The organism is Salmonirosea aquatica, from assembly GCF_009296315.1.
Classification (GTDB): Bacteria; Bacteroidota; Bacteroidia; order Cytophagales; family Spirosomataceae; genus Salmonirosea; species Salmonirosea aquatica.
Genome location: NZ_WHLY01000002.1, coordinates 5326616 through 5384286, shown reverse-complemented (window position 1 = coordinate 5384286; position 57671 = coordinate 5326616). Strand labels below are relative to the sequence as shown.

Below are 57671 nucleotides of genomic sequence, written 5' to 3'. Positions count from 1 at the left end.
TTGCGGCTGAACTGTCCGATACGCGCAAAGTTGTCATTGTAACCAGAAAAGTGTATCTTTAGAAACCTCATCTATATTTTCTTAACAGGTTTGTATGAAAAAAACAATCTACCTTCTCCTTCTGCTGAGCAGTTTGCTAACTAGCCCGATCTTCGCCCAAAGTGTTTTTCCCGGTAAAGAATCCCTCAACGGTAAAGATTACTTTGGCCTTAATCTCAACTCCAACATCCCGGAGCGATTCCTGGGTAATTATTGGGAAGATTACCTCAAAACCTTTGGCAAAACCTACAGCCGCCGGGGCGTGGTTACGGTGGATCGGGCCAATGTCCCGGCCATATCCAAGGAACCCGTTGAGATGCTGAGCCAGGTTTCGTCGTCCAAAAACATCAGTCACGTTTTTCTGGCGGTAAAGGTGGGCGATCGCTTCGTCGCCAACTTCACGGACAGTACCTACCGGGCCACCGAGGATTTCCTGAAAAACTTTTCGTCCTACGCCGTGGCCCGCGACGAGGTACGTCAGGCGGAAGAGTTCTACGCCGAAGCAGACAAAAACCATAAAACCCTGACACGCGACAATGAGCGCATCGTGAAAGAGATCGAGCGCCTGCAGAAGCGGCTGGAGGAGCTGATGGTCGAGCAGGAAACCAACAAGAAAGACCTGGCGGGCTCGGTCATCGACCTGCAGAATAAGCAGAAGGATCTTGAAGCCGCCAAGAGCCGCCTGCCTAAGATGTAGGGAGTATCCCACGGCTATTCGCTCATAGATTCGACAAAAAACGGCTAGTTTTAAGGAATTAGCCGTTTTTTGTGCCAAACAGAGAATCAATTTGCTGCCCGATCACATCCGAAATCTTATCTTCGGATACGAAGGTTTTGACCAGACCGGGCAGATCGGAATTCATGATGATTTTTCCATTTTCCACCTGAATATCACCGGCTATCTTCGTGCTGATCAGACCTTTCTTCAATTTAAAAGAAAAGTCCATGGTGTTTCCCGACCAACTTTTGGTAGGTTCTTTCACCACTACCCCTCCCGGAAAATCGCGCTTCATGAGCTCGTCCAAAAATGAATCGATTTTCTGGATAGCCTCCTGCTGGCTTGCTTTATAGTTTCGTTCAATTCGCATGGTTTCCTATGGTTGAATGCTGTGGAATCTGTACAGCCGTGAATTTTATCAGAACTCTGTTGTGTATATAAATTTGGTGCCACGGCCGTAAAAACGGGCAGATTCATTCCTGGGTTTTCAGGTTAAGGGTCCCGGATTGAACAGGGCCAGGTCATTGTATAAGCCCAGGCGGTCCGTAGCCACTTTTCTGGTTCCGCTGGCTACTTCCAGCATCAGATGGAAGAGTTCCCAGCCCATTTCTTCGATGGTTTTAGCGCCAAAGGCGATAGGCCCCGCGTCGAGATCGATCAGGTCAAACCATCGATTACTAAGCTTGGAGTTGGAGCTTACCTTAATAACCGGTACCATCGAAAGTCCGTAGGGGGTACCCCGGCCGGTAATGAATACGTGCAGGTTCATCCCCGCGGCCAACTGCAGGGTACCACACACGAAATCACTGGCGGGAGTGGCGGCAAAATTCAGGCCTTTGGTACGTACCTTTTCGCCCGGTGCCACCACACCCACGATCGGACTGGTACCCGATTTGGCGATGGAGCCGAGGGCTTTTTCCACTATATTGCTCAGTCCGCCCTTTTTGTTGCCGGGAGTGGTGTTGGCGCTGCGGTCCACCTGTCCGTGGGTCAGGTAGGCGTCGTACCAGGCCATTTCGGCTTTCAGCGCCTGGGCTACCTCGGCATTCGCGGCGCGGGGTACCAGCAGATGAATGGCATCCCGCACCTCCGTGACCTCCGAAAAAAGTACCGTACCTCCGGCCCGGACAATCAGATCCGCCGCAAACCCAGCCGCCGGATTGCCCGTCAGGCCTGAAAAAGCATCACTGCCGCCGCACTGCATGCCCACCACCAGTTCTGAGGCGGGGCAGGTTTCACGTCGACGTTCATTCAGTTTTTTCAGGTGTTTTTCCGCTACTTCCATAATCCCGTCCACCATTTCTTCAAAACCGTTAAAAGCTTCATCCTGCAAATACAGAATAGAATGGCGGTCATTGGTTTCCGAGGTAGGTAGCAGGCGTTCGGGTCTCAGTTTTTCGCATCCCAGGCCGATAATCATTACCTCGTCGCCAAAATTAGGATTCTGGGCAATGTGTTTGATGGTCCTGATGGGGATCATGGCCGCCGGCGCGTCGATGGCGATGCCACAGCCGTAGGTGTGGTTGAACGCCACCACGTCGTCCACCTGGGGGTACCTGGGCAACAGTTCTTTTTTTATTTTATCGGTGATGTAGTTCGTCATACCGGCGACGCACTGCACACTGATCGTGATGCCCAGAACATTCTTGGTACCTACGCTGCCATTTGCATTCCTGTATCCCTGAAAGGTATAGCCCGTCAATGGATCAGGCACGGGTGCGGGAGGCTCTTCGTAGAGAATAGCATCCAGATCGGGCGGCTGTGGCATGACGATATTCATTTCGTTCAGCCAGGTACCTTTGGGAATATCCGAGTTCGTGTAGCCAATCACCTGGCCGTAGCGCCGTACCTCGCTATCCTTCGGCAGATCGTGCAGGGCCACCTTATGGCCCATGGGTACATCCTGCAATAGCACGACATCCTCGCCCACAAGGGTACCCCGGGCTAATCCCGATGGATTGGTCACGATGCCTACGTTATCGGTGGGGGAGGTTTTGATAAGAGTACTTTCGGTACTGGTTTTCATGCCCAAAGACTATACGAATGGAAAAAGAAACGCTAACAGCATAGACGCGATAAGCCCCGCAAACCCCATGACGGTGAGTAAGTAGGAAAAGAAGCGAATCGTTTCTTGTTCGTTCATGCCCGCCATTTTAGAGATAATCCAGAAGGCGCTGTCATTCATCCAGGGAAATATTTTGGAGCCGCACCCAATCACGATCGCCAGGTACACGGGGTGGAAACCAAAACCCTGCGCGCTGCCGAAGCCACTCATCACCCCTACGGCCGTCACCATCGCTACCGTCGCCGATCCCTGCGCGGTCCGTACCACCATCGTAATCAGAAACGCCAGGGGTAAAATCGCCGTTTGGTACCCCTGGGCCAGTTGCCCGATCCTGATTCCGATGCCCGTTTGCTGCAGCATTTGGCCAAAGGTACCCCCGGCGCTCGTGATGAGGATGATCATCCCGGCACTCATCAGCGATTCGGACACATTTTTACGGAATAGCTCGGCATTTTTCAGCCGATGTCCCATTAGATACAGCGCTATCATTGCCGAAATAAACAAGGCCATATTGGCATCGCCCAGTACCTGAAAGAGGTCGAGCAAGGGGGTTTGTACAATGTTTTCTGTCGGACGGCTGCCCATGCTCAGAAAAGTATGGGCGGTAATGAGCAGGATGGGCAGTACAATGGGCAAAAGCGACACACCAAGGCCCGGCAGATCCTGATCCTCGATGCCGGCATTGTGTTGCAGTTCTTCCAGGGTCAGGTCGGGTGTATCCCGCAGGGGTAAAGCCCATTTTTTATTGGCCCAGGCCGCGTACAGGTACCCACACAAGACCGTCATTATTCCGACCGACAGGCCGCCGATCATCATGATGCCGATATCTACGCCCAGGGCCTTGGCTACGTACAGGGGTCCCGGCGTGGGCGGTACCAGCGAATGCGACATCACGCCGCCCGCAATGGCGCACATCAGGTAAAGACTGAACCTCCCCGGATGACGCACGCTCAGCGACTTGACCAGCGGAATCATCAGATAAAAAACGGTGTCGAAAAAAACGGGAATTCCCAGCACAAAACTACCCGACAGAAACGCGAAGGAGCCGTTTTTTGGACCCACCAGCTTCATCAAACTCCGGATGATGCGCTCGGCCCCGCCGCTTTTCATCAGGGCGGTGCCGATCAGGGAAGCAAACAGGATGAGCAGACCGATTTTGCCCACCGTAGTGCCAAAAGCATTCGACAGACGCGCTCCGATGGTTTGGGTAGACAGCGACCGCGCCGCCGCTTCGCCCATGTTGCTCTGCATGGCGTAGTCGAAGAGTTGAGCTTGTGAGGTCAGGATGCCCGTGATCAGCGCCGCCAGCAGAAGCGATAGCAGCGCGTGCAGTCGTAAAACAATGATACAAATCAGCACCACGGCGATGCCGATCAGCACTATGACGATGGAGTTCATGCAAAGATGGGTTGTGATCAGGGTACCCGGTCAGTTGGTTGCTGGATGCCGCTTAACGGTACCTGAGGTAGAGAGGAATATTCCCGCCCCAATCTACTTACCCGGGGTGTGGAAACAACCGGGCGACCATGTCGTGTCCGGGGCAGGTAGGGTCCTTAGAAATGTCTACCAATGTCAGACAGGTACCGCTGCACCGGGCGATTCCTCGTTTCGCGGGAAAAGAATAGGGACAACCGAGGCGCTTCTTTCTGTCGCTGATTTTCAGACATTTAATCCTATTTTGTAATTCACAATCAAGGAATCTGCCGAAAATCGCCTTGGTGGAAATGATTTTCTGCTCTATATTTCAGGATCAGATCCTAAACCGTCACAACTCATGAAGCGTTTCTTTTCCATTTCCTATAACCCCGATCTCGTTCACATCTGGCTGATTTTCCTGCGCATTGGCGTAGCCGTTTTGATGTGGACGCACGGCATTCCCAAATTCATGCGGCTTCTGGAAGGTAATACCGGTTTTGGCGATCCCATTGGCCTAGGCTCGACCCTATCGTTCTTTCTGGTTATTTTTTCGGAGGCCATTTGCTCCCTACTGATTCTCCTGGGCTTAGGTACCCGCCTGGCCGTCATTCCCTTGATTATCAGCTGTTCGGTGGCGGCTTTTGTGGCGCATGCCGATGATCCCTTTGGCAAAAAAGAATTGCTCCTGCTGTACATTCTTATCTACCTGACCCTGCTGGTGATGGGCGGTGGAAAATATTCGGTCGATGCGACGATTGGGCCGAAGCGGCGGCGGTAGGGTCGAATAGAGGCTAGTTCTTTGCACACATGAATGCTGTCCGGTTTCCAGGTTTATTCTGAAAATCCGATTTACTAAAAGCACACAAAGTGCCTTTTAGCAGGAAAATATATTCAGGCTAATTTCTGCAAAGCCTCGTCGGTGGAGCCCACAAAAGCTACCTGCCTACCTTTGTTGCTTTCATACATAAAATCCCGAATGCTATTTCCGGTATGAGCAGTAAAATCACCCACAATCGCCAGTCGAACGCGATAGTTGGAGAATTTTTGTAGGATTTCGCCCGCCATACCGTTTTTCAAATCAAAGAATTCAGGGACTATATTCTTTTCGTACAGAATAATGCCGTCGAAACCCTGGTAGTACAAGTTCCCCAATAAATCCAGCCCGTCCTCAGCCGTTTTGATGATACTTTCTTCCGAAAGTACCTCGGCAATTTTTATACTATTTAAAGTATGATCTTCAATTTTCATCTAGCTGTAGAGTTCATTTTCAGGGAAATAGTAGCTCAATTTGACAGATCACCTGCTCATCGTCACTTCACTGCCACGAATTCTGATTTCTTTTATCGATACTTTCATTAGGGACATATATACTATCTTTAAAGGATGGGGAAGCGGCCCGTATTTTGCTAAACCCGTTGTTAGCGGCCGTTTTTCTGTTCAAAATGCTTAACTATTTCATAAGCTTGATTCCAATGACGGTTTTCATGGTCAATTAAAAAATTTATACAGTCATCCAGCTTAAAAATTAAATCAGCAGAACCAGGATATTTAATATAAGTTCGGTCAATAGGAAAGTTTTTGAACGATACAATGTAATTCTTAAAATTAAATTGACAGCGTTCAAACTCCCCTAAAATATACGTTTTCAAGTATAGTGAAGTTGGTTGCCAAATATCCCAAGTATTTGCTCGTTTGAATCTATCAGTAGTTGTATAAGGTTGTAAGGAAAGTAAAGCACTTAATGCCAATTCTTCTAACCCTTCATTTACAAATAGTTTGTGTTTGCCGTCTAGGATTTCTTTAAAACCTTCAAAATAAGAATTGTTCAGTAAAATGATATGTGCAATATTTTGAGCAATACTCCATGTTTCATTTTTTGTTTTAAAATTGAATTCTTCTTCACTTAAACATCCAAAGTTTCTAAACTTTTCTGTGATAGTATCAATCTCCTGAGTCCAATTTCGTTCAAACATTTTGAGAAACTGCGTTTTAAATGGCTGCTAACTCGTAAATATACGAACCTTTCGTACATCATAAACTCAATAAACAACTAGCATTCAGCACTTTCATAAAACTCATCCTAGAAAAAGGAAAATCCAAACAATACAAAATGCGTACTTCGCATTTTGTATTGTTTGTGCGCAGGAGCCAGTCAATCAAGTAGCAGCAGAAGTATTAATTTCTGTCCTCCCTACCGCTTCGCGCGGTCGATGGCTTTCAGCAATGAAGTATCATCCGAGGTATCCAGGCCAATTTCCCAGATCATTACACCGCCCAGGCCGAGTTGTCTGGCCAGGCGGGTCTTTGCTTCGATGGTGTTGATGCCGTTGTAGAAGGCACCCTTCCAGTAATCGTCGTAGGCGCTGGCCCCGTCGGCGATGAGTTGCTTGTAGGTAGGGCCAAACTGCCCGAAGCCCTTTTTGGAGTAAAAGGGCAGGCCGATAATCGCTTTGGACGGCGCTAACCCGCGTCCCTTTACCCAATAGTCGATGCTCTGCACCGCGTAGGCGTAGGGAGAATGGGCTTTCACGATATCTCCGCCATAGTCGCCGTCGTAGGCCATCAGGTTCACCCAATCCATCGCATCTAGAGCTTCTTTTTTGGTACCATAGCCCTTCTTGCCACTCGCTACCACGGCGGCGGTGAGTTTTTTATTCAGGGCGTGGAGTGAATCGGCCAGTTCGCGCACCAGCAACACGTATTGGTCGGCGGAAGGACTGTCTTCGTCGGGGTACTCCCAATCCAGATCCACGCCATCCAGATCATATTTCCGGACCAACGCCATCGCGCTTCGCACGAATGTATGCCGTCCTTCGGCGCGCTCCGCCATGCGGTGAAAGCGACTGTCGTCGCCACCGCCATCGCCAATCCCCCAACCGCCAATCGAGATAAAGACTTCCCGGTTTCCGCTGTGGGCGTGCTTCACGAGCCGTTTCAGGATGCTATCGTCGCGCAGCGGCATGAGCGTATCGCCGCTGGGAGCCGGAATGGAAAACGAGTAGTTGATGTGCGTCAGGTAATTGAGCGGCAGGCTCTCCGGCTCAGCCGAACCCGGGGTGTAGTAGCCGACCACTTTGAATTCATTCTGAGCGGCAGAAGTAGTTTTTTGTACGCTCTTGCAGCCTATGGCCAATGTCAGAAGCAAAAGACCGATAAAAATTTTGGATGGAGTCATGATAAAAAATTTCATTGGGTGGGTAAGAAGATAATGTAGAAAGGGTACCTTGATCAATCGCTCAGGCTAATATTTGTCCGTATTCTTTTTCCGAAAAGCCCAGCGCCAGTACCTTGCCCGCTTCGTTTTCGAGCAATGGACGCTTGATAGCAGAGGTATTGCTTTGCATGAATTCAGCTGCCGAAGCTGCATCGGTGATGCCGTTTTTTTGCTCGTCCGACAGTTTCCGCCAGGTCGTACCCGCGCGATTCAGGAGCTTTTCCCAGGGTACCTGCGATAGCCAGTCATCCAGTTTTTCACGCGAAATACCCTGCTTTTTATAATCATAAAACAGGTAGGGTACCTGCTGAGCGTCCAGCCAGCGGCGCGTTTTTTTGACGGTCTCGCAGTTCGGAATTCCGTAGAGGGTAAACATTTTGGTTGGGGATTGAAGGTAGGGAGGCAATTTATTAATTTTTTTTAAAAAGCGGGGTACTTTGCTCACAAGGTACCCTCGAAATGCGTTCCACATCAAACTATCTCGCCGCGATCCGGTTTCCTCTGCATGAAACTATCCCTGTATACCCCCGTAGCTGCTCCCCTCCTCGCGGTGTGGGAGGGCTTCGACGAAGCCCTTTTCAAAAAACTCAGTCCGCCTTTCCCTCCGGTCCGGCTGGTTCGCTTTGATGGCAGCTACACGGGCGATCTGGTGGCGCTGGAACTGAATTTTTTCCTGTTCAAACAAACCTGGATCAGCCGGATCGCGGATCAGCAGGAAACCGGGGACGAAATCTACTTCATCGACGAAGGCATCAAGCTTCCCTTTTTCCTGGCCTTCTGGCGGCACAAACACCGGTTGCTCCGGCAAAAATCGGGGGGTACCCTCATTGCTGACGAAATCGAGTACCGTACACCTTTCCTGCTGACCGACTACCTGATGTACCCCCTGCTATATGCCCAGTTTGCCTACCGCCAACCCATCTACAAGCGAATTTTTTCCTGAAAAAAGCGACCGATAAATGAGATACAGGGATTTTTTGGAAAAAAACGGACAGATTTGGTCCTGATTTTCCTTTATGAACTACTACCAAACCAAAGGGATATGAACCTCAACTTACAGGATAAAGTAATCATTGTTACGGGCGGTGCGAAGGGCATCGGCGAGGGAATCTGCCAGGTACTGGCCGCCGAGCGGGCCATTCCGGTTATTGTGGGGCGCAACGAAGAAGATAATCTGGCCACCATTCATCGGCTGGAAGCCGGGGGCGGCAAGGCCTATGCCGTAACCGCCGAGCTATCCAAACCCGAAGCATGTGCCAATGCCGTAGCGGATGTGGCAGCTCAGTTTGGCCGGATCGACGGCCTGGTCAATAATGCCGGGGTCAATGACGGGGTGAATCTGGAGCACGGTAGCTATGAGGGTTTCGTGGCCTCGTTGCACAAAAATCTGGTACACTACTACCTGATGGCGCACTATGCCCTACCCTACCTGAAAAAAGACAAAGGAGCCATTGTCAATATTGGCTCCAAAACCGCCGAAACCGGGCAGGGGGGTACCTCGGCCTACGCCGCTGCCAACGGCGGCCGCAACGCCCTCACCCGCGAATGGGCCGTGGAATTGCTACCCTACAGTGTGCGCGTCAATGCGGTCATTGTAGCCGAATGCTTCACGCCCATGTACGCCGACTGGATAAAAACGCTGCCCAATCCTGAAAATAAGCTGGCTCAGATCAACGCCAAAATACCCCTGGAAAACCGCATGACCACCGCCGAAGAAATTGCCAATATGGTCGTATTTTTGCTATCGAGTCGCTCGAGCCATACTACCGGACAATTGATCCATGTGGACGGCGGGTATGTCCACCTGGACCGGGCTTTGGAGTAGCCATCATCTTCCCGAAACGGACTCTCCGACTGTTTTGAAGTTACACTTGGAACTTTCGCCCCATGACTTGCAATCCCTGCCGCTGGCAGGGATTTTTTTTGTTAAAAAAATAATCTGGAAAAAAGGCACTGCCACCGGAACAAGTGGACGGTAAGAATTGTAAATATTTACAGCCGGGCTACAATTCACCAATATTTAGCGTTTCATCGAATGGTATTATTCCTGGTTCCGAATCAAAGACATGTACCTCGGCCCATCTGATGATTTTTTGTAGTTAAGGACTTAATACGTACATGTTTGATTAGCCTATATGGGAACTATACTCGTGACTGGCGGAGCCGGATTCATCGGTTCGCACCTCACCAAACGATTGCTGCTGGAAGGGCACACTGTGGTATGTGTGGACAACTTCACCTACACCTATGATCCCTTTGTGAAGTGGGATCATATCAACGCCTTCCGTAACCATCCTCAGTATCATCTGCTTTCGATTGACATTCGGGAAAAAACCGCATTGCAAAAGGTAATGGAAGACTACCAGGTAGAGGCGGTCGTTCACCTGGCTGCCCTGGCGGGTGTGCGGCCGTCCATCCAAAATCCGTCGGCGTATGTGGATGTCAACATCGGCGGCACGCTCTCGGTGCTGGAAAGTATGCGGTACGCCGGAGTCCGCAAACTGGTTTTTGCCTCGTCTTCGTCGGTATATGGGGATGATTCCCGCGCGCCTTTTCAGGAAACCGCCGAAGTAAATCAGCCGGTTTCGCCCTATGCCCTTACCAAGCGCGCCGGTGAGATGTTATGCGAAAATTACTTCCGGCTGCATGGGATCGAAACCTACTGCCTGCGGCTTTTCACGGTCTATGGCCCCGGGCAGCGCCCCGAAATGGCCATTTCGTATTTTCTGAGAAATATCCTGGCCGGTACCCCCATGGATGTCTTCGGGGATGGTACCAGCGCGCGTGACTATACTTACGTAGAAGACATTGTGGCCGGTATACTGGCCTCGCTGGATGCGGTCAGGGGTTTTGAGATCCTAAATCTGGGCAGCGCCCGGATCATTTCCCTCAACGAACTGATCGGAACGCTGGAAGAAGTGACCGAACGGACCGCTCTGGTCAATCGGCTGTCTGATCAGCCGGGGGATGTCAGGCTCACTCATGCCGACATCACCAAAGCCCGGCGAATACTGGGGTACCAACCCGCCACCTCACTCCATCAGGGGCTCAACACTATGCTGGAGGCCCTGAACCATGCGCCGATCAATGCGTTACCGGTATGACCGAATCTGAAAGAACCTATATGCTCCTCCCCGACTCACTCCCCGAACTATCGGTCGTGGTACCGATGTTCAACGAAGTAGAAAATGTGTTGCTCATGCTCACTGCCTTACATAAGGCACTGCATGGGCTTACCCACGAAATCATCCTGGTCGACGATGGTTCTACGGATGGCACCATCGCCCGCGCCCGGCAAACGGAGGTACCCTACGTACGGATCGTCGAGATGATGCGTAACTACGGCCAGACCAGTGCGATGGCCGCCGGAATCGCCCAGGCACGGGGCGAGTACATTGTTACACTCGACGGCGATCTTCAGAACGACCCGGCCGATATTCCTTTGATGCTGGACAAAGCCCGCCGGGAAGACTGGGACGTCGTGGCCGGGCGGCGCGCCAACCGCCAGGACGGCTGGCTGCTGCGCAAAATCCCCAGTCAACTGGCCAATGCGATGATCCGCCGCCTGACCGGGGTGTATCTGTACGATTACGGCTGTACCCTGAAAGTATTCCGGCGAACCGTTGCGCAAAATTTGGGCCTCTACGGTGAACTCCACCGCTTTATTCCGGTGCTGGCCGATATCCAGGGTGCCCGGATGACCGAAATGGACGTGCGCCATCATCCGCGGCGCTTCGGCAAGTCGAAATATGGGCTGGGCCGCACGACGAAGGTACTGAGCGACCTGATGCTGATGGTATATTTTCAGCGCTGGATGAAAAAGCCCATGCACCTCTTCGGGCCACTCGGAGGTTTGCTCCTGCTAGGGGCGGAGGTACAGTGCTCTTCCAACTGCTGGCCTCGTTGGGAGTTGGTTCCGGCTCAGGCGTAGCCCTGCTGATCGGCATCATTTTGTCGGTAAGTGGCCTGCTGTTTTTAGCCTTAGGCCTTTTTGCCGAAATACAGATGCGGATCTACTACGAAAGTCAGCGTGCTACCCCGTACTCGATTCGGAAAATACACGAAGTAGCCACCCTACCCAAGCAGGCATCCCCCCTACCTCAGCCCCAGTACCATTAAGTATTTCTCATGAATACCGTCGAGCCCCCCTTTACCCGTCCTATAATCATCCGCTGGTTGTTCGGGCTACTGCTGGGAGCGGTTTACGTGCTGGGTGTCATCATTCCGCTGTTCGACCACGACAGCGCCCACCATGCCCTCATCGGCATGCACATGTTCCTGACCGGCGATTATGTCAGCCTGATCGATCGCGGAAAAGATTATCTCGACAAGCCCCACCTGCTTTTTTGGTTGTCCGCTCTGGGCGATTCATTGTTTGGGGTAGGTACCCTTGCTTATAAGGTACCCTCGCTGATTCTGGCCATTCCCGGTGTGTACGCGACCTACCGGCTGGGCAAACGCCTGTATTCGGCTCAGGTAGGTCGTAACGCCGCCCTGATTCTGGTTACGTCCTTCGCCTACATCCTGTCGCTGAACGACGTGCGAATGGATGCCCTGCTGCTTTCATTTATTATCACCGCCACCTGGCTGCTGTACGAATTCTCCCTCACCCAGGGTATTTGGTGGCTTATAACGGGTTCACTGGCTTTGGCACTGGCGTTTTCTACCAAGGGAATGTCGGGCGTTTTTGTGCCGGTGCTGGCCGTCGGTTCGCAGGTACTCTATTCCCGCAACTGGGCGTTCCTGCGGTCGTTCCGCTGGCTGTGGGTATTGGGGCTGTTTTTCCTGTTCAGCAGTCCGGTCATTTACAGTTACTATCTCCAGTTCGATTTGCATCCGGAAAAAGTCATCCGGGGCACCCGTGGCCACTCGGGCGTTGCGTTTATCCTTTTTTATCAGAATATCGAGCGCATGGAAGGTACCAACTGGGGAAGCGCCAGTGGCAACGATCCTCTTTTCTTTTTCCATACGCTGCTCTGGGCTTTGCTACCCTGGAGCCTGCTGGCTTATTGGGCAGTGTTCAAAAAGAGCTTTCTTCTGGGACAGCAGCGGTTCACGTATGCGCCGGGGCGCGAAATCCTGACTTTGACTACCATCGTGGTCATGTTTACCCTGCTTTCTATCTCCAATTTCAAGCTACCCCATTACCTCAATATTCTGTTTCCCTTTTTTGCACTCCTTATCGCCGCTCAGTTGCAAACAGTGAGCCTGCGCTATGAACAGCAAGGGTTACTCATAGCGCAAAAGTTCGTGGCGGTGGCGATGATAGTAGTGAGCCTAATGCTTACCCGGTACATTTTCCCCATCCAAAACGGGCTGGTGACCGCGATGGCCTTTGCCGCCTTGTTTCTGATGATCCGGGAGTGGGTAACGGCCGGTCCCTGGCTCGAAAAACTGATGGGGATTTCGGTGGCGGTAGGTATTTTTGCCAATCTGTTGATGAACGGAAATTTTTATCCGCAGGTACAGCATTATCTGGGTGGTCTGCAAGTGGCCGCCAAGGTGAAGGAACTGAATATTGCCCCCCAGGATATCCGTCTGTTCAATTGGGAGAGCAACACCCTCAATTACTACACCGAACATTTTTACAAGACTATCAAGGCCAACCAATTGAAAAACAGCGGCGAAATCTGGCTGGCCGGTCCGGAAGAGTCCATGAACCGGGCTTTGGACTCGCTTTCAGTGGAAACCGGAAAATCTTACCTATTCTATCATTTCCGCACGACGCGGCTCAATGCCCTGTTTCTTAGTCCCAAGACCCGCCAGGCTACCTGCGAGCGAATCAGGCTGGTGCAGATCAACCCTTCCGCTCCCGGTATAAGCCGCCAAACCGAATGAAGTACGGGAAAACCGCCATCAAAATTCTGGTCACGCTGGGGCTGCTTTACCTGGTTACGCGGCGGATTGACATCGACGCCATCTGGAATTCGATAAAAAGCGCCGGGTGGTGGTTTTTGCTGGCCGCCTTTCTGATGTACACTTTATCAAGAATTCTAGGCGCCGAGCGCCTCCGGCTGATGCTAAGGGCTCAATCCATTCGTATTTCGGTGCGCGCCAACCTGCGCTTCTACTGGATCAGCATGTTCTATGGCATGTTTTTACCGGGCGGAATCGGCGCGGATGCCTATAAAGTATACTATCTCAAAAAAAACTACACAGGGCACAGTACCCTTAGCCTCACCAAAATCATGCTCTGGGACCGTCTCATCGGTCTGGGTGCGCTGCTGCTGTTGGCGCTCCTGCCAGCGCTCATCCTGGTACTCGGTCCCTTGTGGTCGTGGCTGTGGGTACCCGCTCTGCTCCTCGAACTTTTCATATTGCGGTGGGCAATCGGGTATTGGATGCCCATTCTGGTGGCGGTACACCAGAAGCTATTCTGGATTTCGATCCTGATTCAACTCGCCCAAATCGCCTCCATCGTCTTTCTGATGGAAGCCATCGGTATTTCGGATCACTACCTCGAATACACGCTCGTATTCCTGGCTTCTTCCCTGGCTTCTATGCTGCCCGTTTCCATTGGCGGGGTCGGGATTCGGGAATTGACTTTCCTGTACGGATCCCAGTTTCTGGGTACTTCGGAAGCCCACTCCGTTGCCTCGGGGTTTCTTTTCAACGTGCTGGTTACGGCACTGGCTCTGACGGGCTGCCTTTTCTTATTTGGGAAAGAACCCGTCATCCCCGATTCTTCTCCCAAAGAATAAAAAACATTATAAATGCATTTCTCAATGACTGGGAGTGGTATGTTTGGAAAAACGTCGTCTTTATGGCAGTACAGAAATTCACAAACCTGCCTAGCTATTCCTGAAAAATGAAGCATTCCTTTACGTATATAGTTTTTCTATACCTCGTAGCTCTATCCGTCTTCGCCCAGCCGGCTGCTCCGTCCGCGAGCAAACCCAACATCATTTTTATCCTCGTCGATGACATGGGCTGGGGCGACGTGGGCGCTTTCTGGCAGCAACAGCGCATGAAAGCCAACGACCGCAGCGAACCCTGGCAGTTCACACCTTCGCTCGACGCCATCGCCCAAAACGGTGCCATGCTCACCCACCATTACTGCGCGGCTCCGGTATGCGCACCGTCGCGCGCCTCGCTCATGCTGGGCGTCAGCCAGGGCCACGCCAATATTCGCAACAATCAGTTTGACAAAGAGTTGCAGGACACCTACACCATGAGTTCGGTGCTTAAAAAGGCCGGGTACAGCACCAGTCTGGTAGGCAAGTGGGGCTTGCAGGGCGTCGATGCCGAAGCTCCCAATTGGCCCGCGCATCCCCTGAACCGGGGTTTCGATTATTCGTATGCCTACATCCGTCACGCCGATGGCCACGAGCACTATCCGGTGGAGGGAATTTACCGGGGGAAGAAAGAAGTCTGGGAGAATAAGACCAACGTATCGGCGGGCCTGGCCAAAAGCTTTACCACCGACCTGTGGACGGCCAAAGCCAAGCAGATTATCAAACAGCAAGCCGGAAAAGCCCAACCTTTCTTCATGTACCTGGCCTACGATGTACCCCACGCCGTGCTTGAACTTCCTACCCAGGCCTACCCCCAGGGCGGCGGCCTGAAAGGCGGTTTGCAATGGCTGGGTACCTCCGGCAAAATGATCAACACCGCTTCGGGTACCCCCGACTCCTACATCCACCCGGACTATGCCAAAGCCACCTACGATCACGACAAGAATCCCGCTACAGCCGAGGTACCCTGGCCCAATGTGTACAAGCGGTACGCCACGCTTTGCCGCCGGATCGACGACGGCATCGGCGATATCATGCAGTTGTTAAAAGATTTGAAAATTGACCAGAATACGATGGTCGTCTTTACTTCTGACAATGGCCCTTCGATTGAATCATACCTGAAAGAAGACTATGAGCCGGTTTTCTTCAACAGTTTCGGTCCATTCGATGGCATCAAGCGCGATGTGTGGGAAGGCGGCGTGCGGATGCCGACACTGGTGCAGTGGCCGGGTACCATCCCGACCAAGCAGGTAATCACCCGGCCCAGCGCCCTCTACGACTGGCTGGCCACCTTTGCCGATGCCGCCCAGATTCCGGCTCCCGCCCGCACCGATGGCGTTTCGCTACTCCCTACCCTGACCGGACAGGGTACCCAAAAGCAGGGCGTGGTGTACATCGAATACGAAAACAACGGCGCTACGCCCAAATTTGAGGAGTTTTCGCCCAATCACCGCGCCCGGAAGCGTAACCAGATGCAGAAAATCAGGCTGGGAGATTTTGTGGGAGTTCGCTACGACATTAAGTCGGCCGACGACGATTTTGAGATTTATAACGTCGTAACCGATCCGCAGGAAACGAAAAACCTGGCCGGTGAGGCCGCTTACCGATCCATGCAGAAAACTTTCAAGGAAAGGGTTACGCAGGTACGCCGGCCCGATCCCGAAGCGCCTCGCCCCTACGACCTGGCCCCAATGGCCGCCATGGAAGCTCCCAAAGCCGCCGCCGGTGTGCACTGGGCCATTCATGAAGGTGAGTTCCCGTGGGTAGCTGATCTTACCGGCCGCCCGGCTTCGCTTTCGGGGAACAAGCCGGGTGCCGATATCAACAGCATCGCGTTGAAAGAGGGGATGATCTATCAGGAGGGGTACCTCAAGGTACCTCAGGATGGTACCTACCAATTTACCATGACCGGCAACGGCAGCTACCTGTTTCGGCTGCACGACGCCCTGATCATCGACCGCACCTACCCCGACCAACCCAAATTGAAACTACCCCTTTCGGCAACGGTCAACCTGAAAGCAGGGTACCATCCGTTCCGGATCTACTACCACCAGACGGGCAACGCGAAGCCCAATCTGGACTGGACCTGGCAGGCCGAAGGCATGAGGGAACAACCCGTACCCGCCGCGGCACTGTTCCATGCGGCAGATTAACGGGCAAACCGTCGTCTGAAAATTCTTTCACGTATTGATGAATGAATAAAGCCGTACAGTAATTGTCCCAGCAGGGCTATCGAAACTCAAACTATAAACAGTTTCGTATATTTATGAGTTATGTGGCATTTTAAAAGACCAACAGTAAAGTGACGACTGACAACTTAATAATAATAAAAGGTGGTGCATACAACGACATTAAGAAAGCGTTGAGACAATGGATAGATTTATATTCAAAGGACTTACAAGACGACTTAACTTTTCAAATATTTAAAAATGGACGGGGCAATCATATTATACAGGCTGACAAAAAGCTAGACAACGATCGTTTTTTTTATCTAGTAAACTATTTGAACTATCCAGAAGATATTAAATACAAAATTGAAATTGAAGGCTATACGACAGGAAAAGACAATAACCAACTTAAAGGCAAAGACCTTTTAGTTTTCATTTCACTGACAGACAAAGAATACGATAATGTACTCGTGACGACTTCTGAAAATGAAAATTTCAAAGTTGACTTTGGTGGTAAAATCACAGAAACGAGAGATAAGCGGATTTTCAATTACCCGACTGACTTAATTTTGAAATATCCAGAAACAATTAATATTAATCGAAAAGAAATCGAACACAAAGAAGAAAAAATCAACGAAATAAGTATTCACAAGAGATTTAAAATTTTAGCAATTATTGCCGTTAGCTTGACACTAATCGGAATAATCATAAATCAGATAGACCCTCAAATCTTTCGTAAATTTTCATTTTTCTTAGGTATGGGAATAGGTGTTTGGTTTTTTTTGGACTACAAAATGCTTCAATCGGACAGACATTATCTTTGCAGCTTCGGAATTGCGATAGGGTATTTTCTATTCATTTTAACTAACAATGGAGAATTCAATAAAAGTGTTTTAGACTATGGAGCATTATATCCACTAACTTTATTATTAGTCCAAAAACCTGCAAGACTAATTTACAAAGCAACATTAAACAGAGAACCAGTGGTTGATAGACCACCGCCAACATTTTGGGACGGTGTTTATATGATAATTCTGTTTTTTGGATTTGGAGTTTTACCTTTTTTAATTATCGACAGTTTGACGAAATGAAAAGAAAAACGCCACATAACAACAGCTACCCAAAAGACGGGATTTCGTGTTCCAAAGAGACATTTGTGCAAGCCGAAAGTTCAGTACAGGCTAATAGTTTAGTGCTTCGAAATCCGCTTCTTCGCCAAGCGACAAACCGTAATCTGCTATATTTTGACCGACCACAAACAAGACAATTCAAGAATGAAACTATTGGACTTTTTCAAAATATTTTGTCAAAGTATTGCTCCAATAAATGAAGTTAAAGCTGACGGTTATTTACCTTCATTTTGGGAGGACGACTATTGCCAAATTGAAATTGCTTCGTTTGAAAATAAAGAATACATTTTAAAGACTATTAGGCAAATAAGTGACCTTGCAAATAATTCAAGAACAGATTTCGGATTTACAGAGACGTTTGGACGAGGACAAATGCCTATAAAAACTTATTCCAAAGAAATTAGGACATACTATTTAGATAAACTATTAACAGAGTTTGAATTTGAAAAGGCAAAAAGCATAAACTATGACAGTCATAAAATCCTTAACTGCGAAACTGGATCGATTAAAGCGTATGGTTTCTCAAACTTCACTATCTTTTTTGACACGCAAGACGAGTTTGTAAAAAATATTTGGTTGTCAATTAGTTTAATTGTTTCAGTTAGACAATATGACTTGATACAATCAGCCTTGTATTGTTTAGGTGAAGAATGTGAAATGGTGTTGATTGACTGGAATAGCTTGGAATTATTCGACTTGAGAGACAGGACACAAATAGACAAATACTTAAATGACTACTGGAAATAATACAGCAGCTAACAGACGTTTGGCAAAAAAGCGGGTTCAGTCGTTAATTGAAAATTCTAACTCGTATCAACTTTTGTGCTCCGAATGAAGTTTAGTGCTAAAAGTCCCGCCCTTCTGGTAGCTGCAAAACGTTCATTTACCAACGCTCGATTCAAGTTCTTTACTACACTCCTGTAATCTGTAAGTATTTTTCTTTAATTCTCTATAAAAAAACCAAGAAACTATTTGCTATAAACAAGTATATCATTCCCTAATTATATTCGTTTTGTCTCGACTTGTAGTTATTTTCGGCATCCTGCTATTCTTCCTACCTCGGTATACTGTGGCGCAGGATTCCCTGCGAGTTACTTCTCCAAATGGTCATTTGACTTTTAAATTTTCCATTCAGCCGGGAGGGGTACCTTCTTACGAAATCAGCTATAACGATCAGCCGGTCATTATGCCTTCACGACTGGGTTTGCTCAACAATCCGAATGGTAATCCTAATGCGCCCAACTGGAATGAAAAATTTACGGTAGTGAAAACTTCGGTGCGCCGGGTCGATACCTCCTGGAAACCGGTCTACGGCGAGCGGGACGAAATACCGGACAGGTACCACGAACTGACCCTTACCTTGCAGGATACCGTGAAAGTCAATGGCCGCGAAAAGGGCGAAATGCAACTCATCGTGCGAGCCTACGACGAAGGCATCGCTTTCCGGTATTTTTTTCCGGAAAGTACCCGGACACAAATCATCGAAATCGGTCAGGAAGCCACGCATTTTCGCCTGCCGCCCGATACCCGTTTTTACGCTACCGATCACGCGCAGGGTAGCTACACCCTGACCGAGCCCGAAGGCTGGAAAAAACGGGCCGAACTACCCCTTACCGCCCAGCTCGGCAACAACCTCTGGACCAGCATCCTGCACGCCGGGGCTACGGATTTTCCCCGTATGCGGCTGGAAGTACGGGAGGGAGAACTGGTAAGTACCCTCTTCGGTGAAACCCTAGGTACCTCCCCCTGGGGTACCCCCTGGCGGGTGGTCATGGTTGCGGAGGAGCCCACCCAGTTGCTGGAAAATAACTATCTGATTTTGAACCTCAACGCTCCCAATAAAATTAAAGATACGAGCTGGATCAGGCCCGGACGGGTGATGCGGGAAGTGACACTATCTACGGCCGGAGCCCGAAAGCTGGTAGACTTTGCGGTAGGACAAAACCTGGATTTCATTCATTTCGATGCGGGTTGGTACGGCCATGAATACGAAGTCGCTTCCGATGCCAGCCGGGTCAGCGTCGATCCGAAGCGCAATCCCGTCAACGATCTTGATTTGCAGGCAATCATCCGCTACGCCAAAGAAAAAGGGAAAGGCGTGATTCTGTACGTAAACCACCGCGCGCTCGAAAACCAGCTGGATTCGATTTTCCCGCTGTACCAGCGCTGGGGCGTGGCGGGCGTCAAATTCGGCTTTGTGCATACCGGCTCCCACTACTGGACCGCCTGGATGCACGAGGCCGTGAAGAAAGCCGCCCGGTACCACCTGATGGTCGACATCCACGATGAGTACATGCCCACGGGATTTACCCGCACCTACCCCAACCTCATGACGCAGGAAGGAGTACGCGGCAATGAGGAATTTCCCGACGCCACCCACAACACCGTACTGCCCTTCACCCGTTTTCTGGCCGGTCCCGCCGACTACACCTACTGCTTCAACGAACCCCGATTAAAGAACACCAAAGCGCATCAGCTGGCCCTTTCCATCATTAATTACAGTCCGTGGCAGTATCTGTATTGGTATGGTAAACCCGAAACCTACCCCAATCGGCAGGAAATCGAGCTCTGGAAGTACCTGCCCACCACCTGGAACGAAACGCAGGTACCCACGGGGGTACCCGGTGAGTACGTTACCGTCGCCCGGCGGAATAAAAACGAATGGTACGTGGGCTCCGTAACCAATAATGACGCCCGGAAAACCACTGTGTCTTTTGCATTTTTGCCCAAAGGGAAAAAATATACGGCTGATATCTACGAGGATGACGGACAGGGTAGCATCCGAAAGACCACCAAATCGGTACAGGCAACGGACCAACTCGATTTCGACTTACTGCCCCGAGGTGGGGTGGCGGTGCGGGTGCGGGAGTAGATTCACCCGGTATGTACCTTCCGGAAGACCGACGGGCTCATCCCTTTCCGGGATTTGAATACCTGATTGAAGTAGGAAACATCCTGGAAGCCGCATTGGAAACCAATCTGACTAATGTCCCGCGACGAATCCAGCAGCATCCGGCAAGCCAATTGAATCCGCAGTTCGTTCACCACTTCGGTGAAGGTTTTATTGGTCTGTTGTTTGAAGTACCGGCAAAAAGCCGCCTTGTTCATGTTAGCCAGATCCGCCGCCTCATCGAGTCGTAGCTCCGCCGTCAGATGTTCCTGAATGTACGCTAGCACGGTCTGAATGCGACCCGAGTCTTCAATAGGCCGGTTCCCGCCGAACGTTTTTTCTGATAGCAACCGAAATTCGGGTTCCTCGGCCAGTACCGTAAATACTTCCATCCAGCCCATCAGTCGTTTGGCTCCCTCGCTCCCGATGATTCGGTGCAGCAGAGGAGTCACCAATTCGGCCACCCGAACCGGAAAATGGATACCCCGGGCCGCCCTTTGCAGCAATTCGTTGATCCGCTGCATTTCCGGGATTTCAAAAAATGGCTCTCCCCACATACCCGACCTGAAGCGGAGTATAATCGCCTCGGCCACTTCTGATTTGTTCTGATAATAGAGGGCATCATTGCGCCAATAATGGGGCAGGCTGGTACCCAACAGCACCAGATCCCCGGCTCCAAAGGGCTCGATGCTATCGCCGATAAATCGTAATCCGCTGCTTTTGAGTACCAGCGCCAGTTCAAACTCAGGATGATAATGCCAGGGATTATCAAAATAAGGTACCTTCTCGTGCCGGATGTCAAAGGAATTGGCCGAATCTTCTTTTACTTTTAGGAGCAGGGGCTTCATGTAGTATTTGCCTTAATTTTTGTCTTAAAGCAAATATAGCTAAATGATTTGCAAACTTTGTCCTACCCTTTCCTCTCGCTTTTGTTTTAATTTTGCTAAAAATAATTCTACGTATGAAGTTTCGACTATTCCTAACCCTTTTCATTTTTTCCTGCTCCTTACCCTGTTTTAGCCAAAATACCCTGACTAACGCCGAAAAAAAGGACGGCTGGAAATTGCTCTTCGACGGCAAAACGACCACCGGGTGGCGCGGTGCCTTCGCTACCGAATTTCCTAAACAGGGTTGGGTAGTTCGGGACGGCGAAATTCGGGGCGAATTGGCGGAAGGTAAGGATCGGTCGGGCGTGGGCGACCTGGTGACGACCAAGACCTACCGCAACTTTGAGCTGGTGTTTGACTGGAAGCTGGGTGAGCTCGCCAACAGCGGCGTGAAGTATTTTGTAATTGACGAGGGCAAGCCAATGCCCGGCGTCCAGCCCGGCTACGAGTACCAGATGATCGACGACGCCAACTACATCTACAACGACAAGCACCTACCCGCCGATCTAAAAACGGCTTCGCTTTACGATGTCATTCCGGCCACCAAAGCCGATACTAAAATGAATCAATGGCACACTTCCCGCATTGTGGTGCGTCAGCCCATCATCGAGCACTGGTTGGATGGCCAAAAAGTGATGGAAACCGACCGCACCAGTCAGGCCTTCAAGGCGGGTTTTGAAGATAGCAAATTCAACAAGTTTCCCGGCTACACGACCATCCAGGAAGGCCACATTCTTTTGCAGGACCACGGCCACAGCGTCGCTTTCCGGAACCTTAAAATCAAAGAATTGCCATGAAACGTAGAGACTTTATTAAAAATACGGCTATGTCCACGGCGGCCGTTTCCACGGTGGCCGCATCCACGGCGGCCTTTGGGGTACCTACCCTGGTACCTTCCTCGGTATTGGGCAAAAACCGCTCCCGTATACCAGCTCCTTCTGACCGCATTACGGTGGGCATGATCGGGTTGGGCCGACAGGGATTCAGCAACAATTTGCAGGGATCGTCGCTCGAAAAACAGGGACTGGGCCGGATGCCGGGCTTTCTGGATATTCCCGACGTGCAGGTAGTGGCCGTTTGCGACGTGGATTCATGGCGCATGGAAGCCGCCCGAAAGGTAGTCGATGTGGCCTATGCCAAAAAATTCGGCAAAGAGGCCTATAAAGGCTGTGACACGACCGGCGATTTCCGTGAGTTGATCGGCCGCAAGGACGTGGATACGCTCATGATTTCGACACCCGACCACTGGCACACGCTGATGGGTATCATGGCGGCCAGAGCCAAAAAACCGTTCAGTATCGAAAAACCGCTGAGTCTGAGCGTGCAACAGGGCCGCGAACTGGCCGATGCTGTCAAAAAAGCGGGTATCATCGCCCGTACCGACAGCGAATTCCGTTCATTACCTACCTATAATAAACCCGTCGAGCTTATCCGCAACGGGTACATCGGGAAGCTGGAACGCATCGAAATTTCGTTTCCTTCCGATCCCGATCCCGTGGCTCCGCAGCCCGACATGCCCGTACCCGCCGAGCTGAATTACGATATGTGGCTGGGACCGGCGCCGAAGGTACCCTACACCGAAAAACGGGTGCACAATCAGCACGACCACAGGTCGCGCCCCAACTGGATGCGGCTCAATACCTACGCCCAGGGCATGATTTCCAACTGGGGCGCGCACTATTTCGACATCGCCCAGTGGGCCAACGACGCCGAGTATTCCGGCCCCGTGGAAGTATCGGGTAAGGGGTACTTTCCCAAGAGTCTTTGGGATACGATGATCAACTTTGAGGTAAAGTACCGCTACGCCAACGGGGTGGAAATGACCTGCCGCCAGACTTCCGACAGCAAACCCTACATCCATTTCTTTGGTTCGGAGGCCTCGATTTTCATCGATGACTTTCCGGGTAAAGTCACGAGCAGCAAGCCCGCCATCCTCACGGCTATGCCCAAATCCGGACAAATGGATACGTCCAAAATTTTGATGGAAAAAGTGGATTTCATCGAAGGTGTCAAAAACAACCGACCTACCCTGGAACCCATCGAGGTAGGTCACCGCACCATTTCGGTTTCACAAATCGGCCTCATCGCCTGTCAGGTAGGGGAAACCCTGCAATGGAATCCGGAAAAGGAATTGTTCATCGGCAACAATGCTGCCAACGCCCTGCTGGCCGCGCCGCTGGTGCGGAAGGAGTGGACGGTATAGGGCTTTCTGCGGTCAGCTTTCGGCAATTGGCTTTTTTTGCTTGAAAGGAATGCTTCTCTTCAGGAATCCAGCCCCAGCGGGAGGCGCTCTGGCGGGACGGTACCTTAGTTCTTACGATGAGATGCACGAAACTAGCCCTAGGCTATATTCAAAATGATTATGAAACCAGTTGTATTCGTTATACTAAGTCTTCTGGTAGGGCATACCGAGGCATTATCCCAGAAAATCGACAACGATTTCTTTGTGCTGCACAACGCTATCCGCGGCGACTCGGTCTACAAAACCTTCGATCAGCAGGTATCCTTGATCAAAAGCCTGGGCTACGATGGCGTGGAAATCAATCAACTCGAATCCTTTGCGGGCATGAAGGCCGCACTGGACCAGCATCAGTTCAAAGGCTCCTACCTTTACTTCAAAATCAATGTCGACCAGCCGCAACTGGACGAACGGCTGGAAAGTATCATTGCCCAGCTGAAAGGATCAGGTACCCTGCTGGCACCCTACATGGTGAGCGATTCGAAGAAATTCAAGCCCTCCTCGCACGAAGCCGATGCGCATCTGACCGCCCTGCTGCAACAGCTGGGAAAGTGGGCCCAAAAGTCGAACCTGCAGGTAGCCCTTTATCCGCACTACGGGTTTTATGTGGAAACCATCGATCATGCGCTGAAATTGGTGAAGGCGGCGGACATGAAAAATGTGGGTTTATCCTTCAACCTGTGCCATTGGCTCGCCACAACGCCCTTAGCCGAAAGAACCGACTGGAAAAAAGATCTGAAAACCTTGCAACCCTACCTTAAAATGGTCACCATCAGCGGTGCCAATCAGGTGGATTCACAAGCAAAAACGCCCTGGGATGACTACATCCTGCCCTTGGGCACAGGTACCTACGACACTTACGATTTGGTAAGCTACCTCGTCAAAGACCTGAAATACAAAGGCCCGATTGGGGTTCAATGCTACAATATCAAAGCCGACAAGCCCGAGCTCTTACGCTCGACTATGCAGGTATGGCAGACTTATAAAAGCAAACTGGAAAGCGAGTAATCAGGCTTCAACAACTACTGTCAAAAGACACCTACCTACCATGACCTTCACCCACAAACACCTCGAAACCTACCGCCGCGATGGCTATGTCGTAGTGAAAAACTTCTTTTCGCCGGAAGAGATAGGCCTGCTGTATGAGGTAGCGACTTCCGACTCGCTGCTCCGGCAAAAATCCTACGACCGCACCGATGCTTCGGGCCTGAAAACCAAGCTCGCCCTCTGGTACGCGCTGGACGACAGTCTGTACAGTCAATTCGCCCGTGCAGCCCGCACCGTCCGGGCCGTAGAGCAACTGTTGGGCGGGACGGTGGCGCATTACCACTCCAAGCTGATGCAAAAGGAACCCCGCACGGGCGGGGCCTGGGAGTGGCATCAGGACTACGGGTACTGGTACAAGAACAACGGTTTCTTATTCCCGGACATGCTCAGCGCCCTCACGGCCCTCACGCCCGCCACCCGCGAAAACGGCTGCCTGCAAATGATCCGGGGTTCGCACAAAATGGGCCGCGTCGAACACGGCTTCACCGGCGAGCAGGTAGGTGCCGACCTGGAAAAAGTGACCGAAGCGCTGAAAATCATGCCGCTCGACTACCTCGAAATGGAACCGGGCGACACGGCCTTTTTTCACTGCAACACCCTGCACGCCTCCGCCGCCAATCTATCGGACAAGCCCCGCTGGTCGATCATCACCGCCTACAATCTGGCCTCCAATAAGCCCTACAAAGACGTTCATGAATGCAGCTACACGCCGATCGTACCTTTCGAAGGTAGCCTATTGGAAGCGGCGGGTACGGGCATTTCGGAGGGGGCGGATTTTCTGGTGAAGTAGTCATAGATCCAGGGTACCTGTTTATTCTCCCGACTTGTCGGTACCTTTCTGATACGACTTAGCGAAGTCTCCCTTGATCCACGTCATCTGCTTGCCGTATCCCACTTGGGAATCGAGAATATACTGCCCCGTTCTGGTGTCGAGAATAATGAATCCCCGTTCGCTCGATACCGCCTGATAGCGGCCGTTTCCATTTTCGGCCTGTGCAACATCTTTTGGTGTAAAGGCGGCAATGGCCCCGATTGCCAGTATTCCCAGAACCAGAAAGAGTACCCGGGCATCCCATTCGATTGTTATTTTTTTCATCGTATTAGCGTTAACGAGTTGAACATGTATTCTGCGTAGGTAAGATAGGCTAAAATAAAATCAACATGACTTATTAAAAGCATCCCTATAACTCCTATTGTAAAATACCCTGGCGCGTGCTTCCCCACCGCGTTGAGCAGAAACGAACAGCAAGCGGTTCTTTCTTTTTCAAAAACAGATTCTAACGGTTGGGTCGATATTTTCTACACTACGGCCGTAGTATGTTGATGCGAGTGTAGCCTTTCCACTATTTTTACCTGACTATGGGTAAACAATACGACAAGGCTCTACGAATAATCAGCATCGCGGTGGTGGCGGTGGTAGCCAACTTTGTTTTCTACCAGCCCGACAACGATGTACAGCACATCAGCTGGTTGAAAGGTCTGGTCATCAGCCTGATCGAGTGGACGATTCTGCTGGAAATCAATCGGGTAGGTATCCAACTCGCCCAGCGAAGGTACCCCCGCCTCAACCAGACCAAACAACGCATTGCTCTGGAACTGGGCTGGCTGCTGACCGCGACGGTGGTGCATCGGGTCATCATTACTTACCTCTATGACATCACGCAATTCTGGGGGTACCCTTTGCCGGGGGGTACCTATTGGGTTACGACGCTTGTGTCGTTTCTCTTTACCCTGCCAGTGGCGGCTATTTACGAAGGAAAGCACCTCTACCGCCAATGGTGGGAAACCTACTACGAGGCCGAGCGACTTAAGAAAGAAAATCTGCAAAGTCAGCTCGATTCGCTCAAAGCGCAAATCAACCCCCATTTTCTATTCAATAGCCTGAGTACCTTGTCCTCGCTGGTGACGGAAGACCCGGTAAAAGCGGAGCAGTTTATCGAGGAACTGGCATCGGTGTACCGTTATCTGCTACAAACCAACGAACAGCCCCTGACCACTTTGGAGCAGGAACTGCACTTCATCCGGGCCTATTTCAACTTGTTACAAATGCGCTTCGGGTCCAGCATCGAACTGGATCAGGCGATTGACGAACGCTATCATGCCTTTTTGCTCCCCCCGCTGACGCTGCAACTGCTGGTTGAGAATGCCGTCAAACACAACGCGGCCCTACCTACCCGGCCCTTGCTGATACGGATTTATTCCGACGAAGCCAATAACCTGTTTGTCCTCAACACTTTGCAAAAGAAAACCAATCTCGTCCCGTCCAACCAGACCGGACTTCAGAACATCGCTACCAAGTACCGCCTGCTGAAACAGGCCGAAGTGGTGGTGAAACAAACCGATACGCATTTTCAGGTACTGATTCCGCTTATCCCCAATTTACCCCATGAACATCCTCATTATTGAAGACGAAGAGGCAACCGCCCGAAAATTACAGCGGCTCCTGGCGCAGGTAGCCCCCACCGATACCGTAGTGGGCCAGCTTGCCAGTGTGGAGCAGTCGGTCGAATGGCTCCGTACGCACCCGATGCCCGAGCTGATTTTGATGGACATCGAACTGGCCGATGGCCAGAGTTTCGAGATCTTCAACCGGGTGGCGGTCACTTGTCCGGTCATTTTTACCACGGCTTACGACGAATTCGCGCTGAAAGCCTTCAAGGTCAATAGCATCGACTATTTGCTCAAACCCGTCCGGGAAGACGACCTCCGGGGGGCGCTGGCCAAGTTGCAAGCCCTCAAACAATCCCTGACGCCCAATTTGCAAGCTTCCCTGGCAAACCTGCTGCAACAACTGAATCCATCGGTTGCCGCCCAAGCCGGGACGAGCCCGGCGGAGTCGAGGCCGGAACGTACCCGTTTTCTGGTCAAGCAGGGACAGCGGCTGTTTTCGGTGCCCACGGAGGATATCACCTATTTCTTCACCCGCTCCAAGATCGTTTTTCTGAAAGCCCACGACGGCCAGGAATGGATGATCGACTACACCATGGACGAACTGGAAAGCATGCTGGACAACCGGCGGTTTTTCCGGCTCAATCGCCAGATCATCGCTGAACTGCGGGCCATCGATAAGGTGCATTTGTATTTCAACGGGAAATTGAAGGTATCGCTGCAACCCGCTTTTGCGGAGGAAGTACTGGTCAGTCGGGAAAAGGCGGGTGATTTCAAGCGTTGGTTAGGGGAATAAAATCCGACACTTCGGTAGCAAATCAGTGCAGTTCGGTGGGCGCTCTATTCAGGAAACGGCCTTTTTCGGGGACTTTTGAATAAATAATCAAAAGAAAACGAGCCATGAAAAACAAACACCTGATGTACCCCCTGCTGCTGCTTTTTTACAGCAGTTTTGCTCGCAGTCAAGTACCCCTTGTGCTGACACCGGAGCAACTGCAAACCGACTTCGCCCGTTTCCAAACGGCTTTGCAGGAAGCCCACCCCGCCCCCTACCGCTACACGCCCAAGGGTACCTTCGACTCCCTGATGGTAGCGACCCGGGCCCGCTTGAACCGCCCCATGAGCCAGCAGGAATTCTACCAAGTGATGACGCCCCTGCTGGTAGCTCTGCGCGACGGCCATATCAAATGGATCGTGGCGGGCCGGGATCAACACTATCCGTTTCACCCCGATACGCTTTTTCCGTTGAAACTGTATTTTTTGCAGGATAAAGCGTGGGTAGTGGGAAGTTACGATACGGGTACTATTCCCCCCGGCGCTGAGGTAGGGGCCATCAACGGTCAGCCGATGGCGGCCATCATTGAAAGGCTACTGGCCCAGGGTACCTTCGCCGACGGAAAAACCCTCAACGGCAAATACGAAGATCTGAATCATTTCTTCTCCGGCTACTACGCTACCTTCGTGGGTGCTCCGGCTACTTTTGACCTCACCTACTGCTACGCCGACACCGATACCACGGTACGCATCGCTCCGGTGACTTTCGAAGCAATCAAAAAGTACGAGGGTACCCTCCGTATCGTGTCCCAAAATGCCCGACTTAGTTTTGAGGACAGTACCAAAACAGCGCTGCTGACAATCAGGCGATTCTGGACCGAGGGCGACGAACCTTCGTACAAGAAATTCCTCGCGCAGGCTTTTCGGGAAATCGAAACGCGCAAATGCACTGCCCTGATCCTTGATCTGCGTGACAATGAAGGTGGCGAAGAAAAGTACGGCATAAAGCTTTATCGGTACCTGGCCCAAAGGCCTTTCCGCTACTACGACCGTATTAGCGTCCGGCAGAAAAAGGCGCTCTCTTTCCCGGCCTACACGCCCAAACTCTACCGGATGCTGCGGGGGTTGGTGGTAAAAAAACAGGGGGATGGCTACGTTTTCACCGCCCAGCGGGGGCTGAAAATCCGGAAGCCCGAACGCCACGCTTTTGCGGGCAAGCTGTACGTGCTCCTCAACGGCGGTAGCTTTTCCGTGACCACCGAATTCGCCGCCCGGGTGCACGCCGACCGGCGGGGTACCTTTATCGGTCAGGAAACGAGCGGGGCCTACGAAGGCGACAACAGCGGCATTTTTGCCATCACCCAACTTCCCCATTCTAAAATTGACCTGGGGGTACCTTTGTTCGGTTTCTACATGGCCAACCTACCCGCCGACCTGGAAAAAGGGCAGGGCATCCGGCCCGATCATCCAGTAATTCCCTCGATCGAGGATGTGCTGATGGGCCGGGACCCGGCGATGCAGTATGTCCGGCAACTCATTTCAAACCAGTAATCCATCTATTTATCCATGAAAACATTTCTTTCCACGGCACTTCTGGTGCTTGGGGGTACCCTGGCGTTTGCCCAGACTCCCACAAAACCGGCCCCTTTTTCTGAACTTGAAATCGGCTATCAGCGCGAAACTTTCAAGATGCGGGATTTGCAGGCTTCGCCCATGCGGTACTACGCCAACCTGAACGGCCTCCGGATCAACTACAATCGGCTTTCGTCCAGGAACCAATGGCAGGTAGGTATCAAAGCAGGGGTGGGCGATCTGGTAGCGCCGGGCCTGGGCATCCGGGGTTTCAAATTTTCGCCCGAACAGGAGCAGCCGCTCTGGCTGGTACCTACCCTATACCGGGGCCAACTCACGGTGGACTACCTGCGGGCCTTCCGTTCCACCGCCCGCCGCAGTACCTGGCTGGGCCTGGGGCTACACGAAACAATGGGCTACGCCGATGGACTGGCGCTCAGCACCTGGGCTTTCAACAGCGCCGAACTCCGGGTATTGTACCAAACCCGGCTGACGCTGGGTCAACGCCATACGCTAACCGCCGGAGCCTCGCTGCCCGTGTTGGCGGCAGTGAGCCGCATGCCGTACAGCAATGTGGTTTCGGAACCCAACCGCTCCGAGGTCGCCAGTTTTTTCGGGGGTACCCGCTGGGCCACAGTGAATAGCTACCTCAGTCCGGAGATCAATCTAAATTATCGCTTCGCGTTGAGTCGCCGGATCGCGTTTGGAGTAGGGTACCGTTACCAGTGGCTGCGTTTTCCCGAACCCCGCACCATTCGCACGGCCGACCACGCACTCCATGCATCACTTTTGTTCCAATTTCAAAAACGTTACTGACCATGAAATCTTTTTTGATTAAAATCTTTTGCCTGGTTCTCCTGCTGGTGGGCACAATCGCCTGTAATGACCTGACCCTCGGCCCCGAACCGGCTAACACACCGGAAGCCAACTACGAAATGCTGTGGCAAGAATTCGACCGGATGTACGGTCAATTTGAAGCCAAAAATCTGGATTGGAGCGCCATCTATAAGAAGTACCGGCCTCAGGTGAAGCCCGGCACAACCGACGACGAACTTTTCAAGATCATGACCCAAACCCTGGGCGAACTCAACGACGGCCACATCTGGCTGCTCACGCCCGGGCCTACCTACCGCCGCTACGACAGCGGCCCGGTGTACACGGGCGACGATTTCAGCGCTGCTATCACCCAGAAATACGTGCAGGAGCCAAAAGAATTGACCACCGCCGAGGGCCTGAATGTCCTGTACGGCAAACTACCCGGAAACGTAGGGTACCTTTATTTCGTGGATTTAGGGCAAAATCCCGGTTTCTACGAGCGAGCGATGGATGAAGTGCTGGGTACCCTAGCGGACACCAAAGGTCTGATCGTGGATGTGCGCAATCTGGGCGGCGGGCTGGACCGTTCGAGTCAATACGTGGCCGGGCGTTTCGCCAGTGATCGCAAGCTGTTCATGACCACCCGCTTCCGCAACGGTCCGCAGCATAGCGATTTTACCTCCCCGATTGAATGGTACGTGGAACCGACGGGTAAGAAGCAATACCCCAAACCCGTGGTGCTGCTCACCAATCGCCTGACCCAGAGCGCCGGCGAAACCTTCGCCCTAGCCATGAACCAACTCCCGACCGTAACGCAGCTAGGCGATACGACTTACGGCATTTTCTCCGACAACCCGAAGCGCGAACTCCCCAATGGGTGGATTTACTCCGTCAGTACCGGTGATTTTCGGGCGGCGGATGGCAAGAGCTACGAAGGTATCGGGGTCTCGCCCAGGGTACGGGTACTCAATACCAAAGAAGACCTCGCCGCCGGCCGTGACAAGGTACTGGAAGCGGCCCTGGGTAGATTGCAGTGATCGGAAAAAGGCGGGCTGTCAGGGAAACAGTCCGCCTTTTTTTAGAAAGCAAAGATTGATCTTCGCAATAAATTGTATGGATTCCGGTTTTTTACAAAATTTCAAAAACCCAGACTACAGTATCTGCCAAACGCCTACTTCTTCTTCGCGCGCTCCGCCGCTACTTCCGCCACGGAAACCGCCGAAGCTTTGTTCTCAAAACTGTTCCTGACAAAGGTCAGCACATCGGCAATTTGCTGATCGGTCAGAAAGTCGTGGGCGGGCATTACGTTGCTGTACGTTTCGCCGTTGATGAGTTCATGAGCATTCAAGCCGTTCAGAACTACCCCAATAATCCGGGCTTTTTCTCCCAATACGTATTCGGTCTGGCTCAGGGGCGGATTAAGGTGGGGTACCCCACTGCCATCGGCCTGATGGCAGACGGCACAATTCTGCTCATAAACGATCTGTCCCGAAGCCATCGCCATTTCCATCGTCTGTGTCTTGGCAGTGGCGGCAGGCATTTTGGTACTTGTCTTCTTGGTCTGGGCGCAGGCTTGCAGGGAGAACAAGCCGGCAATAATTAGTACTACCCTACAAGGCTTGAAAAGTAGGCTCATTTAGCGTAAGAAATCTTGTAGAGGGTACCTTTCACATCGTCGGCCACGTACAGCGAGCCGTCGGGCCCCTGGGCGAGACCGCAGGGGCGATGCATAGCCTTACCCGGCGACATCACAGTTTCCATCCCCGCAAAATTATCGGCAAAAACCTCCCATTCGCCAGAAGGCTTGCCGTTTTTGAAGGGCTGAAACACCACAAAGTACCCCGCCTGAGGCTCAGGGGCACGATTCCAGGAACCATGGAAGGCAATGAAAGCACCGTTGCGATATTTTTCGGGAAACTGGCCGCCGGTATAAAACAGCAAACCATTGGGGGCCATGTGGCCGGGGTAGGCTGCCGCCGGATCGATGTACTTGTCGGTAACGGCTTTCTTGCCGTCGCCGCCGTACTCGGGGGCTACTATTTTCTTTTTCTGAATCTGATCGTAGTAGGTATAGGGCCAGCCGGCATCGTCCCCTTTTTTCAGTTCAAACATGGCTTCGGCGGGTAATACCGCCGACTGCTGCACGGTGTACATGTCCGGAAACAATGTAGTGAGTTGGTCGCGCCCGTGCTGCATGACGAAGAGCGAATTGGTTTGGGCGTTCCAGTCCATGCCCACCATGTTACGAATTCCGGTAGCGTAGTGCACGCCGTCTTTCAAAATTTGCTCGGGTTTATCGGTCTTGAACTGCCAGATCCCACCCACTGAATCGAGCATGGCGCAGGGCATCATACCGGGCGAGCCCTTGGTGCGGTCCTTCACCTGACAGGCATTCGAGGGGGCTCCGATGCCTACGTAGATATTGCCATTTTTATCCAAAGCCACCGATTTGGTGTTGTGGGTACCCTTATCAGTCAGGCCTTTGACGATGCGTTCGGGTTGATCGGGGCTGACGACCTGTTGTTGGTCGTTGAGCTTATACCGGAATACTTCCGTGTTGGAGGTAGTATAGAGGTAGCCATCGGCCAGGGCTACGCCGGTACCCCCGAAGTCGCCGAAGCCTTTCTGCTCGTCCATTTTTCCGTCCCCATCGGTATCGTGCAGGAACAGGGTACCTTTCCCATTGACCGGCTTGGCCAGCCGTACGTACACATCGCCGCGTTGCGTGACGGCGAGATGCCGCGCCTGTCCCAGATTTTCGGCAATGATGGTCGTCGTGAAGTTGGAGGGTACCTTGATAACAGGCTCGGCGGGAGCGCTATCGGCGATTTTGTCTTTAGCCATTTGCGCTATGGCCTGCATGGGTTGAACACCCGCGAGTGCACCCGCAAGTAGTCCGGCGAAAAGCGTTATTTTTTTTGTCGACACGGTAATTAAAGTTTAAGTATACAGTAACCTAACATCCAAAAAACGGCCCTTGTTAGAAAATTGAGCCGATTTTATAAAATTAGGGAATCTCAGTAGCAGGAAAAAAGATTTTTCCCTTTTTCTGATTCATCGGGTTTGTCGCTCGATTACTCCTGTTTACTTCACTTTTCCACCCATTGACTCCCGTTTCCAGATATAACTGACCAGGGGCAGTTAGGTTTGCGTCCGAAATAAAACGTTCAAGACCAATCCTTTCATCCATTCAAAGAGCGAACGATGAATCACGTATCTGAAATCTTACTGTCGTTATTTATTCTGAATCTGGGTACTGCCTTTGGAGCCGGATTATACGAGACAAAAATCGTCCTGCCGCGGTGGTTCCATAAAACCACCGATGGCTACCGGGTCAACGCCGCGGCGATGCGCGACCTGGATTCAGGTAGAAGCTTCTGGGCCTTTGTCACGACCGGCCCCCTCACGTTGCTCACGCTGGCCAACCTTGTTTTTGCGTGGCAATCGCAGCAACCGGACCACAGCGGGTGGATGGCCGCCGCCCTGGTGGCGCTCCTGGAACGGGTGGGTACCTTTGCCTTCTTTATTCCCACTGCCATTAAACTGGGAAAAGCCGATCAGTTGGCCCCCGCGCAAGCAAGCCGTAAGGTAACCCTATGGCTCAACGCCAATTACATCCGCAATGCGCTAACGCTGATTGCGAGTTTACTAGCATTACGGGCTTTGGCAATAGGCGTGTAGAGTACCTGTTCACAAAGGATGCAGCCAAGCGTGTTTGTTCTTGAAGTAAACTATCGGATTTTCTAGTGACACATCAGGCCGTAAGGCTGGTCAGTGCTTTGCCACTTTCTACATCAAAAGGCACAGAACTATGCTCATGCGTAATGAGCCATACTCCATCCGTTTTGGAATAGCATACCGTGGCCCGCCACCGCATATCGATTACTTCGCCGGTAGCACGGGCTCCCTTCACGTGATTCATTGAATGACAATAGGTTACCTCTTCACCAGCTAGGACAGTGAGCTGTTCGATTTCGTAGGCAAAAGGTCCAGGAAATTGAGACAGCCAGGATTCCAACCGTTCGCGACAAGCTTCAATCCCCTTTTTTTGTAATGAATCGATCACATCGAAAGAAACGATATCTTTTGCGTATTGTGCCATGGCAGCCTCAATATCCTTTTTCCGAATGGCTTCGGCCTGTTCAGTAATCAACTGACGGATTTCCTCTCCGTTTGACATAAGACATAAACTAAATTACAAACGAACAATTTGATCCATGAGGCAGCACCCCGAAAACGGAGCGACAATACACGACCGAACTCTTTTATAAACTAACCCTTAATGCTCCAGTATTTCCTCTACCACATCTTCCTCTACGATGCGGTCGGAAGCCTGCATCTTAGCGTCGTCGAGCTCGCCTTCCCAGCGCCCGATTACAGTCGTAGCCAGGCAGTTGCCAATCACATTGACCGACGTACGGGCCATATCCATAAGTTCGTCGATGCCCATGATGAGTAGTACCGGCCACTCGGGCAGCCCGAAACTGGCCACTGCCCCCAGCAATATCACCAAGGTAGCGCGCGGGATACCCGCTACGCCCTTGCTCGTGAGCATCAGCAGGAACACCATGCCAATCTGCTGGCCGATGGGAAAATCAATTCCGGCGGCCTGGGCCACAAAAATGGTTGCCAACGACAGGTACAGCGTAGAGCCGTCGAGGTTGAAGCTGTACCCGGTCGGCATCACAAACGACACGATCTGCCGGGGTACCCCGAATTGCTCCATTTTCTCCATGGCCTTGGGTAGGGCCGCCTCCGAACTCGTGGTAGCAAAGGCGATGGAAACGGGCTCGGCAATGTTTTTGGCGAATTTGATAATGGGTACCCTAACAAATAGCGCCACCGGAACCAGCACCAGCAGGATGAAAGCCAGCAATGCGCAATAGAGCGTTACCAACAGCATGGCCAGGTTGCTCAATACATCGATGCCCATGTGGCCTACGGTTTCGGCGATAGCCGCCCCTACCCCAATCGGTGCGAACAGCATCACGAGTTTGGTAAACTTGAACATCACCTCCGCCAGCAATTCAACGCCATTGACGAACTTCTGTTTCTTGGCCGCAGGCAGCAACGCCAGGCTCACGCCGAATAACACACTGAAAATCACCACCTGCAACACTTCGCCGTTGTAGATGGATTTGGCCAGGTTTTCGGGAAAAATATGGAGAATGATGTCCTGCCAGGTTTGGGCCTCCACTTTGGGCAGTTCACCGCTGAAGCTGGCCGGAGCCGTAAGGCCCGCGCCGGGCTGGAAAAAGTTGGCAAAAAAGAGTCCGATAAACAGCGCGATCGTAGTGACTACCTCAAAATACAGCAGCGATTTCCAGCCCATGCGGCCTACCTGCTTGAGATCAGAGTGCCCGGCGATGCCCGCCACCAGGGTTGCGAACAGCAGCGGCGCAATGATGGTCTTGATCATGCGCAGGAATATCTGCCGCAGGAATCGCAGGTTGGTAGCTACCTCCGGATAGTCGTAGCCAATCTCGGTTCCTACCACCATAGCCACGATAATGGACGTGGTAAGACTCTGCTTCACAAAGGCATAGGCCAGCAGACCAGCGATGGCCAGCCAGCGCAACACCAGCAGCACACTTTCGGGAATGGCAATCAGGTTGTATTCGTTCAGGCAAGTGGCGACGGCCGCTACCGTCACCAGACCCCAATTGATGAGCGTAATGTTTTTCTTCATAAAGTACAAGAAGTGGTGTTATGGAGGTTTTCGGAGAGTAAACATAAGGAAAAAGCACATCGGTACCTGCTATTGTCAGAACAATATTTATTAGACCTATTTTCTAAAGCCACCCAATAAAACCTTGGCTGTTCTTCGCATAGCCAAAAGAGCATTTGGAATAGTGGATCATGCAGCCCGCACAACAAACACTGCTTCGGGGGCTGCGGATGTCCATCTTCGCGCCGTCAATTCAGACCATGAATTGATGTTTTCCAATTTATTCTCATTAAAAATTTAAAAAGCCATGAAAAAAACCATCATTTCCGCGTTCATCCTCGTCTCGGGCTTGGTCTGGAGCTGCCACACCGATCCCGTGTCGCCCGACGACTACCAGCTCGACGAGCAAAAATCCGTCGCCGAATGGAAAGGGTACCTCCGGACGGGCTATTTCAACGAAGGAGCCATCACCGTCAAGAGCGACCAACTCAAAGTAAAGGACGGACAAGTGACGGGCGGCTCGTTCACGATTCCTGTGTCGTCCATCGTCAATTTCAACCTACCCGTGGATTCGCTCAAACACCAGTTGGTCCACCACTTGCAAAGTCCCGATTTCTTCAACATGGCTTTGCATCCCAACATCACGTATGTCATCGCCAGCGTAGCACCCTATAAGGGTAGCGAAGGCATAGCGGGTGCCACGCACCTGGTGAGTGGCGAACTGACGATGCTGGGTAAAAGCAATCCAGTGGTGTTTCCGGCTAAAATCGGGATCAACAACGATCAGCTTACCGTAGATGCCACCTTGAAAGTGGACCGGACAAAATGGGGCATGGCCTACGCCGCCGACTCTACCTTGCCCGCCGAGCAGAACATCCTGCCGAACATGGACATTCATCTGAAACTGATCGGGAAACGCAAGCAGGAGACCTTATAGCCATGAACAAAAAGAATATGCAAAAAACGCAGCGCGCTTTCCTGGGCGCGCTGCTCACGATGTCGCTACTAGGGGCCAGTTGTCAAACCTCGACTCCCGACCCCGGCACAGCCGATCCGGGCAAACCTACCCCCGGCTACGTGGTGGGCAAAGCGGTGGACGCGCAGGGCAAGCCGCTGGAAGGCGTGGAAATTGTGATTGACAACACCCTATTTTACAACTCCAATCTGCTTACCAACACCGATGCTAAAGGGGAGTACCGGGTCAAAACGCCCACCGGCACCTACCAGGCTACGGCCGAAATCAGGCGGATGTACAACGGAAAGAGTTACCTCCTCGACCTGGCGCCGGACAATCCTAATGCATTTGCCGGTCAGGATGGTGCCGTGCGTAATTTCGAGTGGCGGCTTTCGGGCGAAAAACCCGATAATCCCGGTGCCTTCTACGGGGGTTCGGTGGAAGTGAGCAACGAAGTGGGCAAAGGCCCTTACGATGCGGAAAACATTGAGTTTACCTTTACGCCCGTCGGGCCGCTCATCGACGGCTCTACCGGTAAAACGCTGGTGTTGCCCTACGATACGTACTACGGCCGCATCCCCGATGTACCCATCGGGCGCTACCGGATCACGGCAGTGTACAAGCCAACAGGTACCCGGCTCAAACTTCGTAATCGGGTGAATGGTACCTACGCGGCCGATGGCGCGGTCACGATGGACTTCTTCGGAGAAATTCCCTACTGGTCGTGTACCAACTGCATGTTCGTGGAATACAGCGAGCCTTGAAGGCTACGAATCGATTACCAAAAAAGCCCCGCCGGAGATTCCGGCGGGGCTTTTTTATGAGCGCAAGTACTTTTCATTTACTCATTCAGCCTCGTAATATTCAATGTTGGCCCGGTACCATCCCGCCGATTCGGGTTTGAAATCCAGGCTTATGGTACCATTTGAGGCGCTGGTCTGGTTGGTATCTCTATTTTTGAGGAAGAGGGTCCTTGGGGTACCCCCTCCCAGGGGTTTGTGGGTAGCTTTTACCGTGTAGCGACCCAGCGGCAGATCTTCGAGGTACTGGGTACTCACCTCGCCGGGCCTCAATACGAGGGGTTGTGCCAGCGTGCTGCCATCGATCAGTTCCAGCGGAGTGAAGGTGAATTCAACTTCATTCTTGGGAATATTGGTTTCACCCTGATACAGACCGATGTACCCCCCGAAGTAGCCCTGCAAGGGTATGGGTTTCTTGCCCGTCAAAACCCATTTAAAATCAATTACCGGGCTGTCCTCAACGGAAAAACTATCCGAATTATCCGGTTTTAGTTGTATCTCGTACAGTTTCCCGGCAAACTCTTTTTCGAAGGTGGCGTAGATGCGGTAGGTGCCGTAATCCATTTTGATCCGGTACTTGCCCTGGGCATCGGTATGCACCGAAGCACCGCTGGAATAGGGCCCCGTGCTGCTGATAAACACAAAGGCATTGCTGATCGGCTGGCCTTTGCTGTCGGTTACTTTACCCGAAACGTAGCCTTTCTGGGGTGATAGGTCGTCAGCTTCTCCGGCAGGCTTGCAGGCAACGAATAGCACCGCTGCGAGCAAAAATAGAATTAGTTGTTTTTTCATGGCTGATTCGTATTGAAAAATAAAATGAGGTAGGGCACCAGGTAGCCGCCCTTCGTTCGGGCCGAGACTAGTTTCTCGGCTCGAACGAAGGGCGTGGATACGTCGGGATTCAGTTGGCTTTCATCACAACGGTCAGCGTGTAGTTGGTATCTTGTATTGCCGTAGTATTCTGCATTTTGAGCCGGGTGGCGGTACTTTCCAGTACGAGCCAATGCTGCTCGTTGCCTTCCGTATCGCTAATCAGGATGGTTTTGGTGGCGGCAGTATACTTCCAGGTACCAAGCTGTTCCGACGCGGGATCGGTGGCGTTGCACTTTTTTTCGCCGTTGTCCAGGAAGTACTTCCCATCGCGCTGCATCAGGATCATATCATCCTTTTCACAGTCGGGTACCGGGGCAAACAAATCCTCGTCCGGGGTACCATCGCCGTCGAGGTCGATTTTCGGGCTGACGGTGCTGGATACCGTAGCCCATTTCTTGTCAACAAAGACCGGAACGCCATCATCGGGCTTGACCTCCGATTTGTCCGTTTTACAGGCATTCAGCGTAAGCAGGGAAACGAACAGAAGTGCCCCAAGGCTTCCTGACCGCAGTTTTTTCATGGCTTTCATACTTTTTAGATTTATTGGTTTGTTTTGGATAGCAAAACAAACCAATGCTTGTGAAAGCCATTGGGGTACTTATCCGAAGCGGGGTTTTGGCTATTTGAGCTTCTGATTTTCCGGTTCAGCGGCGGCTATATTTGTGTGAAAAGGCCGACCAGCAAGCACAGGAGCGCGGTGATGCTGCATGCCTGCCGCCAATGCAGGTAGGTGAGCCACCGGTCACGCACGCGGGCCCAGTCGCTCGGATGGGACGCCGGGCTCCAGTCCTGCATCTGCCGGTTCAGAGGTACGTTGCCTCGGACAGCAATGGCCATATCAATCAGTACCAGAGCCCACGCTAGAGCCGAGAGTATAAACGGTAAACGATCGCTTTGCTTTTGCAATAGTACCATGGCGGTAAATCCGCTCGCGGCACTCAATAAGTAAATGAGTTTCAATGCAGGCACAATCACAACGTCAATGGCTTTCCGCTGCTCGATGAAGGTACCAACCGATACATTGCGCACTCCCGCGGTACCTCCGATAAGATAAAAAAACGCTTGCCCGGCGATAACGCACAGCAGCAGAAGCTGGATAAACTGAGCTATTTTTAAGGCCATAGTGCGGGGAGTTTGGGGGTAGGAATGAGTAATTTTTCGATGGATTCCTGGCAAAGCAGGTTCGGGTTATAGGCCTGAAATTCCCGGCTAAGTTGTTCGGCCTTGCGGCGGTAGCTCGAATCTTTCAAGACAGACTCCACCGCCTCACGGACTTGCCCGACGCCGGGCCTTTCGGTTTTGAGACTAATTCCCAACCGGAAGTAATTGACCCGGGCCGCAATTTCGGATTTCCCTTCGTGTACCCCGGCGACTACCATCGGTAAGCCATGGCGGGCCGCCATCAGTACGCCTCCGTACCCCGCATTCGTCACAAAAACATCGGCCATGGGCATAATTGCGGCGAAGTCGATGAAATCGTGGATCTGGATATTTTTTTGCGGAAAACGCTTTCGCAACTCTTCGGTAAAGGAACCACCAGTAGTAACGATTACCAGCGTCGCAGGGTCCTCTGTAAAGGCTGATATCGAGGGTACCAGCAGTTTTTCCGGATTGCGTTCTACGGTACCCTGCGTCACCAGCACGATGCGACTGTAGTCGGCGAAATCAATGCCATCGGGGATCGTTGGAAGGCCTTCGGCAGGATGAGGCAGCAACGGTCCCACGAATTGTACGTTGGGGCTGATTTCGGAACGGAAGTACTCGAACCCCGGCACGCCACTCTGCCAATACACGTCCACGCGCCGCACCAGGGCATCGAAAAAGAGGCGATCGGCCGGTCGAAGTCCGTACTCTCTGAGGTATTGGTTAAAAATTCGGGTGCACGGCTTGAAAAGAATTTCCTGGCTCACCAGCCGCAAAAAATCCTGTCGGCGTCGGCCCCAAAACCCCTGGGCAGGCTCCAGTCCCATGCCGGCCGGCGGCAGATCCCCGGAACTCTCACCCAACGGAGCAATGCCTGCCGCCGCCACGGGCACGCCAAAAATCGGTCTGATAAAGGGTGAAGCGGCAAAGAGTACATCGCACACCACCAAATCGAAAGGGAAACTTTCCCGGATGTGCTTCAGGTCTTCGATGAATTCCGGAATGCGGCGTAGGAAAATGTGTTCCATATCGAAACGCAAACGGTTGACCGTACCTTTGATCTTTTGGCGCTCGGGCAACTCACGCTCCAGATTGTCCTGGTTGATCTCCTTGGCGAGACGAAAAGAAAAATACGGAATCGAGAGTTTTCTGATGGCCGAGGCGTAGCTGGGGCCGCTGTACCAGCGGACATCATAGCCCTGCTTTTTGAGGTGAACCGCCAAGCCGGTAAGCGGTTTGAGGTGGCCATCCATGGGCATGGTGGCGAAGAGGATTTTTTTCTGTATCATATTGGAAAAGTGAAAATTGATTTTTCCAAAATAAATACCCTACCCTACCTTCCTTCCCCTCTTTTTATCCGAAGCCACATAACCATTATCCCAAAGCAAATCTATCCTCATCCCGCACGGGTATTCAACTCGATTTGGCATAAAAAGCCTTCAAACTCTCGCGGTAGTTTCGCGTCCATTTGAGTTGTTGTCCGGTTTTCATGTGCACGATATACTCCCCGTTGAAGTAGGTTTCGACCGTATCGATATAGTTGAGGTTGACGATGTAGGAGCGGTTGATGCGCACAAATTCGGCCGGATCGAGTTTGGTCTCCAGACTGGTCAGGCTTTCATAGATGGTATGGCGTTCCGTTCCCGCGTTCCGGTCGCCCCGGTTGACGGTATGCAGGGTTATGTAATTCCCGTCGGCATCCAAATAGCTAATGTCTTCGGTCTTCACCAGGTACATCCGTCCCGTTTCCTTGACCAGAATCCGCTGCAGGTAGGCTCCCCGGGGTTGGGCGGCCTGTTCGGCTAGCAACTGGCTCACCAGCGCTTCGATCCGGGGTTGCTTCTGCTGGGTAAGTCGTTCCTGCGCCCGTCCCAGCGCCTGGTGAAACCGCACCTCATTGAAAGGCTTTAACAAATAGTCGATGGCATTGACCTCGAAAGCGCGCAAAGCGTACTGGTCGTAGGCGGTTGTGAACACCACAAACGGCTGGTGGTGCGGCCAGATCTCTTTGAGCACCTCGAATCCATCCAGTTCGGGCATCTGGATGTCCAGAAAAATCAGGTCGGGGCGGTGCTGGAGAATCTTGATGACTGCCTCCGAGCCATTTCCGGCTTCGTCGAGCACACAAATGGAGGAATCCGTTTGCAGAAAAGTACGGATGACCCGGCGGGCCAGGGGCTCATCGTCAATGATAAGCGAGCGATAGGTTGTCATGGGTGGGGCTGGTTAATGAGGTAGGCTGGCAGGGAAACGTCACCGTGACCTGGGTACTCCCGCCGGGCGGTTGGTCGAAGACAAATTGGGCGGCTTCACCATAAGCCTGGCTGAGGCGCGAGCGGGTGTTGAGCAGTCCCAAGCCGGAGCCTTTGCGGCTAGACCGGGCGTTGCTGCCGATTCCGTTGTCGTACACCGTAATCTGGATTTTCTCTCCTATTTTCCGAGTGGTAATGCGAATCAGCGTGTCGCCCGTCATGGCCGCGGTTCCGTGGGTAATGGCATTCTCGACCAAAGGTTGCAGCAGGAGTTGGGGTACCTGGGCTCCTTCGGTACTGGGATCGATGTCGTACTCGATGCGCAGGCGGTCCTGGAAGCGGATTTGCTGGATCGCCAGGTACTGCCGGGTCAGGTTCAGTTCGTCCCGCAGGGGCAGGAAATTATCGTTCTGGCGGTTCAGCACACCCCGCAGCAAATCGCTCAGCGCCATCACCATGTCGATGGCTTTGCGGGTGTCGTTTTCCAGCATCAGGCTCACAATGGCGTGGTGGGTATTGAACAGGAAATGCGGATTCAGCTGCATTTTCAGCGATTGCAGCCGGGCGTCGGCCAGGTTGGTCTTTAATTGTTCATTTTTCAGTTCGTAGGCGTGGTTTTGTTCCTGCAAAGCCTGGAACTGGCGTCCACTGACAATGATGCTGTACCCTAACACCACCAGCAGGTAGGTGATTACACTGAGCGAATAGGAATAAAAAAACCAGAGCATGATGGTACCCGGTTTCATCCAGGTACCCGTTTCATAGGCGTGCAAGGGGCGTACCAGGCCGTACGATACCGCCGCCACCAGCAGTCCCAAGGCCGATGCGATGAGCACATGGATCAATATGGTACGCGGCCACCGACACTGCGTGGTGGCCAGCCGGATCGGGAACCGTTGGGCGGCGTACAGGATCAGGGGCGTAAAACCCAGCCACATCAGGTAGGTAACCAGCCACTGCGCCGACTCGGAAAAGTACATGTTCTGACTGCTGGCGATCAGCCACACCAGGGTGTTCTGGATGTAGGAAATGATGGCCAGAATCCCCCAGAATATCAGGGCGTAGCGCCAGAATTCGCGGTGAGAAATGGAGATGCCCGCTTGTTGCAGCAGGCGTTCGATAAAACGGTTCATGGATGTCGGGGTAAACGGTTCGGTAAATTTAAGGAGGGTACCTTTTATTGAAAAATGGTTTTTTTATCAGCCGCGCTTAATACAATCCCAAGCCCCCTTTTTACGATTCAAACGATAAAAGTCTTTTTTCCTGAATTTTCTCACCGTCATTTTTCAAGGAAATTCACTCAAAGTAATTACCGACGTTCCTGGTCGTTCGCTTTGGCACAAGCTGTGCGATTTCGCACGCCTTTTAGTAGCCAAAAATTTTATAATACACTGATAAACAATATATTAAACACTGGCATGATCTTATCATCTTCTATACAAAATTAGCCATGAAAAATAATCAATAAATCTACCCTCACGTATGGATCGCGAAGTATCAGCCGACCACCTCAAAAGTACCCGTACCCGTCGGTGGATCATCGGCATGGGCGCTGTGTTACTGTTGGCGGCCAGTATCTATTTTTTCAGAAAATCCCTCAGCAGCACCATCGAAGCCAACCGGATCAGGACGGGTACCGTGCAACGCGGCGATGTAGAAAACACCCTGAACGCCACGGGCGAGGTCATTCCGGCCTACGAGCAAATCATCACCAGTCCCATCCGGGCGGTCATCAAGCAGGTACTACTCACACCGGGTACCCGCATCGAACCCGGCCAGCCTATTGTAGAGCTGGATAAATCGCTGACGCAGATCGAATTCGAGCGCTACGAAGATCAGCTGGCTTTGAAGAAAAACAGCATCGAACAACTCCGCATGAAGCTGGACAAAAACCTGTACGACGCCGAGATCAGCGATAAAATCAAACTACTGAACATTAATAAATTGAAAGCCGACCTGGAAGATGCCCAGCGACTGACGAAGGTCGGGGGGGGTACCCAAGAGGATATCACCCGCGCCGAAAATGCCCTCAAAATCGCCCAACTGGAAAAACAGCAACTCGAAAACGACCTGGCCTACAACCGGCAGTCGATGGGCGCCAGCCTGCGCGAAACCGAACTGGGCGCCCAGATCGAAAGCAAGAATCTGAAAGAATTGCAGCATAAACTCCGCATGGCCGACATCGTGGCCGATCGCAAGGGGGTACTTACCTGGGTCAACGAGAACATCGGCTCCGCCGTAAACGAAGGCGAAATGCTGGCCAAAGTAGCCGATCTGGGCAGTTTCCGGGTGGAAGGCTCCTGCTCCGATGTGTACGCCGATCAGGTGAAAGCCGGGCTTCCGGTAGTGATCAAGGTCAACGATTCCACCCTGCGGGGTACCATCACACAGGTGAAGCCCGCCGTGAAGGATGGGGTCATTGGTTTTGTGGTACAACTGGATAATGCGCGTTCCGAATCGCTGCGCCCCAACATGAAGGTCGATGTGTACGTGGTCACCGACCGGAGCGCCAACACGCTGCGGGTAGCCAACGGCCCGGCGTTTACGGGTAAGCGGAAGCAGTATGTGTATGTGGCGCAGGCCGGCAAAGCAATCCGCCGTGAAGTGGAAGTAGGGCTGTCGAATTTCGATTTTGTAGAGATCAAAAGCGGACTGCAAGCGGGCGAAAAAGTGATTCTGACGGACATGAATCAGTACGAGCATCTGGAAGAAATCACCATCAAAAACTGATTCGCGCCATGAAAAAACTTCTTCCCATACTCTTGCTTTTAATTCAAAGCCATTTTTCCTTCGCCCAGACGCAGCATTATACCCTGAAGGAAGTGGTGAACCTGGCGCGTGAGCAATCCATCGCCGCCAAGCAGGCCGCCACCCGCAAGAACACCAACGAGTGGCAGTACCGTTCGTTCATCGCGGACTTCAAGCCGCAACTGAGCCTGAATGGTACCCTACCCGGTTTTACGCGCTCTTACATCGAGGTACAACAGCCGGATGGTACCATTTCCTTTCAACCCGTTTCCAACAACAATTCGCTGCTCAACCTCGCCCTGACCCAGAACATTGCCCTTACGGGCGGCACAATTTTCGTGCAGAAGCAATTGCAGCGATTCGACGACTTTGCCCGCAATACCACCCGCTACAACGGTATCCCCTTCGGAATCGGGTTCGCCCAACCGCTCTTTCGGTTCAACGAAATGAAGTGGAGCCGGGAAATCGAACCGCTCAAATACCAGGAGGGCAATCAACAGTTCTTTTCTGCGCGTGAGGAGGTGGCCCTGAACGCCACGGGCTACTATTTCGACCTTTTGATCGCGCAGGTCAACCTGCAGATTGCCGAAAAAAACCGCAGCAACAATGACACACTCTACCAGATTGCGCAGCATAAATTGGAACTGGGGAAAATTTCGCAAAACGACCTCCTGCAATTGCAAATGGGGGTACTTACCGCCGAAAAAGATTTAGCCTCGGCGCAACAGGCTACGGCCGTCGCGTCGTTGCGGCTGAAAATGTACCTCAGCTTGCGCGATGAGCGGGCGGTGGCGCTCGAAATTCCACAGGAAGCCCATGAATTTGCCATTGATCCCCAACGTGCCCTGGATGAAGCCTTCGCCAACCGCGCCGATGCCATTGCGTTCCGGAGGCGCCTCCTTGAGGCGGAACGCGACGCACTGCGCGAAAAAAAAGAAATAGGCCTGAACGCCTTACTGGAAGCCTCTTTCGGTTTTTCCAATCAGGGTACCCGGCCGGGTGACATCTATATGGATCCCCAGGACCGGGAATTTGTGCAGTTGCAATTCACCCTGCCCATCATGACCTGGGGCAGAAACAAGGCCCGGATCGAAATTGCCAAAGCCAACCGGGAATTTGCCCAGCAATCGGTAGAGCAGGACCGGCTCACTTTCGAGCAGGAAATATTCACCCAGGTGACGCTCTTTCAAATGCTACAGAAACAGGTGAAATTGACCCGACTCACCGACAGCATTGCCGCCAATCGCTACCAGATTGCCCAGGACCGGTTCATACTGGGAAACCTGAGCGTAACCGACCTCGGCATCGCCATGCAGGAGAAAGACCGCGCCCGCCGGGACTACATCCTGGCCCTGCGCGACTACTGGCAGGCGTATTACAGCCTGCGGCTACTCACGTTGTATGATTTCGAAAAAAACAATAAAATCCAATAACCACCTCAAAACAAGCCATGATTAAATTACAGAATGTCGAAAAAGTTTACCGAACCAGCTCGATCGAAACGCTGGCCCTTAACAACATCAATCTCAATGTTAAGAAGGGTGAGTTTATCTCCATCATGGGCCCTTCGGGCTGCGGGAAAAGTACCCTGCTCAACATCATGGGACTGCTGGATGAGCCCTCCCAAGGTACCATCGAGATCGATGGCAGCCGAGTGGAAAGTTACCGCGACAAGGAACTGGCGCACCTGCGCAACCAGAAGCTGGGCTTTATTTTCCAGAGTTTTCACTTGATCAATGACCTTTCGGTGCTGGATAACGTGGAAATACCACTGCTGTACCGGACCAGTTCGGCCAAACAACGCCGCGAGCTAGCCCAGGAAGCGCTCGAAAAGGTAGGGCTCAGCAACCGGATGAAGCATTTTCCCAAACAACTCTCCGGCGGTCAAAAGCAGCGCGTGGCCATTGCCCGGGCCATCGTGGGCCGACCCGAAATTATCCTGGCCGACGAACCGACGGGAAATCTGGACAGTGTGATGGGTAACGAGATTTTGAGCATTCTGAAAAAGCTGAATGAGGATGGCGCTACCATCGTGATGGTGACCCACGACGACGCCATGGCCAAACAGACCCACCGCCTCGTCCGCCTCTTCGACGGTACTCAGGTACAATGATATTTGACAACTTCCAAAAAACTGTCAACCCGCCCCGGTGTACCGGTCCATTGTCAACTGTCAACTATTATTATAGCCATGATCTTAAACTATATAAAAATCGCCTGGAAGGTACTGCTGCGGCATCCGTTCTATACCTTCATCACTCTCTTTGGCATCAGCCTCACGCTGACGGTACTGATGGTACTCACCTCTTTTCTCGATCACGTGTTAGGGTCGCATTATCCCGAAACCAATCGCAATCGGTCGTTGTACATTACGCGCCTGGAACAACGGGACACTACGCACCAGGGCCGGAATATGGGGCCTATGAGTTTTAACTTTTTGAAGACCTACGCAAAAAGCCTCAAAACTCCCGAACGGGTCGGCATCGCGACTATTTTCGGTTTTGCCAATACGTACATCAACGGGAAGCGCATCAAGCTCAACACCAAGTACACCGACGCCGATTTCTGGCGGGTCACTGACTTTAAGTTTCTGGATGGCAAGCCTTTTACCGAACAAAACATCAACAATGGCGACCATGTGGTGGTCATTACGGATGATCTGCGCAAGCAGTACTTTGAAGACGACGGAGCTTCGGCTATCGGCAAATACATTGACATCGAATCCATTAATTACCGTGTCATTGGGGTAGTTCAGGGTAGTCCCGTCACGCGTCCCTACACCTACGGCGACGTATATTTCCCGTACACTGCGCCCAAAAGCAACTACCAGGACAAGGCCATGCGGGGTGGTTTTCTGGCGATCGTGTTGGCCAAAGACGAACATGACCTGCCGGCCATCCGGGACGAATACGCCAGCACGGTGGGCAAAATACCCCTGCCCCAAACCGATAATGGGTTCACTTTCCACGAAATGAAGACCGAAGCTAACCCCTACCTGGACGATTTTGCGGGTGTGTTCCTGGACGGCGCCCGAACCACCATTGTCTACTCGATCATCATCTTTCTGATGCTGATGCTCATGGGCCTACCCGCTATCAACCTGGTGAATGTCAACGTGAGCCGGATTATGGAACGGGCTTCCGAAATCGGCGTTCGAAAAGCATTCGGCGCGCCCGCCAAAGCGCTGCTTTGGCAATTCATCATCGAGAATATCTTCATCACCTTCATTGGAGGATTCTTTGCCCTGCTACTGACTTTCCTGATCATCACGCTGATCAACAACAGCGGCTGGATTGCCTATGCTGATCTGACCATTAATTTTCCCGTCTTCGCGGCCAGCATCGCGGTCTGTCTGGTGTTCGGTCTGCTGTCGGGAGTACTTCCTGCCCTGCGCATGTCCAAACTCAAAATCGTGGACGCCCTTAAATCCTAAAACCGCGCGGCGTCCGCCCCTATCTCATCATTCATATCTCATATCAGATTATGCTACGTCATCTTTTCAAACTCATCTGGAATAAAAAGGGTAGCCACTCCCTGCTCATCATCGAAATATGGGCTTCCTTCATGGTCCTTTTCGGGGTACTTTCCCTCATCGTGTACAACATCAGCAACTACCTCGAGCCTATTGGGTTCGAATATGAAAATGTGTGGGTACTGGACCTGAATAACAATCAGGACACAACTGCCATTGCCGAAAAAAACAATCAGATCATGCAGCGAATCCGCTCCTACCGGCAGGTAGAATCGGCCACCCGCATGAGCAGTAATACGCCTTTTTCGGCTAATACCATGAATAATAGTATCAACTACCATAAGGTATCTACCATGGCCGACAACTACTATACCGACGAAGAGTTCAGCAAAACTCTCGACCTACCTCTGTTGGCCGGGCGATGGTACCGTCCCGAAGACCGGGTTTCCAAGTCCGTTCCGGTGGTGATCAATAAGAAATTGCAGGACAAGTTGTTCGGAGACGAGAATCCACTGGGCAAAGTGCTGGGAGAAAGAAATTATGAAACCGAAAAGAAAGAAGAAGGGCAGAAGACCACCCAGCGAGTAGTGGGTGTAGTAGACAAGTTCAAAGCTAAAGGCGAGTACATGTCCGACAATCCAGCCATATTCATGCTGTTCGATAAAGACGACCAGTGGAATAAGAATATCCTGATCAAAACCAAACCCGGTACCGACGCTACTTTTGAAGCAAAACTGGTCAAAGACCTCGCCGCCATGGTACCCGGCTGGAGCATCGAAGTGAGCTACCTGACCGAATCGCGTGCCAATCGTCATAACCTGGTACTGGTACCGGTCATTATCTTTCTTATTATCAGTGTATTTCTGCTCACGAATGTAGCGCTGGGTTTATTCGGGATTTTGAATCTGAATATCGCCCGCCGTAGGAGCGAAATCGGCTTGCGCCGCGCCATGGGGGCTACCGAAAGTCGGGTTACCACGCAGTTTCTGGGCGAAATGTGGGTGCTGGCGGCATTCAGCATTCTCCTCGGGTTGCTGTTCGCCGTGCAGTTTCCGTTGTTGAATGTGTTTGATTTTGCGGCCGGAGTGTATATCGTCGCCATACTCGCCGCCGTGGTTATTATCTTTGTCATCGTAACCCTCTGCGCCTGGTACCCCAGCCAACAGGCCGCCCGCATCCATCCAGCCACCGCGCTGCATGAAGAGTAAACTTTGGGTTTACGGTGAATGGTCAAAAGGTTAAGGAAACTATTTTGCACTTAATACTAATGAACAGCGCAAGCAAACAAAAACATCTTCCGTTGACCCTTCACCGTTAACCTTTTGACCTTCCAAATATGATCCTCATCGTTGACGACGACGTAGCCATTCGAACTTCCCTGAGTCTGCTTTTGAAAAAGGCCGGATTCAGCGTGAAAGGCGCGGCTTCGCCAACGGAGACGTTTGAAGTTTTGCAGCTAGAGGTACCCCAGCTCATTCTGCTGGACCTCAACTTCTCGATCGAAACCTCGGGCGTGGAAGGCATGGCGCTATTACGACGAATCCGGCAATTTGACCCGAATATCCCGGTAATTCTCATTACTGGCTGGGGTTCCATCGAGTTGGCCGTGCAAGGCATGAAAGAGGGCGCGCGGGACTTTATTACCAAACCCTGGAACAACGAGCACCTGGTCCAATCCATCCATACCCTGCTCAATCTTACTGAACCGGCCCCGCCCTCCTCGACCCGACGACAGCTCGACCAGAAATACCAGCTCGACAACATCGTAGGCCGCGACCCGCGCCTGTTGGACGTCCTGGAAACCGTGGGCCGGGTGGCGCCCACCGACGCGCCGGTACTCATCACGGGCGAGAGCGGCACGGGCAAGGAGCTCATCGCCGAGGCCATCCATCTCAACAGTCGGCGCAAACGGGCCCCTTTTGTGAAAGTCAACCTGGGCGGCATTTCGTCCACACTGTTTGAGAGCGAACTGTTCGGCCACGTGCGCGGGGCATTTACCGACGCTAAAACCGACCGCACCGGTCGCTTCGAACTGGCCCATCGGGGTACCATCTTTCTGGACGAGATCGGCGAACTGGATCTGTCCAGCCAGGTCAAGTTGCTGCGGGTGCTGCAGGAGCGTTCCTTTGAGCCTTTGGGCAGCAGCAAAAGCCGCACCGTAGACGTGCGGGTAATTTGCGCCACCAACCGGAATCTAGAAGAAATGGTAGCCCAGGGTACCTTTCGGGAAGATCTCTATTACCGCATCAACCTGATCACCGTCAAGCTCCCCACCCTGCGCGAGCGCCCCGACGACATCCCGCTGCTGGCCGAGTTTTTTATCAATAACCTAAAAACCATTTACCAGCGGCCGGGGCTGCGCCTGAGTCCTACGGCATCCCGGTGGCTGAAAACCCTGCCACTGCCGGGGAATATCCGTCAACTTAAAAATACCGTGGAGCGTACCGTACTGCTTTCGGGACAGGACGAACTCGACGTAGCCGATTTCCAAAAAAATATCACTTCCCCCGTCAGCACCGCCGCCCGCAGTCTGCCGGAGGTAGGTACCCTGACTCTTGAAGAAATGGAGTATCAGATGATCCGCCGCGCCATGGAATTCCATCAGAACAAGGTGTCCAAAGTAGCCCGCTCGCTGGGTATCACGCGCTTCGCCCTGTACCGGCGGCTCGAAAAGTACGGGATCGCCTATGACACCACCGACGTATGAAGTGGTCTACCCGAACCCAGTACATCCTGTTTCTGACCACGCTCCACGGGGTACTTATTTTTCTGGTGTACAAGGTACTGTTTCAGGATAAGGTACTGTTTATCGCTTCCGAGGTGTTCCTGCTCGTTTCAATCGTTTTTTCCATTCGGATTTATCAGAACTTTATGCGACCCAACGAATTTGTCAAATCCGGCATTGAAGCCATCAAGGACAAGGATTTTACGATCAAGTTTGTCCCGACCGGGAAGGGCGAGGTAGATACGCTCATCGAAGTGTACAATCTGATGATTGACCAGCTGCGCGAAGAACGCACCAAACTCAACGAACAGCATTATTTTCTGGAAAAGCTTATCGCCGCCTCGCCCATTTCCATCATTATCCTCGACTTCGACGATCGCATTGCGTCTCTCAATGCAAAGGCGCAGATACTCTTCAAGGTACCCTCTGAAAATTTATTCGGCAAAACCCTCGAAGAAACCGGACTAGCCCTGCTGGCCGAACTAGGTACCCTGGCCGACGGTGATTCCAGAATCGTGAAAACCAATGGCGTGGAAACGTATAAGGTACAGCGCTCGCACTTTATGGATCAGGGGTTCAGGCGGTCGTTTCTGATGATTGAAGAACTGACCGCTGAACTACTGGAATCAGAAAAGAAAGCCTACGGAAAAGTGATTCGGATGATGGCCCACGAAGTAAACAACACCCTGGGCGCCACCGATTCGATCCTGCAAACAACGCGGAATTTTCTGGATACCGACGAATACGCCGAGTTGAACGAAGCCTTGCGCATCGCCTCCGAACGAAACCAGCGCCTCACCCGCTTCATGCGGAATTTTGCCGATGTGGTACGCCTACCCTCCCCCACCCGCGAACCCATTGATTTTGGTCAGCTGGTTCAGGATGTGGCACTTTTTATGCAGTCCTTCGCCGAAGGAAAAGGCATTTCCTTAAGTTTTACACCCATCGAATCTGAGGTACCCCTTCGGGCCGATGCCGGGCAGATGGAGCAGGTACTGGTCAATGTGATCAAAAACGCCATCGAAGCCTGCGACGCAGGGCAACGGGTGGAGCTTATGTTGGCCCCGCACCAACTGGCCGTCCGTGACAATGGCAAACCCATTTCCACTGAACAATCCATCCAGCTTTTCAATCCCTTCTACAGCAGCAAGCCCGACGGACAGGGCATCGGCCTCACCCTTAGCCGCGAGATTCTGGTCAACCACGGATTTGCGTTTTCGTTGAAGACGGGAGAAGATGGGTGGACGGAGTTTGTAGTGGAATTTTGAGACTTTATCTGAATAACCTCGGCATGAAATACTCATGTAAACTAGAACTCAAGTCATCAATGGATAAATCAGCTATGTCATGTCATCAAATATCATAAATCATTTGGGATTTCAATTTGATGATGCAATATCAGTTCAGGGAAGATATTCCATTTCAGACTTATTCCCGCCCTCTAAAAATCGTTGTGGAATTTATCTTCTCAATTTTTCAGATAGCACCTTCTACATTGGCCAAGCCATTGATGTAGTCAGAAGATTTTCCCAACATAGGAAAAATTACGACACCATTTATCAGCTTTGGTTCTTACCAGTTAAAAAGGAAAATCTAAACGATGTTGAGCAAAAACTGATATTCGAGGCCGAAAAGCTAGGACTATTGTTGATCAATAAAACCTTTGTATCAAACATCCTGGGTGATACAGATCTTGATTTGATCATCAGTCCATTAGAGCAGGAAAATTGGTTGACTACCAATACCCATTCTCAAAATGAAGTATCGAATATTTACTCAGTTGTAAACATAAAGCATAGAGTAAAATACCGTCACAATTTCGAAAAATTGAGGCAGGTACCTATATATATCCAACTCAAACGAATTCTGAATTTTTACTTGGTTAATTGCCTACCTGCGCACAAAATGACTGAGTTGTCTTTCTGGTCGTTAAGTTGCTTACCATCTACAAATGCCAACACATTCCCCAGATACATTTCCTTGAATATCAATGCTATGGAAGCACTGGTTATGGGATACGAAAAGAAAACGAAAACTGAATTCTGCTTCGTAGTACTATCCCGTAGGCTTTTTAATAGAAAAACTGATCTCAAAAATCTTCATAGAAAATATAGCACGATGAGAATTTTTGAGTCAAAATACAGAGCGGGTGGTTCTGACCAAGTACGTTTTGAGTTTTCTAATCTAATTGAATTCGAAAGCTTTTTAACTACAAATTCATTGATAATCAACTCTATTAAGAATTTCAATCTTCGCTTGATGCGCAAAGGCGGTACCATCTATTCACCCTTTCACTGCTTCGACTTAGTTAGAGATATCTTATCTTGAAATTTATATATGTCGTGGGGCGATCGCTCCCATTTGCTCAATGTATTGGAGTTTATTGCTGCTAGATATAACGCCCACCATCTACTCCACCAAATGATCGTCCCACTCCTTCACCTTCGGGCCCGTCAGTTTTCCTAAGCTTTTTCCCACCAGAATCGCTACGGTGGCGTCGCTGGTGATATTCACCACTGTACGGCACATATCGAGCGGACGATCCACCGCGAAGATCAGCGCGATACCCGCCGGATTGACACCGATGGATTCCAGTACAATGACGAGCATCAGGATACCTGCGCCAGGTACTGCGGCGGAGCCAATGGAGGCCAGGGTAGCCGTGAGGACGATAGTGAGTTGCTGACCCAGGGTGAGGTCATTGCCAAAAGCCTGCGCAATGAACACCGCCGCCACGGCCTGGTACAGGCTTGTACCGTCCATATTGATGGTAGCTCCCACGGGACACACAAACGACACGACTTCTTTCTCCACACCGATATGTTCCTCCACGCGCTCCATCGTTACGGGTAAGGTAGCAGCGCTGGAACTGGTCGAGAAAGCTAAAAGTTGGGCGGGCGCGATGCCCCGGAAAAAATCACCGTAAGAAATACCGGTGAAGAGTCTGATTAAAGTGGGATAGAAGGCAAAAACCAGTACCGCCAGTCCGAATAGCACCGTAAGCGCATAGGCAGCCAGGGCCTTGAATACATCGGGCGAAGGAGATTCCACCACCAGAGCGGCCAAAAGTGCAAATACGCCGTAGGGAGCGGCCAGCATGATCAGGTCGATCATTTTAAGGACTACTTCATTGACCCCATCGAAAAAACGCTTGACGGGTTCCGACTTATCGGTGGGAATCAGGATCAGGCCAATGCCGAAAAATACCACAAAGAAAATCACCTGCAGCATGTTGCCATTGGAGGCGGCGGCACCGATCACATTATCCGGTACCACATCGACCAGCGCACTCAGTGGGCCTTTGTTCTGATTTTCAGCGGCCTTGCCTACGCTCTGCTCGGCGTTTACCCCAAAACTGGCCATCAGATCCGTGCGGGTACCTTCTTCTATAAAACTACCCGGCTGCGCCAGATTCACAACGATTAGTCCGAGTGATACGGCCAGCAGGGTACTCAGGATGTACAACCCCAGGGTACGGGTACCCAGCCGGGAAAGTTGCCGGATATCGTCCAGGTCCGACACGCCCTTGATGAGCGAGGCCACGATGAGCGGAATGGCAATAAGTTTGAGTAGATTGATGAAGATGGTACCCCAGGGCTTGATCCAGGCCACTACGAAATTACTCCCCCAAGCAAACCTGGAAAACACGTATCCGGCCAGGATGCCCAGTACCATGCCGATGAGGATCTGCCAATGCAGCGCAAGTTTTTTCATAGGGAATCAGGAGGGTTAAGGAGTAACAATTCCCTAAACATCGCCAATTCAGCCCGGAAATACAATTTCATAGCGGATATACCCCCTAACTCGCTACCGGTTCGTCCCACAAATCAGCCAGCATCTCCCAGGGAATCTGGCCACGCTTTTTGGTTTCCGAGGTGAAAAGTTCCAGCAGTTTGGCCAGTTGGGCATCGTCGGCCTTGCCGGTGGCACTCAGGATGGATTGCGCCACATTTTTGGCCATCACCGTGGGATCGCCCGTAGCCCAGGCCTGACCGTATTGCGTCCAGTATTCGTCCGTTTCGGTAGGTACATAGGCGGGTGTTGCGGCAGCGGGGGTACCCATTTGGGTGGCGGGGACAGGAATGGCCTGCACACTTTCTGAATAATGTACGGTAGTAATACCTTCCTGGAATCCGTCGAACGATTGCCGCAACGTTTTGCCCGGCCAGCGCAGTTCCAGGTAGCCCTCGGCCGGACGGTACACCGCCGTGTAAATGGTGCCGAAGCCTTCGTTGAAGCGACGGGCGTACAAAGGAGGGTGCAGGAAAGTCTGCGCCATATCCTCGGCTTCCAGGTTGGCCGTTGCCAGCATCTCCAGCAGGTACCTTTCACGCTCCACCGTTTTGGAAAACTGCGCGTGTTCGGGCCAATCGACTTTGTGCTGATGGTTGGTGGATACCAGTGCGTCCGTGACCACTACCGCTTGGTCGGGCGCTATCTGCAGCATTTTGTGAGCGCCGCTTTTGTCCAGAAGCATAATGTTATAGGCCATGTGCGAGGGAACACGTTGCAGAGCCGCGACGGCCTCGTCCACGGTGCTGCAAAATTCCAGTACGTAGCGCAGGATAAACGGAATACCGAAGCCTTTGCCTACCACCTTGCGCCCCCCGAACGTGAGGGAAGCCACCAGTCCATCGGCGTTGATGCCATCCACCACACCCCACAGGCAATCGCCCGTAGCCATCACCGCTTTACCATTCCAGGCGCTGTGCAGTAAGGTACCCTCGCTCAGATTGGGGTGATAATCATAATTGCGGACCAGTTGCGGCGGATTTTGCGTCACGACCTGCGAACAACCCGAAATGTAGGCAGGCGGCTGCCAACCCGTCAGGAAACGCGCCGCGATGGGATCATGGCCCGCCAACTCGCACATGCGTTCGTAGGTCGGCATCATTTCGGGCATATAGTGGCGCAGCTGCGCTACCGAAGTGTGTAAATCGGGGTTAGTCGCGGCTCCTTTCGATTGGAACCAGGCCCGGTAGGCGGGCCAGTGGGTATTGAAAAGTTTTTGCCATTTCGGGCCCAGTATAGATTCGGATATTGAATTAAAATCAAGGTGTAGCATGAAAGTTTTTTTAGTGAAACTCATCCGGAAATGGAAATAAATTTTCCGAATGAGTTTATGAAAATTTGTGGAGAAGACACGGGTCTACAACGCTTAAAGGTACGAGTTGTTTGGGCCAAAGTTTTCATTTGACGGTATTTAATGGTATATTGGGAAATACCCCGGTGATCCAAATACAATTTATGCAAGGTACTCCCCTATTCGATATATCAACTCCAATCCTCTCATTTACAGGCAACAGGCGACTCCTGGGACCCGGTGGTTGCTCCTAGTTTTCAGAGAGTTCATGTCAGCGCCAGTGGGTAGGCCGATTCAATTTTGCCGAAAACCTTGCCTGAAAAGAAGAATTGGCACCTTCTTCTTTTAAATCAATTTAACACACAACCCATCTCTTTTCAATACTTGTAATTAAGCAAGATTTCTACTACCGGAGATCTTCGTAAATCTCTTTGATTAAACCGTAATCTGATTTTATTTCCATGCTAGCCGAGCTAACCAAATCCCAGGAATTATTCGAACGCCGTAAAAATGCAGTCGCCAATGGCGTGGGCGTATTCAATACCGCTACAGTACGCGACGCCAAAGGCGCCATTATTACCAACGAAGATGGCCAGGAACTCATCGACTTCGCAGGCGGCATCGGTGTCGTCAACGCCGGTCACTGCCCCGAGCCCGTCGTGGCGGCTATCCGCGAGCAAGCCGGTAAGTACCTGCACACGAGTTTCAACGTCGTTACCTACGAGCCCTACATCGAACTTTGTGAGCAGCTGTGCGAACTACTGCCCCACGGCGAGCGTACCAAAGCCATGCTGGTCAGCACGGGAGCAGAAGCGGTGGAAAACGCCATCAAGATCGCCCGCATGGCGACCAAACGACAGGGGGTACTCTGCTTTACTGATGCTTACCACGGCCGCACGATGATGGCCATGACGCTCACCAGCAAAATCAACTACAAGATTGACTGCGGACCTTTCGCGCCGGAAGTGTATCGCCTTCCGTTTCCTAACTACTACCGCTACGGCAACGGACTGAGCCTCGACGAATATATTGATCAGGAATTACGCCGCCTCGACGAAAGTGGTCATAATCTGATCGTTCCCGGCAGTTTGGCGGCTGTTATTCTCGAACCCATCCAGGGCGAGGGCGGCTTTTACTCCGTCCCGCCAAGGTACCTCGAAGGGCTCCGCAGCTACTGCGACCGGCACGGTATCATGCTCATCCTGGATGAAGTACAAAGTGGCTTCGCCCGGACGGGGAATTGGGCCAGTTGGCAGGAATATGGCGTCCAGCCCGACATCAGTACCTACGCCAAATCAATGGGTTCTGGACTGCCGATTGCCGCAGTCGTGGGACGCGCCGACGTGATGGACGCAGCCGGGCCAGGTACCATCGGGGGTACCTACATCGGGAGTCCGATCTGCTGCGCGGCTTCTTTGGCCACCATCAAACTAATGAAAGAAGAAAACCTGAACGCCCGCGCCAAGGAAATTGGCAAAATGTTCATGGAGCGTTTCGAAAAACTACAGCAAGAGGTACCTGCCATCGGTGACGTGCGTGGCTTCGGAGCGATGAATGCGATTGAGTTTGTCAAAAATGGTGACCCCACCCAACCCGACGGCGACCTCTGTACCCAAATCGTCACGGCCTGCGCCGAACGCGGCCTCATTCTCATCAGTGCCGGTACCTTCCGAAATATCATCCGGGTACTTTCTCCGCTGGTGATCACAAACGAGCAATACCAAAGAGGGCTGGATATTATGGAGGAGGAGATCATTAACGGAGTCAAAAAGGAAAAGGGTTAAGGGTTAAAAGGTCAAGGGTCAAATCGTATCCTATTCCGACTTTGCTCATCGACTAATGGCTCTTAACCTTC

At 51.8% G+C, this 57671-nt stretch carries 56 protein-coding genes (1 of these 56 cut by a window edge); 35 read left to right on the top strand and 21 right to left on the bottom strand.

From position 1 onward, the window contains the following. Together GBK04_RS23195 and GBK04_RS23190 are read left to right on the top strand one after the other, a co-directional pair. Nucleotides 1-62 carry the 3' end of a THUMP-like domain-containing protein gene (locus GBK04_RS23195; RefSeq protein ID WP_152763845.1) on the top strand. 1150 nt of this gene lie to the left of the window's left edge, so only the last 62 of its 1212 coding nucleotides appear in the window; its start codon lies beyond the left edge, outside the window; the stop codon is at nt 60-62. A gap of 32 nt (nt 63-94) precedes the next feature. Beyond that, entirely contained in the window at nt 95-736 is a 642-nt protein-coding gene (locus GBK04_RS23190) for a hypothetical protein (protein WP_152763844.1), read from the top strand. Between the two features lie 58 nt (nt 737-794). On the opposite strand, the gene GBK04_RS23185 is transcribed toward GBK04_RS23190, so the two are convergent. The 3 genes from GBK04_RS23185 to GBK04_RS23175 all read right to left on the bottom strand — a co-directional run bounded on the left by GBK04_RS23185 (nt 795) and on the right by GBK04_RS23175 (nt 4220). Then, entirely contained in the window at nt 795-1127 is a 333-nt protein-coding gene (locus tag GBK04_RS23185) for a polyhydroxyalkanoic acid system family protein (protein ID WP_152763842.1), read from the bottom strand. A 117-nt stretch (nt 1128-1244) separates the two neighbouring features. Continuing rightward, the gene (garD, locus tag GBK04_RS23180; protein WP_152763840.1) at nt 1245-2783 is read right to left on the bottom strand and encodes a galactarate dehydratase; all 1539 of its coding nucleotides are present in this window, start codon (nt 2781-2783) and stop codon (nt 1245-1247) included. 9 nt (nt 2784-2792) lie between these two features. After that, the gene (locus GBK04_RS23175) at nt 2793-4220 is read right to left on the bottom strand and encodes a GntP family permease (RefSeq protein ID WP_152763838.1); all 1428 of its coding nucleotides are present in this window, start codon (nt 4218-4220) and stop codon (nt 2793-2795) included. A 376-nt stretch (nt 4221-4596) separates the two neighbouring features. Between GBK04_RS23175 and GBK04_RS23170 the strand changes: the two genes are divergently transcribed. After that, complete coding sequence (locus GBK04_RS23170; RefSeq protein ID WP_152763836.1) at nt 4597-5016, top strand: DoxX family protein; 420 nt, start codon at nt 4597-4599, stop codon at nt 5014-5016. A 113-nt stretch (nt 5017-5129) separates the two neighbouring features. On the opposite strand, the gene GBK04_RS23165 is transcribed toward GBK04_RS23170, so the two are convergent. The 4 genes from GBK04_RS23165 to GBK04_RS23150 form a co-directional block, all read right to left on the bottom strand. Beyond that, entirely contained in the window at nt 5130-5486 is a 357-nt protein-coding gene (locus tag GBK04_RS23165; RefSeq protein WP_152763834.1) for a DUF4180 domain-containing protein, read from the bottom strand. Nucleotides 5487-5656: 170 nt separating this feature from the next. Next, nucleotides 5657-6211 carry a DinB family protein gene (locus GBK04_RS23160; RefSeq protein WP_152763832.1) on the bottom strand — a complete coding sequence of 185 codons (555 nt, stop codon included), beginning with the start codon at nt 6209-6211 and terminating at the stop codon, nt 5657-5659. Between the two features lie 218 nt (nt 6212-6429). After that, nucleotides 6430-7428: a glycoside hydrolase family 18 protein gene (locus GBK04_RS23155; RefSeq protein ID WP_373331255.1), complete on the bottom strand. Its 999-nt coding sequence runs from the start codon at nt 7426-7428 to the stop codon at nt 6430-6432. Nucleotides 7429-7474: 46 nt separating this feature from the next. Continuing rightward, a complete protein-coding gene (locus GBK04_RS23150; RefSeq protein WP_152763830.1) occupies nt 7475-7828 on the bottom strand; it encodes an ArsC family reductase in 354 nt (117 codons plus the stop codon). A gap of 129 nt (nt 7829-7957) precedes the next feature. Here GBK04_RS23150 and GBK04_RS23145 point away from each other — a divergent pair, with 129 nt between their 5' ends. The 11 genes from GBK04_RS23145 to GBK04_RS23100 all read left to right on the top strand — a co-directional run bounded on the left by GBK04_RS23145 (nt 7958) and on the right by GBK04_RS23100 (nt 20356). Next, entirely contained in the window at nt 7958-8395 is a 438-nt protein-coding gene (locus GBK04_RS23145) for an SRPBCC family protein (RefSeq protein WP_152763828.1), read from the top strand. A gap of 99 nt (nt 8396-8494) precedes the next feature. Beyond that, nucleotides 8495-9277 carry an L-fucose dehydrogenase gene (locus GBK04_RS23140; protein WP_152763826.1) on the top strand — a complete coding sequence of 261 codons (783 nt, stop codon included), beginning with the start codon at nt 8495-8497 and terminating at the stop codon, nt 9275-9277. Between the two features lie 310 nt (nt 9278-9587). Continuing rightward, entirely contained in the window at nt 9588-10556 is a 969-nt protein-coding gene (locus tag GBK04_RS23135) for an NAD-dependent epimerase/dehydratase family protein (RefSeq protein ID WP_152763824.1), read from the top strand. A 20-nt stretch (nt 10557-10576) separates the two neighbouring features. Further along, nucleotides 10577-11383: a glycosyltransferase family 2 protein gene (locus tag GBK04_RS23130; RefSeq protein WP_373331254.1), complete on the top strand. Its 807-nt coding sequence runs from the start codon at nt 10577-10579 to the stop codon at nt 11381-11383. After that, nucleotides 11356-11571, top strand: a complete 216-nt coding sequence (locus tag GBK04_RS30980; RefSeq protein WP_373331253.1) for a hypothetical protein — start codon at nt 11356-11358, stop codon at nt 11569-11571. The genes GBK04_RS23130 and GBK04_RS30980 overlap by 28 nt, the downstream gene beginning before the upstream one ends. 9 nt (nt 11572-11580) lie before the next feature. Further along, nucleotides 11581-13290 carry an ArnT family glycosyltransferase gene (locus GBK04_RS23125; RefSeq protein ID WP_152763822.1) on the top strand — a complete coding sequence of 570 codons (1710 nt, stop codon included), beginning with the start codon at nt 11581-11583 and terminating at the stop codon, nt 13288-13290. Continuing rightward, nucleotides 13287-14153, top strand: coding sequence for a lysylphosphatidylglycerol synthase transmembrane domain-containing protein (locus tag GBK04_RS23120; protein ID WP_152763820.1), 867 nt, complete (start codon nt 13287-13289; stop codon nt 14151-14153). The genes GBK04_RS23125 and GBK04_RS23120 overlap by 4 nt, the downstream gene beginning before the upstream one ends. A 107-nt stretch (nt 14154-14260) precedes the next feature. Further along, nucleotides 14261-16339, top strand: a complete 2079-nt coding sequence (locus GBK04_RS23115) for a sulfatase-like hydrolase/transferase (protein WP_152763818.1) — start codon at nt 14261-14263, stop codon at nt 16337-16339. 149 nt (nt 16340-16488) lie between these two features. Next, a complete protein-coding gene (locus tag GBK04_RS23110) occupies nt 16489-17445 on the top strand; it encodes a hypothetical protein (RefSeq protein ID WP_152763816.1) in 957 nt (318 codons plus the stop codon). 183 nt (nt 17446-17628) lie between these two features. Beyond that, nucleotides 17629-18231: a hypothetical protein gene (locus tag GBK04_RS23105; RefSeq protein WP_373331252.1), complete on the top strand. Its 603-nt coding sequence runs from the start codon at nt 17629-17631 to the stop codon at nt 18229-18231. 265 nt (nt 18232-18496) lie between these two features. Beyond that, entirely contained in the window at nt 18497-20356 is a 1860-nt protein-coding gene (locus GBK04_RS23100; protein WP_152763814.1) for a glycoside hydrolase family 97 protein, read from the top strand. Nucleotides 20357-20358: 2 nt separating this feature from the next. On the opposite strand, the gene GBK04_RS23095 is transcribed toward GBK04_RS23100, so the two are convergent. Continuing rightward, nucleotides 20359-21222, bottom strand: coding sequence for an AraC family transcriptional regulator (locus GBK04_RS23095; RefSeq protein WP_152763812.1), 864 nt, complete (start codon nt 21220-21222; stop codon nt 20359-20361). A gap of 113 nt (nt 21223-21335) precedes the next feature. Here GBK04_RS23095 and GBK04_RS23090 point away from each other — a divergent pair, with 113 nt between their 5' ends. From GBK04_RS23090 to GBK04_RS23075, 4 genes are all read left to right on the top strand, one after another. Continuing rightward, entirely contained in the window at nt 21336-22058 is a 723-nt protein-coding gene (locus GBK04_RS23090) for a 3-keto-disaccharide hydrolase (protein ID WP_152763810.1), read from the top strand. Then, nucleotides 22055-23464 carry a Gfo/Idh/MocA family protein gene (locus GBK04_RS23085; RefSeq protein ID WP_152763808.1) on the top strand — a complete coding sequence of 470 codons (1410 nt, stop codon included), beginning with the start codon at nt 22055-22057 and terminating at the stop codon, nt 23462-23464. The genes GBK04_RS23090 and GBK04_RS23085 overlap by 4 nt, the downstream gene beginning before the upstream one ends. Before the next feature lie 159 nt (nt 23465-23623). Beyond that, a complete protein-coding gene (locus GBK04_RS23080; protein ID WP_373331251.1) occupies nt 23624-24508 on the top strand; it encodes a sugar phosphate isomerase/epimerase family protein in 885 nt (294 codons plus the stop codon). Nucleotides 24509-24548: 40 nt separating this feature from the next. After that, nucleotides 24549-25337 carry a phytanoyl-CoA dioxygenase family protein gene (locus GBK04_RS23075; RefSeq protein ID WP_152763804.1) on the top strand — a complete coding sequence of 263 codons (789 nt, stop codon included), beginning with the start codon at nt 24549-24551 and terminating at the stop codon, nt 25335-25337. Between the two features lie 21 nt (nt 25338-25358). Here GBK04_RS23075 and GBK04_RS23070 read toward each other — a convergent pair whose 3' ends face one another. Next, nucleotides 25359-25643: a hypothetical protein gene (locus GBK04_RS23070; RefSeq protein ID WP_373331250.1), complete on the bottom strand. Its 285-nt coding sequence runs from the start codon at nt 25641-25643 to the stop codon at nt 25359-25361. A 263-nt stretch (nt 25644-25906) separates the two neighbouring features. Between GBK04_RS23070 and GBK04_RS23065 the strand changes: the two genes are divergently transcribed. The 5 genes from GBK04_RS23065 (at nt 25907) to GBK04_RS23045 (ending at nt 31134) form a co-directional block, all read left to right on the top strand. Beyond that, nucleotides 25907-26953, top strand: coding sequence for a sensor histidine kinase (locus tag GBK04_RS23065; protein WP_152763802.1), 1047 nt, complete (start codon nt 25907-25909; stop codon nt 26951-26953). Continuing rightward, a complete protein-coding gene (locus GBK04_RS23060; RefSeq protein ID WP_152763800.1) occupies nt 26934-27731 on the top strand; it encodes a LytR/AlgR family response regulator transcription factor in 798 nt (265 codons plus the stop codon). Before GBK04_RS23065 ends, GBK04_RS23060 begins: the two co-directional genes overlap by 20 nt. A gap of 104 nt (nt 27732-27835) precedes the next feature. After that, a complete protein-coding gene (locus GBK04_RS23055) occupies nt 27836-29260 on the top strand; it encodes a S41 family peptidase (RefSeq protein ID WP_373331249.1) in 1425 nt (474 codons plus the stop codon). A 15-nt stretch (nt 29261-29275) separates the two neighbouring features. Continuing rightward, nucleotides 29276-30097 (top strand): hypothetical protein, encoded by an 822-nt coding sequence (locus GBK04_RS23050; RefSeq protein ID WP_152763798.1) that lies wholly within the window; start codon nt 29276-29278, stop codon nt 30095-30097. A gap of 2 nt (nt 30098-30099) precedes the next feature. Next, entirely contained in the window at nt 30100-31134 is a 1035-nt protein-coding gene (locus GBK04_RS23045) for a S41 family peptidase (protein WP_152763795.1), read from the top strand. 134 nt (nt 31135-31268) lie between these two features. On the opposite strand, the gene GBK04_RS23040 is transcribed toward GBK04_RS23045, so the two are convergent. Together GBK04_RS23040 and GBK04_RS23035 are read right to left on the bottom strand one after the other, a co-directional pair. After that, nucleotides 31269-31733, bottom strand: a complete 465-nt coding sequence (locus tag GBK04_RS23040; RefSeq protein ID WP_373331248.1) for a c-type cytochrome — start codon at nt 31731-31733, stop codon at nt 31269-31271. Next, nucleotides 31730-33025, bottom strand: coding sequence for a PQQ-dependent sugar dehydrogenase (locus GBK04_RS23035; protein WP_373331247.1), 1296 nt, complete (start codon nt 33023-33025; stop codon nt 31730-31732). The genes GBK04_RS23040 and GBK04_RS23035 overlap by 4 nt, the downstream gene beginning before the upstream one ends. A gap of 276 nt (nt 33026-33301) precedes the next feature. Between GBK04_RS23035 and GBK04_RS23030 the strand changes: the two genes are divergently transcribed. Next, nucleotides 33302-33778, top strand: a complete 477-nt coding sequence (locus GBK04_RS23030; protein WP_152763793.1) for a DUF1772 domain-containing protein — start codon at nt 33302-33304, stop codon at nt 33776-33778. Nucleotides 33779-33851: 73 nt separating this feature from the next. On the opposite strand, the gene GBK04_RS23025 is transcribed toward GBK04_RS23030, so the two are convergent. After that, complete coding sequence (locus tag GBK04_RS23025) at nt 33852-34277, bottom strand: YybH family protein (protein ID WP_152763791.1); 426 nt, start codon at nt 34275-34277, stop codon at nt 33852-33854. Nucleotides 34278-34376: 99 nt separating this feature from the next. Next, nucleotides 34377-35786, bottom strand: coding sequence for a dicarboxylate/amino acid:cation symporter (locus GBK04_RS23020; protein WP_152763790.1), 1410 nt, complete (start codon nt 35784-35786; stop codon nt 34377-34379). Nucleotides 35787-36072: 286 nt separating this feature from the next. Between GBK04_RS23020 and GBK04_RS23015 the strand changes: the two genes are divergently transcribed. After that, complete coding sequence (locus tag GBK04_RS23015) at nt 36073-36702, top strand: YceI family protein (RefSeq protein WP_152763788.1); 630 nt, start codon at nt 36073-36075, stop codon at nt 36700-36702. Between the two features lie 2 nt (nt 36703-36704). Beyond that, nucleotides 36705-37484, top strand: a complete 780-nt coding sequence (locus tag GBK04_RS23010; RefSeq protein ID WP_373331246.1) for a carboxypeptidase-like regulatory domain-containing protein — start codon at nt 36705-36707, stop codon at nt 37482-37484. A gap of 81 nt (nt 37485-37565) precedes the next feature. On the opposite strand, the gene GBK04_RS23005 is transcribed toward GBK04_RS23010, so the two are convergent. From GBK04_RS23005 to GBK04_RS22980, 6 genes are all read right to left on the bottom strand, one after another. Continuing rightward, a complete protein-coding gene (locus GBK04_RS23005) occupies nt 37566-38312 on the bottom strand; it encodes a carboxypeptidase regulatory-like domain-containing protein (protein WP_152763784.1) in 747 nt (248 codons plus the stop codon). 109 nt (nt 38313-38421) lie between these two features. Next, the gene (locus tag GBK04_RS23000) at nt 38422-38922 is read right to left on the bottom strand and encodes a lipocalin family protein (protein ID WP_152763782.1); all 501 of its coding nucleotides are present in this window, start codon (nt 38920-38922) and stop codon (nt 38422-38424) included. 125 nt (nt 38923-39047) lie between these two features. Beyond that, nucleotides 39048-39515, bottom strand: a complete 468-nt coding sequence (locus GBK04_RS22995) for an anthrone oxygenase family protein (RefSeq protein WP_152763780.1) — start codon at nt 39513-39515, stop codon at nt 39048-39050. Continuing rightward, nucleotides 39506-40825, bottom strand: a complete 1320-nt coding sequence (locus GBK04_RS22990) for a glycosyltransferase (RefSeq protein ID WP_152763778.1) — start codon at nt 40823-40825, stop codon at nt 39506-39508. Before GBK04_RS22990 ends, GBK04_RS22995 begins: the two co-directional genes overlap by 10 nt. 124 nt (nt 40826-40949) lie before the next feature. Continuing rightward, nucleotides 40950-41750, bottom strand: coding sequence for a LytR/AlgR family response regulator transcription factor (locus GBK04_RS22985; RefSeq protein ID WP_152763776.1), 801 nt, complete (start codon nt 41748-41750; stop codon nt 40950-40952). Beyond that, nucleotides 41722-42921 (bottom strand): sensor histidine kinase, encoded by a 1200-nt coding sequence (locus GBK04_RS22980; RefSeq protein ID WP_152763774.1) that lies wholly within the window; start codon nt 42919-42921, stop codon nt 41722-41724. The genes GBK04_RS22985 and GBK04_RS22980 overlap by 29 nt, the downstream gene beginning before the upstream one ends. 349 nt (nt 42922-43270) lie before the next feature. Between GBK04_RS22980 and GBK04_RS22975 the strand changes: the two genes are divergently transcribed. The 8 genes from GBK04_RS22975 (at nt 43271) to GBK04_RS22940 (ending at nt 53061) form a co-directional block, all read left to right on the top strand. Continuing rightward, a complete protein-coding gene (locus tag GBK04_RS22975; RefSeq protein WP_152763772.1) occupies nt 43271-44518 on the top strand; it encodes an efflux RND transporter periplasmic adaptor subunit in 1248 nt (415 codons plus the stop codon). Nucleotides 44519-44526: 8 nt separating this feature from the next. After that, on the top strand, nt 44527-45969 hold the full coding sequence (locus GBK04_RS22970) for a TolC family protein (RefSeq protein ID WP_152763770.1): 1443 nt from the start codon (nt 44527-44529) through the stop codon (nt 45967-45969). Nucleotides 45970-45986: 17 nt separating this feature from the next. Next, the gene (locus tag GBK04_RS22965) at nt 45987-46649 is read left to right on the top strand and encodes an ABC transporter ATP-binding protein (RefSeq protein WP_152763768.1); all 663 of its coding nucleotides are present in this window, start codon (nt 45987-45989) and stop codon (nt 46647-46649) included. A gap of 78 nt (nt 46650-46727) precedes the next feature. Then, nucleotides 46728-47969, top strand: a complete 1242-nt coding sequence (locus GBK04_RS22960) for an ABC transporter permease (protein ID WP_152763767.1) — start codon at nt 46728-46730, stop codon at nt 47967-47969. Nucleotides 47970-48019: 50 nt separating this feature from the next. Then, a complete protein-coding gene (locus tag GBK04_RS22955) occupies nt 48020-49216 on the top strand; it encodes an ABC transporter permease (protein ID WP_152763765.1) in 1197 nt (398 codons plus the stop codon). Between the two features lie 128 nt (nt 49217-49344). Continuing rightward, the gene (locus GBK04_RS22950) at nt 49345-50715 is read left to right on the top strand and encodes a sigma-54-dependent transcriptional regulator (protein WP_152763762.1); all 1371 of its coding nucleotides are present in this window, start codon (nt 49345-49347) and stop codon (nt 50713-50715) included. Beyond that, nucleotides 50712-52001: a sensor histidine kinase gene (locus GBK04_RS22945; RefSeq protein WP_152763760.1), complete on the top strand. Its 1290-nt coding sequence runs from the start codon at nt 50712-50714 to the stop codon at nt 51999-52001. Before GBK04_RS22950 ends, GBK04_RS22945 begins: the two co-directional genes overlap by 4 nt. Nucleotides 52002-52080: 79 nt before the next feature. Then, nucleotides 52081-53061 carry a GIY-YIG nuclease family protein gene (locus GBK04_RS22940; protein WP_152763759.1) on the top strand — a complete coding sequence of 327 codons (981 nt, stop codon included), beginning with the start codon at nt 52081-52083 and terminating at the stop codon, nt 53059-53061. 81 nt (nt 53062-53142) lie between these two features. Here GBK04_RS22940 and GBK04_RS22935 read toward each other — a convergent pair whose 3' ends face one another. Beyond that, the gene (locus GBK04_RS22935) at nt 53143-54447 is read right to left on the bottom strand and encodes a dicarboxylate/amino acid:cation symporter (RefSeq protein WP_152763757.1); all 1305 of its coding nucleotides are present in this window, start codon (nt 54445-54447) and stop codon (nt 53143-53145) included. 85 nt (nt 54448-54532) lie between these two features. After that, complete coding sequence (locus GBK04_RS22930) at nt 54533-55798, bottom strand: C45 family autoproteolytic acyltransferase/hydrolase (RefSeq protein ID WP_152763754.1); 1266 nt, start codon at nt 55796-55798, stop codon at nt 54533-54535. Between the two features lie 479 nt (nt 55799-56277). Here GBK04_RS22930 and GBK04_RS22925 point away from each other — a divergent pair, with 479 nt between their 5' ends. Then, complete coding sequence (locus GBK04_RS22925; protein ID WP_152763752.1) at nt 56278-57600, top strand: aspartate aminotransferase family protein; 1323 nt, start codon at nt 56278-56280, stop codon at nt 57598-57600. The last annotated feature ends 71 nt before the right edge of the window (nt 57601-57671 follow it).

Bases quoted from the DNA above. Each gene is read 5' to 3' on its own strand.
- GBK04_RS23190 (WP_152763844.1), top strand. From the start codon at position 95: ATGAAAAAAACAATCTACCTTCTCCTTCTGCTGAGCAGTTTGCTAACT.
- GBK04_RS23185 (WP_152763842.1), bottom strand. From the start codon at position 1,127: ATGCGAATTGAACGAAACTATAAAGCAAGCCAGCAGGAGGCTATCCAG.
- garD (WP_152763840.1), bottom strand. From the start codon at position 2,783: ATGAAAACCAGTACCGAAAGTACTCTTATCAAAACCTCCCCCACCGAT.
- GBK04_RS23175 (WP_152763838.1), bottom strand. From the start codon at position 4,220: ATGAACTCCATCGTCATAGTGCTGATCGGCATCGCCGTGGTGCTGATT.
- GBK04_RS23170 (WP_152763836.1), top strand. From the start codon at position 4,597: ATGAAGCGTTTCTTTTCCATTTCCTATAACCCCGATCTCGTTCACATC.
- GBK04_RS23165 (WP_152763834.1), bottom strand. From the start codon at position 5,486: ATGAAAATTGAAGATCATACTTTAAATAGTATAAAAATTGCCGAGGTA.
- GBK04_RS23160 (WP_152763832.1), bottom strand. From the start codon at position 6,211: ATGTTTGAACGAAATTGGACTCAGGAGATTGATACTATCACAGAAAAG.
- GBK04_RS23155 (WP_373331255.1), bottom strand. From the start codon at position 7,428: ATGAAATTTTTTATCATGACTCCATCCAAAATTTTTATCGGTCTTTTG.
- GBK04_RS23150 (WP_152763830.1), bottom strand. From the start codon at position 7,828: ATGTTTACCCTCTACGGAATTCCGAACTGCGAGACCGTCAAAAAAACG.
- GBK04_RS23145 (WP_152763828.1), top strand. From the start codon at position 7,958: ATGAAACTATCCCTGTATACCCCCGTAGCTGCTCCCCTCCTCGCGGTG.
- GBK04_RS23140 (WP_152763826.1), top strand. From the start codon at position 8,495: ATGAACCTCAACTTACAGGATAAAGTAATCATTGTTACGGGCGGTGCG.
- GBK04_RS23135 (WP_152763824.1), top strand. From the start codon at position 9,588: ATGGGAACTATACTCGTGACTGGCGGAGCCGGATTCATCGGTTCGCAC.
- GBK04_RS23130 (WP_373331254.1), top strand. From the start codon at position 10,577: ATGCTCCTCCCCGACTCACTCCCCGAACTATCGGTCGTGGTACCGATG.
- GBK04_RS23125 (WP_152763822.1), top strand. From the start codon at position 11,581: ATGAATACCGTCGAGCCCCCCTTTACCCGTCCTATAATCATCCGCTGG.
- GBK04_RS23120 (WP_152763820.1), top strand. From the start codon at position 13,287: ATGAAGTACGGGAAAACCGCCATCAAAATTCTGGTCACGCTGGGGCTG.
- GBK04_RS23115 (WP_152763818.1), top strand. From the start codon at position 14,261: ATGAAGCATTCCTTTACGTATATAGTTTTTCTATACCTCGTAGCTCTA.
- GBK04_RS23105 (WP_373331252.1), top strand. From the start codon at position 17,629: ATGAAACTATTGGACTTTTTCAAAATATTTTGTCAAAGTATTGCTCCA.
- GBK04_RS23095 (WP_152763812.1), bottom strand. From the start codon at position 21,222: ATGAAGCCCCTGCTCCTAAAAGTAAAAGAAGATTCGGCCAATTCCTTT.
- GBK04_RS23090 (WP_152763810.1), top strand. From the start codon at position 21,336: ATGAAGTTTCGACTATTCCTAACCCTTTTCATTTTTTCCTGCTCCTTA.
- GBK04_RS23085 (WP_152763808.1), top strand. From the start codon at position 22,055: ATGAAACGTAGAGACTTTATTAAAAATACGGCTATGTCCACGGCGGCC.
- GBK04_RS23080 (WP_373331251.1), top strand. From the start codon at position 23,624: ATGAAACCAGTTGTATTCGTTATACTAAGTCTTCTGGTAGGGCATACC.
- GBK04_RS23075 (WP_152763804.1), top strand. From the start codon at position 24,549: ATGACCTTCACCCACAAACACCTCGAAACCTACCGCCGCGATGGCTAT.
- GBK04_RS23070 (WP_373331250.1), bottom strand. From the start codon at position 25,643: ATGAAAAAAATAACAATCGAATGGGATGCCCGGGTACTCTTTCTGGTT.
- GBK04_RS23065 (WP_152763802.1), top strand. From the start codon at position 25,907: ATGGGTAAACAATACGACAAGGCTCTACGAATAATCAGCATCGCGGTG.
- GBK04_RS23060 (WP_152763800.1), top strand. From the start codon at position 26,934: ATGAACATCCTCATTATTGAAGACGAAGAGGCAACCGCCCGAAAATTA.
- GBK04_RS23055 (WP_373331249.1), top strand. From the start codon at position 27,836: ATGAAAAACAAACACCTGATGTACCCCCTGCTGCTGCTTTTTTACAGC.
- GBK04_RS23050 (WP_152763798.1), top strand. From the start codon at position 29,276: ATGAAAACATTTCTTTCCACGGCACTTCTGGTGCTTGGGGGTACCCTG.
- GBK04_RS23045 (WP_152763795.1), top strand. From the start codon at position 30,100: ATGAAATCTTTTTTGATTAAAATCTTTTGCCTGGTTCTCCTGCTGGTG.
- GBK04_RS23040 (WP_373331248.1), bottom strand. From the start codon at position 31,733: ATGAGCCTACTTTTCAAGCCTTGTAGGGTAGTACTAATTATTGCCGGC.
- GBK04_RS23030 (WP_152763793.1), top strand. From the start codon at position 33,302: ATGAATCACGTATCTGAAATCTTACTGTCGTTATTTATTCTGAATCTG.
- GBK04_RS23025 (WP_152763791.1), bottom strand. From the start codon at position 34,277: ATGTCAAACGGAGAGGAAATCCGTCAGTTGATTACTGAACAGGCCGAA.
- GBK04_RS23020 (WP_152763790.1), bottom strand. From the start codon at position 35,786: ATGAAGAAAAACATTACGCTCATCAATTGGGGTCTGGTGACGGTAGCG.
- GBK04_RS23015 (WP_152763788.1), top strand. From the start codon at position 36,073: ATGAAAAAAACCATCATTTCCGCGTTCATCCTCGTCTCGGGCTTGGTC.
- GBK04_RS23010 (WP_373331246.1), top strand. From the start codon at position 36,705: ATGAACAAAAAGAATATGCAAAAAACGCAGCGCGCTTTCCTGGGCGCG.
- GBK04_RS23005 (WP_152763784.1), bottom strand. From the start codon at position 38,312: ATGAAAAAACAACTAATTCTATTTTTGCTCGCAGCGGTGCTATTCGTT.
- GBK04_RS23000 (WP_152763782.1), bottom strand. From the start codon at position 38,922: ATGAAAGCCATGAAAAAACTGCGGTCAGGAAGCCTTGGGGCACTTCTG.
- GBK04_RS22995 (WP_152763780.1), bottom strand. From the start codon at position 39,515: ATGGCCTTAAAAATAGCTCAGTTTATCCAGCTTCTGCTGCTGTGCGTT.
- GBK04_RS22990 (WP_152763778.1), bottom strand. From the start codon at position 40,825: ATGATACAGAAAAAAATCCTCTTCGCCACCATGCCCATGGATGGCCAC.
- GBK04_RS22985 (WP_152763776.1), bottom strand. From the start codon at position 41,750: ATGACAACCTATCGCTCGCTTATCATTGACGATGAGCCCCTGGCCCGC.
- GBK04_RS22980 (WP_152763774.1), bottom strand. From the start codon at position 42,921: ATGAACCGTTTTATCGAACGCCTGCTGCAACAAGCGGGCATCTCCATT.
- GBK04_RS22975 (WP_152763772.1), top strand. From the start codon at position 43,271: ATGGATCGCGAAGTATCAGCCGACCACCTCAAAAGTACCCGTACCCGT.
- GBK04_RS22970 (WP_152763770.1), top strand. From the start codon at position 44,527: ATGAAAAAACTTCTTCCCATACTCTTGCTTTTAATTCAAAGCCATTTT.
- GBK04_RS22965 (WP_152763768.1), top strand. From the start codon at position 45,987: ATGATTAAATTACAGAATGTCGAAAAAGTTTACCGAACCAGCTCGATC.
- GBK04_RS22960 (WP_152763767.1), top strand. From the start codon at position 46,728: ATGATCTTAAACTATATAAAAATCGCCTGGAAGGTACTGCTGCGGCAT.
- GBK04_RS22955 (WP_152763765.1), top strand. From the start codon at position 48,020: ATGCTACGTCATCTTTTCAAACTCATCTGGAATAAAAAGGGTAGCCAC.
- GBK04_RS22950 (WP_152763762.1), top strand. From the start codon at position 49,345: ATGATCCTCATCGTTGACGACGACGTAGCCATTCGAACTTCCCTGAGT.
- GBK04_RS22945 (WP_152763760.1), top strand. From the start codon at position 50,712: ATGAAGTGGTCTACCCGAACCCAGTACATCCTGTTTCTGACCACGCTC.
- GBK04_RS22940 (WP_152763759.1), top strand. From the start codon at position 52,081: ATGTCATCAAATATCATAAATCATTTGGGATTTCAATTTGATGATGCA.
- GBK04_RS22935 (WP_152763757.1), bottom strand. From the start codon at position 54,447: ATGAAAAAACTTGCGCTGCATTGGCAGATCCTCATCGGCATGGTACTG.
- GBK04_RS22930 (WP_152763754.1), bottom strand. From the start codon at position 55,798: ATGCTACACCTTGATTTTAATTCAATATCCGAATCTATACTGGGCCCG.
- GBK04_RS22925 (WP_152763752.1), top strand. From the start codon at position 56,278: ATGCTAGCCGAGCTAACCAAATCCCAGGAATTATTCGAACGCCGTAAA.